The sequence below is a fragment of the Aliivibrio sp. A6 genome, from assembly GCF_028765505.1.
Classification (GTDB): Bacteria; Pseudomonadota; Gammaproteobacteria; order Enterobacterales; family Vibrionaceae; genus Aliivibrio; species Aliivibrio finisterrensis_A.
The window spans coordinates 1-57,671 of the sequence record NZ_JARACR010000009.1; the positions used below are offsets into that span (position 1 = coordinate 1).

Sequence of the window (57,671 nt, forward strand, 5' to 3'; positions counted from 1 at the left end):
GTATGAGCCTTTTTGCTATTTGCAGATTGAGAAAAGAGCAGCGGATTCCTCCACCATAAGAACACGCGTGTTGGGAGTTCGAATCTCTCCACCCCTGCCATATTAAAGAAGGCTCATATCGAAAGATATGAGCCTTTTTGCTATTTGCAGATTGAGAAAAGAGCAGCGGATTCCCCCACCATAAGAACACGCGTGTTGGGAGTTCAAATGTCGAATTACTCTTATGTTTAATTATTAATCAAATTCATTGTATTTAGATATGATGGTTTCTAAGGTTACGAACTCTTTATTTCCATGTCTTGTGTCCCAAGCGCTAGATATTGTGATGTGCTTTGCCGAGGCTGAAATTATGTTATCCACATTCCAAGCTAACGTATATGTAACACCATTGGTTGTAATTTCGTCTGACGATGTATTAATTGAATTATAAGTAATAGTTTCACCAGCGCCAGAGGTTGAGCGACTACGAAACTTTTCTAATTGGGTTTCTGCGTTATAGAGAGCTTCAATACTTCTGGTTGCATATTCGGATTTAAGTTCGATAAATGTTTGTAATTTTAATAACCCTAAAGCACCAATACCAATGATGGTAAATGAAATCATGATTTCAAGAAGACTAAATCCTTTTTGTTTAGAGATCATTCCAAGACCCTTTTTGCCAAATGAAATTATTATATTCTTCTTTACGGGCTGCCCTTTTATATTTAAATACGATAGATCCTCTAAGTAATGTCGAGGAGTTTGGAGTATCTAGAATTAATCCACCCGTTGGAACAAAGGCTCCAGCTTGAAAGTGAGAAACTGTCTTTTTATCATCGCTTGTTAGAGTGTTGGCACTAACCATACCATCCCAATTGGTCGTTAAGTCTAGACCTAGTGCATGGTGATATAGGTGATAGACTGATCCATAAAAATTTACAGCACTGAAAATCCCAAGAACGCCATCTTCAACCACAAGATTTCGAGGTGTTTTTGGTAATGATGTTAGTGAATGTCCATCACCGAGGTCACAATTGCCGATTACCCATACTTTATCGCTGCTAGCAAACGCATTAGCAATTAGATCGTCACAATTTATTTTGCTACCACTAATGACGGTATATTCATTTTTTATTTCTGCTAATTTGGAGCGAGGTTTTTGAAAAAACGCCTCAAATGGGTCATAGTGAGTTTCTTGTATATAATCAGAAAGAAAGTTACTGGAGGTCGTTGGATCATCTGTTTTAGATGATATATTAATATTTGATTTTGTGGACGTATGGCATGTTCCTTTATAGCCATCGTATGGGCCATTATCTTCAGGGTTTAGCGTTTTTAATCCAGAACCTGAGAATCGATAATCGATGTATCCAGTATATTTAATCGCAACACATTTATCTTTATCATCAATTTTATCACCTGTAACGTCTGGATAGACATTTAAGGACCCATCTATTATTAGATTACCTCTAGCTTGTATTGCGCCATCCCCATAAGTAATTTTAGGTATAATACTTTTTTTAATCAGCTCTTTATTATGTTGTTCATAGGTTAGTTGATAAGTCATTACTGAGCTTGCTGAAGATACAGCTTTTGCATAAAGGCTCTCAATCGGAGAGTTGATACCGCAGCCGGATTTTAAATTATCATATTCTGTTGAGCTGTTATTTTTTGATAGAAGAGATGGTTCAGTTTTAGTCTCACTAATAAAAGTAAATAAACACTCAATAGCTCCCTCAGCTCTCCAGTGACCTTGTTTTGCTAAAACTTCATTTTGCGATCTTTTGATTTGATAAAAAGTACTTTTATAAGTGCCTAAAGATAAAATTAAAGCAGCTAGGATAAGCAGTGAGGTCATTATTAGAACAACGGCACCTTTTTCACTATTTATCTTCATTATTGCCAATTCCTTTGTTTTGCACTGAAACTCAAGCTTTTTGTCATTGTTGGTATATTCACTAAATTTGCATCAAGTCGAATATCTATAATGGATGACATAGCAGCGCTCGTGACTAGTGGGGTGCTAACTATTGAAAAAGCAGTTACATGTATATTTCTTGAGTCAAAAAGTGAATTGCAATCACCAATTTCAGATATTTCTTTTCGATTATTTATAAGCGTTTTTTCTTCGCAAATTTTTAATTTCTTATCTACTGGAGAGTACTTATATACGATGTTTTGATATGTTTTTTGTGCGCCAGACATTCTTCGATGATATGCAAAACCAACACTGTCTGAGGTTATCTCTATAACATTTACGGCTCCCGATAATTTAATCGATTGTCCATCAGAACCATCGTAGCCAGCTCTTTGGATATCTTCTTTTATTATTTGCATCGTGCTAGTTAAATTTTGTATTAGTAGGAGTTCTAGTCCCCGTTCTTTTGCTACACGTTGACCATTAATAAAAATAGAGCCGACAAGGCTGATAGCAATAACTCCGATAAAGGAGGCAATAAGAAGTTCAATCAGAGAGGCGCCTTGCTGTTTATATTTATGAACAGGAGTTATAGCCATAAAGAGTTCCACTTGTATTGTCGTAGCATATTTTAATTCTGCCTGGTGGATTAGACAGAAGAACCTTTAATTCTTTTGTTGTGTCAGCATTTGGATGGAAGCTAAATGAACCTGGAGCTGGTCGTCCTCGTATTCCTTCAAATTTTGTTTTTTGATGTGTATATGTATGTTTTAAGGTTATGCCTTTGAAGTTACTACCATCTAAATAAGCAATCATATTTCCAGAAAGAGCTGATGAATCTCTTAATGTTAAATTCCATGAACCAGCCTTACTTTCTTCTGTTTTAGGAAATGAAATATGAACCCATAAATCTTTATTTTTTAGTACAGCTTCTGATTTAGCTTGAATTAAAAACCCATTGAGTTCTGTTGCTAAACGTTCCATTTTGACACTGTTATTTATGGTATTGAAGTTTGGGGCTGCAACAGATAATAGGATTGCTAAAACGGTAACCGTAATTAAAAGCTCTAGTAAGGTAAACCCGCGATTCATCTCTCAATTTCCTTTGTAACTTATTGATAGAGCAGCAATAATGCTTGCGAAAATTATATCAAGTATTAAAAATATAAAGATGCTATATAGAGGATAAATGGAAATGATTCTAATAAATAAATGTAATTCTAAACGTAATCATACAAGAGGTATGACATTGGTCGAATTAATGGTTGTAATTGCAGTTATAGGTATTTTGTCTGCCATTGCTTATCCTACATATACACATCATATTTTAAAAACGAATAGAATTGCAGTATTGGCGGACATCGCAAAGATTCAATTAGAAATCGAGGAGAAGTATATAAATAGTTATTCTAGTATTGCATCATCAATAGTCAGCGGGGGAACGTGTTCTTTTTGTAGTACGCAATTAGATAAGTATACGTTAAGTTTCGAGGATTTGACCGCTACGACCTACACAATTAAAGCTGTACCTAAAAATGAACAACGAAATGATACCTGTGCCAGCAATACCTATAATGAAATTACGCTTAATCAGTTTAATGTGGCAAGCCCTAATGAATGTTGGTAAATAAAGGTGAGTATTTATAATAACCCACCTTTTTATTCATTAATCACCCAACAAAAGGCAGTAGAGCACCAGCAGCAATAAAGAAGCTAACCAATCCAATAATAGGAAGTTTCAATACCTTTAACAATGCAAAACCAATGATAACTAAAGCCATATCTAAACCAGAATTTACAGCACTGGTAAAGACAGGATCATATAAAGCAGAGATCAGTAAACCTACAACGGCAGCATTAATCCCAACAATTGCCCCAGAAAGAGCTGGTTTTTTAGCAAGCACTTGCCAGTGGTTAAATACCCCAAGAACCAATAAGAAGCCAGGTAAGAAAATAGCAACAGTTGCTACTAAAGCACCAAGAACTGGTTGCTCACTCCATAGCTCGTAACCTAAGAAAGTAGCAAAGGTAAACATAGGGCCAGGAACAGCCTGGGCTGCAGCGTAACCTGTTAAAAAGCTGTCAGTACTGACTTGGTCGCCAACAATATTTTGTAGTAATGGTAGTACAACATGACCGCCACCAAATACTAAACTACCGGCTTGGAAAAAGTCTGAAAATAAACCAAGTAGTGGTGAATGGCTGATAACTGCTGGTAATACAAAAAAGCATAAAGCAAAAATAATGAGAGGGAGCCAATTGATGCCTTTTGAGTCTTGTTCAATTTGCTCTTTATCATCTGATTTTAGGTAAAAGCGTCCAATCAGTGCTGCAATCAATAACGCGATTAATTGAGTGGTGATAGATGGCACAACAAGTAATAATGTTGCTGTCATTATACAAAGTAGGATCGTGAGTTTATCTTTACAGAAGCTTTTATACATCCCCATAATAGCATCAGCTACGACGACGACAGCGAGTAGTTTTAAGCCATGAATAACGCCTTCAAAAACAGCATTACCAAAAAATGAGTGACTGATATTCGCAAGTAATACCATGATAAGAATAGACGGTAATGTAAAGCTAATTGAAGCTAATAAAGCACCTAAAAGACCTTTGCGGTGGTAGCCTAACGCGAAACCTACTTGGCTTGAGCCCGGACCTGGTAAAAATTGACTTAATGCGATTAATTGAGCGTATTCTTCTTCACTAATCCATCCACGTTTTTGAACAAATTCATTTCGAAAATAACCAATGTGAGCAGCTGGCCCACCAAAGCTTACCCAACCTAATAAAAAAAATCGTTTAAATATTTCAAACATAATCTACTCAGCTTTTGATGTGTGATCCAATTTTGGATATTCAATTTTGATGAGTTCAAGATTACGAGTTACTATAAAATTATTCAAATCGATTATATTACTATTAACTATGAATGAAATTAATTGGAAGGCGGTAGACTTAAATTTATTAGTCGCTTTTAGCACTTTAATGGAAACCAAAAGCGTTTCACTAGCTGCAAATAAATTGTTTGTGGGTCAATCAGCGATGAGTCATAGCCTTGCTCGTTTACGTGAACTATTAAATGATCCTTTGTTTGAAAGACAAGGACATCAAATGATCCCTACAGCAAAAGCGATTCAATTATATCCTTTAGTTAATAAAGTATTACAAACGATCTCTGGTGATATTTTAAAGGTGGATACGTTTGAAGCGAGTGAGTTTACTGGTACTTTTAAAATAGGGATGACGGATTACGCAGAGCTTCTTTTTGCCGCTGATATTTTTGATGCCATTCATCGATTAGCACCAAATGCACAACTTTGTTTTACTACGGTAGATAAAGCTAACTATCAAGATCGTTTTGATTCAGAACCATTAGATCTGGTTATCGGAAGTATGAAACCTGAGTTGAAAGAATTTCAATATCAAACGTTATACACAGAAAAACACGTATGTATGTGGGATGGACAGCGGCACCCGTTTAGCACGCCAATCAGTCTTGATGATTATATTTCTTTGCCTCACGCATTAGTCAGCCCTGATGGAGCATTAAAAACAGGGGTAGATAAAGAGTTAAAAGCGTTAGGTGTGAATCGTGCTGTTAGCGTGGCATCTAAACATTTTTTAACCATCAGACATTTAATGAAAAAAAGAGATTTAATTTGTGTGGTACCTGAGTTGATGGCTCAATTAGATCTTTTCTCTGAAAAATTAGTGCATTCAGAGCCTCCAATTAATGTGGGGGAGTTTGATATTCAATTGATTTGGCAAACAAGAAATAAAGAAAACAAACGCTATCAATGGCTCAAAGAATTACTTATTCAAACCATTGAAAAAAGCGTGATTACTTATAGGACATAAATTCTGTGCTTTTGGGATTTAATTGTTATCGCCCAAAAGCGTCTTTAATTTTTTCATCGGTTTTATATTGGCTTAGCGCATAAACCGACCAAATAGCTGCAGGGATCCAACCGATTAAAGTTATTTGTAAGATAAGACAAATGATGCCGCTAAATGGACGACCTATCGTGAAAAACTGTAACCAAGGCAGTAATAAAGCAAGTAATAGTCTCATTGAGTTTCCTATATAAATAAAAAATGGCCAGCAACTATTTAGTTACTGGCCATAATACTATCTTGGTCTTAATGAATAGAGCATGAATATACTCAGGCCATTAGACTAAAAATTAGTTATTGCTGTGCAATTCGCTATTTAGTTCAACCGCAGATTTATTCGTTAAACATTCGATTTGACCAGTGATAGAGTTGCGACGGAATAGAAGGTCTGTTTTACCAGCAAGATCACGAGCTTTCGCAATTTCAACTTCTTTGCCTTGATTATCTAGCATGCTTACTTTTGTGCCAGCAGTAACATATAGGCCTGATTCAATCGTACAACGATCACCCATTGGGAAACCAAGACCGGCATTAGCACCAAGTAGACAGTTCTCACCAATAGAGATAACCATCTTACCGCCACCAGAAAGTGTACCCATGATAGAAGCACCACCGCCGATATCTGAACCATTGCCAACAACAACACCCGCAGAAATACGGCCTTCAACCATGCTAACACCCGTAGTACCAGCATTAAAGTTGATGAAACCTTCGTGCATAACTGTTGTTCCTTCACCTACATGAGCACCTAGGCGAACACGTGAAGTATCAGCAATACGAACACCAGTAGGAACCACGTAATCCACCATTTTAGGGAATTTATCAACGCAATCTACAGTTAGTGTTTCACCAGCTAGGCGAGCTTCGATTTGACGATCAGCAAGTTCAGGTAAATCGATTGGACCTTGGTTAGTCCATGCGATGTTATGTAGAAGACCAAAGATACCATCAAGTACAGTACCGTGTGGTTTAACTAAACGGTTAGAGATAAGTTGAAGTTTTAAGAAACCTTCAGCAACTGATTGAGGTTGCTCATCAGTCGCTAGCACAACAAGAACAAGAGGTTGTTTAGATTGAACTGCTTTTTCTGCAAATGCTGCGTTTGCAATATCGCCGTTTGCGGCAAATGCATTAGCAAGTTCAGTACAAACTTCAGAAGAAATTTCGATAGCTTGGTTGCCTTCAGCATAACCACTTGCTTGAGCAATAGAGTTAACTAGTGCTTCAGAAGGGTTTAATACTGGGTGTGGGAAAAATGCTTCAATGATTTTATTGTCGCGGTTTTTTGTTGCGGTACCAAAGGCAAGAGCAAAATGAGCCATGTAATGATTCTCCATTTCCATATAATTATGAGTATTTAAAAATAAATCTTACTTCACATCATAAAGAGAGTTGCTGTGATATAGAAGGGCGAAAGTAAGAAATATTTACGATGCAGGGAGAAAAAGTGTAAGAAAAGGGGATTAATCGTTAGGGAGTTGAAAATAAAATAGCAGCTCACTAAGCTGCTATTTATATTTTAAAATGTGTTTTTTGTAGAATTAAGCCGCGTCAGACTCTTCGTTTTTTACTGCTTCAATCTTTGCTTTTTTAGGTGCTGGTTTACGTTTAGCACCAAGAGCAACAAGCAGATCTTCTTTATGTTTTGCAAGATATAAAGACATCTCTTCTTGTTTTGCTTCATCTTCAATTAATTCACTTTCGCCTAGAAAAGTAAAAATCTCATCTGCGATATCAAGCATTTTGTCATAAGCATCGGCTTCCGATTTAGAGGTAAAAGTCATCTTCTCTTCTCCGTTGCGCTCAACTACATATTTGACGATAACAGCCATGGTCGTCTCTCCTATTTAATTAACTGGTGTTTTATACAGTAAGCAGGCTTATGTGTCCACTTAGAGAAACGAAAGTTAGATAGAGTTAACTTTCCTCACAATAAGCGAGGAATTGTTGTAATAAGGGTGTTTGATATTTTTCTTTATGAAGTAGTAACCAGTATTGGCGAGTTAATCGTTTTTCATAAGAAATTTTAACTAGGCGTCCATCATTAATGGCATTTTGTGCTGCGAGTTGAGAAATACATGCTAATCCCATGTTTTCAGAACAACAATTAATGATAGCCTCAGTTGTATGAAGTTGTAATGATTCATGCCAATCATTTAAATTAGCGGCGATATGATTAATAAAATATTCACGGCTACCCGAACCTTCTTCTCGTAGTAACCATGTCGAATGATCTAAATCATCGAGAGATACTTGATTCTTAGTTGCCAAAGGATGAGAAGGGGCGCACACTATATACATATCGTCAGATTGCCACTCAATCATATTTAGTTTGGGATGATGCGCTTTACCCTCTACCAAACCGATATCAAGCTGAAACTCTAGCAGTCGATTAATAATTTGTGCAGTATTTGAAATAAACAGTTGCTGAATATCGCAAGGGTGTTGCTGCTGAAATTGACTGAGTAATACCGGCGCAATGTGATTACCAATGGTGTCACTAGCGCCAATGTTTAAGGAACCCGTCAACTGACTATCTGCCGTAAATTGGTGCTCGATAGCCTCTGCTCGTTCTAGTAATTCGTCTGCTAAAGGAAGAAGTTGGCGGCCTTCACTATTTAACACTAATCGATTATTTACACGGTCAAAAACTTTGTAACCAAGGTTTTTCTCAAGCTCAGAAAGCGAAAGGCTCACTGCAGGCTTAGTGATGAAAAGTCGCTCTGCTGCTTTAGTCATTGTTTTTTCTTGGGCAATAGCAGTAAATACATTGAGCTGTTTTAGTGAAATTCTCATGACAGGAAGTCCTAATAAATAAACCTTAAGTCGTTTAGTTAATATTAACGTAACCTTAAGTTTATTCAAATTTTATTAATGCTTAGCAAGAAGTAAAATAGCTTCATCGTTAAATAGTAAAGAGAACAATGTCATGCTTAATTACACAAAACAAAAAGTAGCAGGTGCTCCAACGCCAATGGCAGGGTTAGCTCTTGGGATTGCAAGTCTAGGTTGGTGTTGGGAAAATGCATTGCCGCTCAATGGCTATGCGCAATGGATCTCAGCAGCAATCGCTTCAGTATTATTACTGGTATTAGCGATTAAATTTTTATTACACCCAACGGTATTATGGAGCGAACTTGCTCATCCTGTTGTAGGTAGTGTTGCTCCAACTTTTGCTATGGGCACAATGGTGGTATCTAGTAGCATTGGTCATTTTTATCCAGCGGCTGGGGATGCGTTATGGCTTGCTGCAATCGCACTTCATATTATTTTCTTAGTCTCTTTTATTTACCACAGAGCAAAAGATTTTGAATTGCATCATATGGTGCCTAGTTGGTTTGTTCCACCAGTAGGTTTAGTGGTTGCTGATGTTTCTTTTTCAGGTAATCCAGCATTAGCACCTGTCGCACATTGGGTTCTTATGTTTGGTTTGGTTATCTATGCAATCATGCTACCAATTATGATTTATCGTTTGATTTTTAGTCATGAAGTACCGGATGCAGCAAAACCAACCATCGCAATCATGGCGGCACCAGCAAGTTTATCGTTAGCAGGTTATTTAACGGTGACAGCTTCACCATCACCTGTGATTATTGCACTTCTATTTGGTATTGCTGTGTTAATGACAAGCGTAATTTACATGGCTTTCTTTAAATTAATGAGATTACCATTTAGCCCAGGTTATGCTGCATTTACCTTCCCTATGGTGATTGGTGCAACGGCATTATTTAAAACCGCGAACTGGATGCTATCTCAAGGTGTTGCTACTAATTATGTATACCAAGTAAGAACATTGGCGGTAGTTGAGTTAGTGGTTGCTACTTGTGTCGTGAGTTATGTCGCTGCACATTATTTAGCGCATTATCGTCCAATTACTCGTATGGCAAATCGTTTAGTAAGTCCTAAACATGCACACTAATTAATACGCTTTTTTTCTCTTAAAACACATCCAGTTACGTTAAGCTATAGAGACTTTCATTTCTTTATAAGCGAGCTGGGTGTGTTTACTGTTTATCATTCAAATCAACTTGATGTTCTTAAATCACTTGTCGTTGAATTAATTCGTCTTAACCCTCTAGATAACCCATTTGAGCATGAGCAGATCCTCGTTCAAAGTCCGGGCATGTCACAATGGCTTAAAATCGAACTCGCAAAAGAGTTAGGTATTGCCGCTAACCTTACTTTTCCTCTTCCTGCTACTTTTATTTGGGATCTGTTTACTCAGGTACTTGATGATGTGCCAAAGCGCAGTGCTTTCCATAAAGAAGCGATGACTTGGAAGATAGTGACATTATTACCTGAGTTATTAAAACAAGATGAATTTGCACCTCTACAGCGCTATTTAGAAAATGATGAAAACCAACTTAAGTGCTACCAATTAGCTGCAAAAATTGCCGATATCTTTGACCAATATTTAGTATTTCGCCCAGAGTGGATCCAAAAGTGGGAAGCGGGTGAAGAGGTCGTAGATCTCGAAGGTGAACACCCTTGGCAGCCTATTTTATGGCGAGCGTTATATGATCAAACCTTAGCGCTTGGTCATTCGCCTTATCATCGTGCCAATATGTTTGAACACTTTATTGAAACGTTAGATAACTATTTGCAAACGGGCACCTTGCCAAAAGGGATGCCTAAGCGTTTGTTTGTGGTGGGCATTACTTCACTTCCTCCTCGTTATTTAGATGCGCTTGCGGCGTTAGGTCAGCATATTGATGTGCATTTAATGTTTACCAATCCTTGCCGTTATTACTGGGGAGAAATTCGAGACAGAAAATACCTTGCTCGTTTAGAAGCCCGTAATCGCCTGCAAGTTAAATGGCTAGATGATCATAGTGAGCATATTGGTGATTCCGAACAATTAAAAGGATCGCTTGATGCGAATTTTGAGGATGAATTACATACTTCTGAAGTGGGGAATTCTTTGCTTGCCTCGTGGGGGAAATTAGGCAGAGATAACCTTTGTTTATTATCAGAAATGGAAGCACAGGAGATTGATGCCTTTGTCGACGTTGATAACGATAATCTGCTGCACTCCATTCAGTCTGATATTTTAAATCTTGAAGAGCGCAGTCGTGATGATGTGCTTGATAACAGTCAGCATAAACAGTCAATCAGTTCTAATGATCGTTCCATTCTTTTGCATTCGTGCCATAGTCCAATGCGAGAGGTCGAGGTTTTACACGATCAGTTATTGGATATGTTTGCTAATGACCCAGACTTAAAGCCGCGCGATATTATCGTGATGGTGGCAGATATCAATGTTTACAGTGCAGCGATTCAAGCGGTCTTTGGTAATGCGGCTTTTGACCGTTATATTCCTTTTGCCATTTCAGACCAAAGTGCCGAGCAAGAAAACCCAGTGTTGTTGGCTTTTATGAGCTTAATGGCGCTGCCTGAGAATCGCTGTGGCCTTTCGGAATTATTGAGTTTGCTTGAAGTTCCTGCGGTAATGTCTCGCTTTAAATTCAATGCCGAGCAATTTGAAATTGTGAAACGCTGGGCTGAAGAAACCGGTATTCGCTGGGGATTAGATAACAGCACATCTGCACAGTTTGATCTTCCTGAACACAATCAAAACTCTTGGTTATTTGGTATTCAACGCATGTTGCTTGGTTATGCGATGGAGCAAGGTGCTGGGCTATTCGAAGGCATGGCGAGTTACGAACAAGTGCAGGGCATGAATGCGGAAATTGCCGGTAACTTAGCGCAGTTTATTGATCAGCTTTTGACTTATCAGATCATCCTAGGCCAACCGCATACAATTACGACATGGCGAACCACCATCAACCAATTAATGGATGATTTTTTAGATGTTGAATTAGAAGGTGAATTGGTCGTTAAAAGCATTCGAGATCAACTGCAAAAGCTAGAAGAGAACTTAGAAGATGCGGGTTTTGATGCATCAATCTCTGCACCAATTATTAATAATTATCTGAAAAATAACTTATCTGGCGGTAAAGCGAGTCAACGATTCTTAGCCGGGCAAGTTAACTTTTGTACTTTAATGCCAATGCGTTCTATTCCATTTGATGTGGTGTGTTTGCTTGGGATGACGGATGGGTCTTACCCGCGAACCATGCCTGTTGAAGGTTTCGATTTAATGCAAAAACGCATGAAACCGGGTGACCGTTCACGTCGAGATGATGATAGATATCTGTTCTTAGAAGCACTGCAATCGGCAAATAAAGCATTTTATTTAAGTTATATTGGGCGTTCAATTCGCGATAACACAGAAAAAGCACCGTCAGTATTAGTCAGTGAGTTACTTGAATATTGCCAGCAAGGTTATTGCCTAGAGGGAGATAATGAGTTAAATCCTGAAGCATCCGCAAAACGCTTGGTTAAGCAATTAACCATAGAACACCCTCTGGTTCCTTATAGCCAACAAAGTTTTATTGGTGATAACACAAGCTATGCAAGCGAGTGGTTACCCACAGCTAAATTAGAAGGGGCCGCGGCACCTGAATTTCAGACTGCGCCATTAGTGTATGCACCCGAAACAAAAGAGCTAGAGTTGACTGAACTGCAACGTTTTTGGCGTTTACCTGTCGCTTATTTCTTTAATCGTGGCTTAAAAGTATTTTTTGAAACGGTAGAGAATCGAGTTGAAGATGATGAGCCATTTACCATCGATGGTCGTACTGGCTATGGTATGAAATCGGATCTACTGGAGGACTTATTGGCCTATGATGATCCTAACCATATATCTCAAATCTCTCGTGATTTTTATCAGCAGCAAAAAGCCCAAGGAAAATTACCGATTGGTAGTTTTGGTGAGATAGCTGCAGATAAAGAAGTGAACACCGTTAAAGATTTAGTGACCCATATTCAACCATTAACGACGTTACCATTAGACGATCAAGAAGTGCGTTTACGCTTTAGTTTCCCTCATGGTGAAATGGAACTGCAAGGTTGGTTAAAACAGCGTTATCAGGCAGGGATGCTGCGTTATCGTGGCGGTAAAATTCGTTCACATGAAGTTTTAGCAACCTGGATTGATCACCTATGTTTGTGTGCTATGGGCCAGCAGCAATTTACTCACCTATTTGGTACAGATGCAATTTATCATTTTGAAGCTATTGAGAAAGAAAAAGCGTACCAAGAATTAGAGACTATATTAAGCCTTTATATTTCGGGTAACTGTGCACCATTGCCTTATTTACCAAAAGCGGCATTAGCAGGGCTTGAAGCGCATTTTGATAAAAAAGGTGTGTGGAGTGATGACGAAGAAACGCAACAAAAAGCCCTGAAAAAAATGGCAGATGAATACAATGGTACTCGTTATGCGGGCGAAAATAGCAATGATTATGTCATGCGTATGTGGCCAGAATGGAATGATGATTTTGGTCAGGCTATTTTTGATAATGCTCAAAAGGTGTTACGCAATGCATTGTTGCATAGCGAGAAAGAAAAGTTATAAAGGGTAACGGTGGGTCATCAGTAGAAAGTAGGGTGGCCGCCAGTAAATCATTTTTAGTGTAGGGCGTTCGCTGTACGGCCACAGGTCAGAGGTTGACCGAATCCTGATTACAAGTGCACATTTAATGAGCTCTTTGTAATACCAATTCAGATATGCAGTTGTTCAGATTATTGCGCAGGAAAAATTGATTAAAATAAGGCATAAATTGAAGGAACTAGTGGGTCTAATTACAAAATTTATAACGCAATTATAATCGATTTTAACAAGCAAGAATGAGCGATTGCTTATTTGAGTTGGTATAATTTGGCGCTGAGTGTAACAAAGCATAAAAAGTGAACCGTGAGAAAGATCTCACATTGATAGCTTTATTAATTTTATTATCGTTGTTCCCAATGAATTACGATATGGATCACACAGATATCTTGTAAAAACAGGATGTTGATGTTTAAAACGGTGATGTTCGATGACGACAATCGCAGCTCCAAATCAATTGAATGCAATGACGTTTCCTTTGCATGGGACACGTTTAATTGAAGCTTCAGCCGGTACTGGTAAAACATTTACCATTGCCAGTTTGTATTTACGTTTATTGCTGGGACATGGCGAGGAAAATAGCCGTCATAGTGAAGAATTAACCGTAGATAGAATATTGGTAGTAACTTTTACAGAAGCGGCAACGGCTGAGTTGAGAGAGCGTATCCGAGCAAAAATACATGATGCTCGTTTAGCGTTTGCTCGTGCTGTTCATAATAATGATTATAAGAGCGGTGATCCGGTTATTGATCCACTGTTGGCTTCTATTGGTGATCATAAATCAGCTGCGCAGATCCTTTTGAATGCTGAACGCAGCATGGATGAAGCTTCAATCTTTACCATTCATGGTTTTTGTCAACGTATGCTAACTCAAAATGCCTTTGAGTCTGGTGCGCAATTTGAGAGTGAATTTGTTACCGACCAAGCGAAATTAATGCATCAAGTGGCTGCGGATTTTTGGCGTCGCAGTTTTTATCATCTACCAAAAATGGTGGCTGAAAGTGTTTATGATTGTTGGTCAAGTCCATCTGCTTTATTGGGTGATATGGGCAATAGTCTTACCGGTGTCCCAAAACATTTAACCGTTGAGCCTCTTGAGAGTTCATTAGAAGAATTTTGTCAGCAAGGCATTGCTCGTATTGATGAATTAAAAAAACAGTGGTCAGCACATTGTGTAGATTTTGAAGCCTTGATCTCAGGTTCGGGTGTGGATAAACGCAGCTACACCAAAAAGAATTTACCTAATTGGTTAGAGCAAGTGTCATCGTGGGCCAATAACCCAACCACCTCATTGCAAGTACACGATAAGCTAGAAAAGTTTTCTCAAGAATTATTGATTGAAAAAACCAAAAAAGGCGAAGCTCCAGAGCACGCCGTATTTACACTCATTGATGATTTTTTGGCTCAGCCATTAGAAATCAAGCAGCCACTACTCTCATTAGCGATTCATCAATGTCGTAAAACTTTGCAGCAAGCGAAAGAGCAAAAAAATTGGTTATCGTTTGATGATTTGCTTACTCAATTATCTCAAGCGACAGAAAATCAAGAGAACGCCTTATTGCTAGAAAAAATCCGTGAGCAATATCCAGTGGCGTTGATCGATGAATTCCAAGATACCGATCCGCTGCAATATTCGATTTTTAGTACGCTTTATCAAGATCAGCCACAGTGTGGTTTATTTATGATTGGTGATCCTAAACAAGCGATTTATGCTTTCCGTGGCGCAGATATTTTTACTTATATTCAAGCGCGTCGCCAAGTTGCAGATCATTACACCTTGGATACTAACTGGCGCTCAACCGCAGATATGGTGTCGTCAGTAAACCGTATTTTTGAACATGGCAAACAGCCTTTTTTGTACGACGATGATATTCCGTTTTACCCAGTAAAATTCAATCCTGTTAATGCCGAGCAAAAATCATGGGCGTTAGAGAATCAAACTCAACCCGCGATGACCTTTTGGTTGCAAGAGAGTAAAGATGGTAACCCGGTAAATAAAACCAGTTATCAGCGTGTGATGGCAGAATCAACCGCTGCACAAATTCAAACTATTTTGACTGGGGCGCAACAAGGCTTTGCGTATTTACAAAACGGAGAGAAAAAACAAGCCATCAAAGCGGGTGATATTGCGGTTCTGGTTCGTACTGGTAAAGAAGGTAAATTAGTTCGTGAAGCCTTATCAAAACAAGGTATCGCCAGTGTTTATTTATCTAACCGTGATAGTGTATTTTCTTCTCCATTAGCGAAAGATGTATTGCGTTTATTACAAGCGGCAATGACACCGACGGATGCGCGAGCGGTTCGTTCAGCATTAGCATCGTCATTATTTGCTTATACTGCGGATCAATTGCACCAGTTTAATGTCGATGAAATGCAGTGGGAGCAAGCAGTTAATGAGTTTCGTGCCTATCGTAAGCATTGGCTACAGCGCGGTATCATGCCGATGTTGCATCAAATCATTACCCAACAAGGTATTTCAGAGCGTTTATTAGCTGAAAATGGCGGTGAACGTCAACTGACTGATTTATTGCATATCGGCGAATTACTGCAACAAACCAGTCAAACTTTAGACAGTGATTATGGTTTATTACGTTGGTTGTCTGAGTCTATTTCAGAACCTAATGGTGATTCAGAAGAGCAGACGGTACGTTTAGAATCAGAGCGTAACTTGGTGCAAATTGTCACGATCCATAAATCGAAAGGATTGGAATATGACTTAGTCTTTTTGCCTTTTGTTTGCTCATATCGTGCGATAGACAAAAAAGGTGAAGTCAGTTTTTATGATGAAACGAATCGTTATTCGGTGCTAGATTTACTAAAAGAAGATGATTCTGTCGAAAAAGCAGAGAAAGAGCGTTTAGCCGAAGATTTACGTTTGATTTATGTAGCGCTGACTCGTGCGGTTTATGCTTGTTATATCGGCATGGCTCCTATCACTAAAGGTATTTCTAAAAAACCACCAACGGGTGTGCATTTATCGGGGTTAGGTTATCTCATTCAACAGGCAGACGAATGTAATGTTGAAGAGCTGCAAGTCTGTTTAGAAAAGTTGATTGCAGGCAATTCGCCTATGGTGATCCAATCACCTCAAACCATCACCGATGAGCTGTATCAAGAGGTTCAAGATGAGCATATTGAACTGTACGCTAATAAGTTAATTGAACCTGTGAAAAGTAATTGGTGGATGACCAGTTATTCTGGATTAGTCAAACAAGGCAATCACCATAATGATGCTTCATTAGAGCTTATTAATTTAGATATCGATTCAGCAGAAGATAAAGACGATAAAGAGTTGGATTTAGAGCCTGAACGCACCATATTTACTTTCCCTCGTGGAGCGAGAGCGGGTACGTTTTTACACTCATTGTTTGAAGAGGTTGAATTTACTCAACCAATTAACAGTGAAGAAAATACGCAAATCATCATTAAGCTACTAGAGAAAGAAAATTACGATGTGGAATGGCTAGAGGTCGTTCAAAACATGATGCAACGAGTGTTAGATTGTCCACTCGATGGTGAGAATTTACGTTTGGCAAGTAAAGGCCCAGCTCAACGCTTGGTTGAAATGGAGTTTTTACTTCCTATTAAATTACTGAACTCAAGTTTAGTAAATAAAACCATAGCGAAGCATGATGAAGTGTCTGCGAGAGCGGGGGAACTTGGCTTCTCGACCGTTAGCGGCATGCTAAAAGGCTTTATCGATTTAGTGTTTGAGCATGAGGGCAAATATTACGTTCTCGATTGGAAATCAAATCATCTAGGAGACTCTCCAGAATGTTACGGTGGCGATGCCTTAGTTGAGGCAATGCGAGATCATCGTTATGACTTCCAATACCAGTTATATGCTTTAGCGCTTCATCGATTCTTAAAAAGCCGTATTTCTGATTATGATTACGATACCCACTTTGGTGGTGCGTATTATATTTTCTTGCGTGGTGTTGAAGAGACACATGAAGGGCATGATGCAAATTCTAACGGTGTATTTTATTCAAAACCGAGTAAAGCTTTGTTAGAAGAGTTAGAGAAACTGGTAGATGGAGAAACAGTTGATGCTTAAGCAATTACAACACTTAATGGATCATGGCGTGCTACGCCCTTTGGATCTTCAATTTGCCAAGTTTATCGCTCAGCAAGAAAAAAACAGTGATAGTAATTTACTTATGCTGCTATCAGCCATTACGAGTCATGAGCTAGGTCGTGGTCATGTATGTATTGATATTGAGCAGATAGAGCAAGGGGAGCTCTTTACTCTTCCCGCAAAATATCGTGATGCGCTATTAGAGTTAGTCCCAGAAAGAAGCGCTTGGGCACAACAATTAATTAATGCATCAACCGTCTCAAATGGCACAGAGGCAACTCCTTTAGCTTTTGATGGTACTCGCTTGTATTTACAACGCTACTGGGCATTTGAGCAACGTGTGTCTAACCGTATTACTAAAGCTGCTCAAAGTGTGGCGGTAAATCCTCAGCTATCGAATACATTGAATGAGTTGTTTGCTCGTCAGTATCATTTTTTATTTTCAGCATTAAAAAAATTAGAGAATAACAATCAAGTTTCTCGCCAACAATTAGTGTGCGATATGCTTGATGTTGTGCAATCAGATGATCTTGATTGGCAGGCGATTGATACGGTGTTATTAGCCGCGACCAAATCTTCAGAACTCGAAACGTTAGATCAATTAATTCCAAATAGCCACTGTGTTAATTGGCAAAAAGTAGCAGCAGCAGTGGCGTTAACTCGTCGATTTTCTGTTATTTCTGGAGGTCCAGGTACGGGTAAAACAACCACAGTAACTAAGCTTTTGGCCTCCTTAGTGACGCAAGCTCAGCAGGATAATAAAAACATAGCGATTAAACTGGTTGCGCCAACGGGTAAAGCCGCGGCGCGTTTGACTGAGTCCATTGGTCAGGCGGTACAATCCATTGGTTTAGCACCAGAAGTGAAAGAAGCGATCCCGACTGATGCGAGTACACTGCATCGACTGCTTGGCTATATTCCCAATCAAGTGGATTTTCGTCATAACAAATCCAACCCGTTACATCTTGATGTATTGGTGGTGGATGAAGCGTCTATGGTCGATTTGCCTATGATGGCTCGATTGCTCGATGCGGTACCTGAACACGCACGTGTTATTTTATTGGGCGATAAAGATCAACTCGCTTCGGTTGAAGCGGGAGCGGTGTTAGGTGATATTTGTCAGTTTACTAAAATGGGTTACAGTCAGAATCAAGCTCAGCAATTATCTCAACTAACTGGCTTTAATCTACCGGCACAGTCACATAATAACGCCGTTGCAGATAGCTTATGTATGCTGCAAAAGAGTTACCGTTTTGATGCGCGTTCAGGTATTGGACAACTTGCCAAAGCCATTAATGAAGGCAGTAAATTTAAAGTAGAAGCTGTATGGGCCAAAGGGTTCTCAGATATTCGTTTTCATGATTTAAGCAATGATAGCTACAATGCAATGATTACAATGATGGTCAATGGTTATCGCAGTTACTTAGGTCATATTCACGCAGGTGATAAACCAGAAGTTGCATTAAAAGCCTTTAACCAAATTCAATTATTGTGTGCAATGCGAGAAGGGGATTTCGGCGTTGTTGGTTTAAATCAACGTATTGAAAAAGCGCTGAAGAAATCCGATTTAATTCCTCATGGTGATGAAATTTGGTACTCAGGTCGTCCTGTCATGGTGACGCAAAATGATTATGGTGTCGGTTTGTATAACGGTGATATTGGTATTGCGATGCCAGATCCTGTTGATCAGCGTTTACGTGTTTATTTTGATATGCCAGATGGTTCAATTCGTGGTGTGTTACCAAGCCAGTTACCTGAGCATGAAACCGTTTATGCCATGACGATCCATAAATCTCAGGGCTCTGAATTTGAACATACAGTATTGGCGCTACCCGCAGAGTTTAGTCCAATCTTAACGCGTGAGTTAATTTATACAGGTGTGACTCGTGCGAAGAAAAAGCTCGATCTGTTCGCAACAGAAAAAGTGGTGGCTCGAGGTGTTATGGTTAAAACTCAAAGAAATAGTGGCTTAACATCATTGATGAGTTAAGCAAATGACAGTGGTTGATAACGTAAATATTAACCGCTGTATTATTTCATATACGTAATAATGATTTTCTTCTTTAGCTCTAGTAAAGAATAAATAAATGCTTATAATTACGCCTCTAAAATTCGGAAGGAATGCCGGATATTCTGTTTTTATTCCAATGTTATAAATTAGATGATTGATTACATTGGGTCTAAGGCGTTCACTTATATGTTTAAGTTACTTATTTCAATGCCGCCTGCTATGGCGCTTATTATTGCTATTATTTCAGAAGTGATAGCTACCTCTTATATTCCTAAAACAGAACAATTTACCAAATTAACGCCAAGCTTAATTGTTGGTGTTGGTTATGCTATTGCATTCTTTTTGCTTTCAATTACTGTCAAAAGTATGCCTGTTGGAATTGTTTACGCGATATGGAGTGGAGCTGGGATTGTCTTAGTTGCGGGTATCGGATATTTCGCTTATGGGCAAAAACTAGATTTACCAGCAATAGCAGGAATAGCTCTTATTCTATCTGGTGTATTAGTCGTTAATCTATTTTCTAACACTGCTGGTCACTAGAGTTTAAGCTTACTCGTTTTATAATAAAGGCCGTAACGGAATCACTCCATTGCGGCCTTTGTTTATTATTGAGTCTTTAATACTAAAATTTTCGATTTACGCTGAAAGTTGTACAGTTTCTGCTTTGTCATTGGTAAGTGTGAAACCTCTACCTCAATAAAACCTTGCTCTCTAAACCAGTGAAGGCTGCGAGTGGTAAGAACAAAGAGTTGTGATAATTTGAACTGTTTTGCTTTAGTGCGTAAACGGTTAAGTAAGGTTACACCACGGTCACCATCTCGATAATCAGGATGAACAGCAACACAGCCCATTTCTGCCATTCCTTCTTCTGGGAAAGGATATAAAGCGGCGCATGCTATGACCAACCCATCTTTTTCAATAATCGTAAATTGTGCAATTTCTTGCTCTAACTGTTCACGAGATCGGCGAACTAAAATACCTTCTTCTTCTAATGGACGAATTAAGTCTAATATGCCACCAATGTCATCAATTTCAGCATCCCGAACTTGCTCAGAGCTCGCCATTACCACTTGAGTACCAATACCATCAAAAGAAAATAACTCTTGAATTAACGCCCCATCTTCTTTGTAGCTAATTAAATGACTACGAGGAACCCCAGCTTTACATGCAGAAATCGCCCCTTTTAAAAAGCGCATTGTGCCCGTGAGTTTTCCATTTTCTGGTGTTAATTCTTTTTCAAGACGTTGAAGGATCTCTTCAGCTTCACTTGGAAATAACTCCGCTAAAATTTGTCCTTTTTCATTGAGAACCCCTTGTTCTGAACAGAAACCAATGAGCTTGTCGGCATTTAAACGGATAGCTAACTGAGTGGCGACATCTTCTGATAAAAGATTAAAACATTCACCGGTGACAGAACTCGCAACCGGGCCAAGTAGAACAATAGATTGTTGGTCTAACATTCGATTGATCCCTTGGGTATCGATTCGACGAACACGGCCACTGTGGCAATAATCAATACCATCATCAACACCTAGAGGCTGAGCAATAACAAAATTGCCGCTGATAACGTTAATTTGTGCTCCTGCCATTGGCGTATTATTTAAGCTCATTGAGAGGCGAGCGGTAATGTCGAGCTGTAATTGTCCTGCTATCTGCTTTACAAGCTCTAGCGTTTGCTCATCGGTAATGCGTATTCCTTTATGGAAAGGGGCGTGATGTTCTGTTTGCTTTAGTAATGAACGCATTTGTGGGCGAGTGCCATAGACGATGACAATTCGTAACCCTAATGAGTTAAGGAGGGCGATATCATTAACTATATTCGCAAAATTAGGATCGGCAATGGCTTCCCCACCAAGCATGATGACAATGGTTTTTCCTCTATGAGCATTGACATAGGGAGCTGACTGGCGGAAGCCTTTTACTAAAGCAGTACTACGAAATTTCACTATACATCATCCATGAGTGATTTTTTATGTTGATATAATGACTAATTATTTTTCTATCTACAAGCGTTTAGTACAAGGTCACATAAGTTTCGCTTAATATTTTTAAGATTTGCCGATATGCTTATTACATACGTTGTTTTTATTAGGCCACATCATGAGTCAAGCTCAAGAAAAAGAGTTAAAGAAAAGAAAAATTCGGCTATTAGTGTTAATTAGTTTTGTTGCTATTGGATTAGTTGCTTCAGTTATTGCTGGTATGTACAAATCGGGTGCTTTTGCTCAAATGCCAGCATCTCAATTATATGGTAAGTGGGTTGAGCAGGGGGTTCCAAGCTACGCTCAAGACAGTTTTACTATTAGTGCTGGTGGTGTTTATACCCATGGTCGTTTAATCAATACTAAATTTGACTTTGATGGAAGTGAGTTAAGCTATATCCATGGTGAAATGACTTATGTGTATCAAGTTGAAGACGATGACGGCGCTCAATTACTTCGTATTAAGCCTACGCATTATAAATCGACTTTCCGTAAATTATGATTCTGTAAGTTCAAGGTGATGTTATTCGTCACCTTGAATTTATTCTTTATCTGCACTTTCCTTCTATATCGTGTCAAGTTTTGTCAAAATTATCCTTTTCTTACATTTATTGCAGTGTAAGCAATTGCTCTCTCCTTATTTGTTTGTCATTCTTCTCGCATTATTTATCAATAAGGTTTTATTGTGTTTCGTAAATTTTCTCTTGTGTGTGTTCTTCTGGCTTTAGCGGGTTGTGCTGATCGTCCTACTGAACGAGCTCAGCAATATTTAGATGGTGGATTCAGTAGTAACTTAAATGAAGTAAGTGAAATTCATTCTGATAAGCCTTCTGATTTTAGTGCCTTTAAAAAACAAAGTGCAGAGGTAATTAAGCGCTCAGAGTCAATGTCATTACGTTATGAAGAGTTGTACGTACAATTACAAAAGTGGATTGATGAAAGCTCAAATCCTGCTGAACTTTCAGCTTATGGTATTCAATTTGCTCAAATGGGTGGTGGTGACAAAAAAGGTAATGTGATGTTCACTGGTTATTTTTCACCAGTGATTGAAATGCGTCATACGCCAAACGAAACGTTTAAATATCCTGTTTATGATAAACCTGATTGTGGTTCTGATTGTCCAACCCGCGCCGAAATTAATGCAGGTGCATTATCTGGTTTAGGTTTAGAGCTTGGTTATTCTGACAATATGATTGACCCGTTTATTATGGAAGTTCAAGGCAGTGGTTTTATTCATTTTGGTGATGATGACAAACTAGAGTATTTTGCCTACGGTGGTAAAAATAACCATCCGTACGTAAGTATTGGTAAAGTATTGATTGAACGTGGCGAAGTTGAACGCAAAGATATGTCGCTAAAAGCAATTAAAGAGTGGGTTGCTAACAATGATGAAGCCACCGTTCGTGAATTGTTAGAAACCAATCCATCTTATGTGTTCTTTTCACCACGAGATGCGCACCATGTTCTAGGAACCGCAGGTATTCCTTTACTTGCTGGCGCTGCTGTTGCTGCTGATCGTACTTTATTGCCTATGGGAACCCCAATACTTGCTGAGGTACCTCAATTAGATAAAGACGGTAAGTGGACGGGTAAACATGTGCTTAAAGTATTATTGTCGTTAGATACTGGTGGTGCAGTTAAAGAAAACCATTTGGACCAATATTACGGCATGGGAACAGAAGCTGGCATCGCTGCTGGTCACTTTAAGCATTTTGGCCGCGTGTGGAAGTTAGGTTTAAAAGATTCTGAAACTGAAAATCCATGGGAAATGCCTAAAGCAAAATAATGTGTTAGTCACTTGTATTGCTTAACACTTGATCTTCTAAAAAAGAGTGCGTATAAATCGTGCTCTTTTTTTGTTTTTGAGTAAGGTAACCCCATGCGCGAATTAACCACTCCTGCTTCTGAAAGTTATGACCAACGTTTTGGTGGCTCTCGCCGTTTGTATGGTAATAGTGAAGTAGAAATCATGCGTGCAGCTCATGTATGTGTCGTTGGTATTGGTGGTGTGGGCTCTTGGGCTGTAGAGGCGCTAGTGCGTACTGGTCTGGGTGAAATTACGTTAATCGATATGGATGACGTATGTGTTACTAATATTAACCGTCAAATCCATGCGATGACCGGTACGATTGGCCAAAGTAAAATTGAAGTCATGGCGGAGCGCATTAAATTAATTAACCCTGAGTGTAAGATTAATTTAATCGATGATTTTATTACCCCTGAAAATCTATCTGAATATATTTCTAAAGACTTTGATTACGTGCTTGATGCTATCGACAGTATGAAGCCTAAAGCGGCATTACTGGCGTATTGTAAGAGCAATAAGATTAAAGTGATCACGACTGGTGGTGCGGGTGGTCAAACAGATCCGACTCAAATTCAAATCACCGATTTAACTAAGACAATTCAAGATCCACTGGCTAAGAAATTACGTGATACGCTGCGTCGTCACCATAATTTTACTAAGAACCCTAAACGTAAATTTGGTATTGATTGTGTGTACTCAACTGAGCATTTGAAATACCCACAAGCAGATGGCTCGGTATGTGCGACTAAAGCAACTGCTGAAGGACCTAAGCGTATGGATTGTGCGAGTGGTTTTGGTGCAGCTACGGTGGTAACTGCGACCTTTGGTTTTGTTGCGGTGTCGAGAATTGTAGAGAAGTTGATTGAGAAACACGGTAAATAGGAACTAGGTTTCAGGACGGTCGCAAGCTCCCTCAAGGTTTCAGGTATAAGCGCTATTATTCCAATGCTCTCCCTGAATCCTTCAAGCGAAGCGGCCTTAAGCCTGCTCTATTAGTTCATTTATCGTTTCAATGATCGCCTTAAGTCCATTACCACGTGATGGGCTTAAATGTTCAATTAACCCCAATTGAGCAAAATACCCATCCATATCAAACGCCTTAATCTCTTCTGCCGTTTTATTATTAACCGCCGCCATTACTAATGCGATAAGCCCACGAACAATTCTTGCATCAGAATCAGCACAGAAGAAATAAACGCCATCAATGACTTGATGTTGTAACCATACTTTACTTTCACAACCAGAGATCGTTACGTTTTCCTGTTGTAGCTCTTCAGGCATATTAGGCAGTTTTTTACCTAATTGAATTACGTTACGGTAACGGTCTTCCCAACCTTTAGCGTTACTCATTAAATCAAGTACTGTTGAGTGAGTAATGTCAAAACCAAAAGGTGACGATGGGAATGTAGACATAAATAAAATACCTTAAATTTGAGCTTATACCAATCCGGATAAGTAGTTGAACAGATAATTGCGTAGGAAAAATTGATTAAAGCAAGGCATAAATTGCAGTAACTAGTAGCTCTAATTACACCTAATTTTTGCAATAAAAAAGTATAACGCAGCTATAATCGATTTTAACAAGCAAGAATGATCAAATATTTATGTGGATTGGTATTATAGCATATCTGCGGCTTTATTTAGCGCGTCGATAAAACGTTGAACATCTTGTTTTGTATTATACAAGGCAAATGAAACGCGTACAGTACCCGTTAACCCTAATGCATCTAACATAGGATGAGCGCAGTGATTACCTGAGCGAACGGCAATGCCTTGTTGATCAAGTAGAGTCGCTATATCTTGGTGGTGGACGCCATCAATAACAAAAGAAAATAGACTCGCGTTATCTTGTAAACCGATGAAGCGTAAGTCCTCAATATCTTTTATTCCATCGATCGCCATCTGGCGAAGTTCATTAATATGAGTATTAAGATCATCATGGGCGAATTGCTTAATCCAGTTAATTGCTGTAGCAAAAGCAATCGCACCAGCAACGTTTGGTGTACCAGCTTCAAATTTCCCTGGGAGCTCTGCAAACGTAGTTTTTTCAAATGAGACTTTCTCAACCATTTTACCGCCCCCGTGCCATACAGGCATAGATTCCAGTAAATGCTGTTTGCCATAGAGAGCACCAATGCCCGCTGGAGCAAATAATTTATGGCCAGAGAAGACATAAAAATCGGCATCCATTGCTTGAACATCAATATCATGATGAACAATCCCTTGAGCGCCATCAACAACAACAATAGCACCCACTAAATGTGCTGCTTTAATAATGTCATCAACGGGATTTAATGTACCCGTTACGTTAGTTACTTGAGCCACAGCAACAATTTTGGTGCGCTTGCTTACCAATGACTCAAATGCATCCATATCTAATGTGCAATCTGGCTTCATGGGGATTTTTATGACTTTGGCACCGGTTTGCTCAGCAACGATTTGCCAAGGAACAATATTGGCGTGATGTTCTAATTCGCTAACTAAAATTTCATCATCAACTTGTAGCGTGCTGCGAGCGTAAGTTTGAGCGATTAAATTAATGGCTTCTGTTGCCCCTCGAGTCCAAATTATTTCTTTACTGCTTTTTGCATTAATGAAGTGTTGAATGGTTTCTCTTGCTTGCTCAAATTGAAGCGTCGCAGAGGCAGTTAGGCTATGGCTACCACGATGCACATTGGCATTACTTTTTTGATAATAATCTTGGATTGCACTTAATACAGCTAATGGTTTTTGTGTGGTTGCCGCACTATCAAAATACGCAATAGGTTGCTCATTTATTTCTTGTAATAGAGCTGGGAATTGAGAGCGAATAAGTTCAACATTAAATGCAGTCATAAGGATTTTCTTCATTGGAGTTAGCAAACAGAGGAATGATGCGGATTTCTGCCTCGTAAGTCAAAATTACAGACAAAAAAAAGCACCGTATTAAACGGTGCTAATATTTTCTTAACCAAAAGGTCAAAAATACAGGAAATAATTGGGTATTGTTTACAAATACTTTGGAACCAATACTCGGGCTCTAATCGTCGAGCCAATATGCAAACACAACATGCAGTTTAGAGGCATGAAAAAAATACTCAGGGAGGAATATATGTCTTTGCTCTAAACTACGGGGCTAATAGTAGGTTTTATCTGGTAGTTCGGCAATGGACAATTTATAATACGAGGCATTAAAAAAACTAATGGTTCAGAATGTGAGTTTTTATGTCTCGAAGATTACCACCTTTAAATTCTTTACGTGTGTTTGAAGCGGCAGCTAGACACTTAAGCTTTACTCGTGCAGCGGAAGAATTGTTTGTTACTCAAGCGGCAGTTAGCCACCAAATCAAAGCGTTAGAAGAATTTCTTGGCTTAAAGTTATTCCGCCGTCGTAATCGTTCTTTGCTTCTTACTGAAGAAGGTCAAAGTTACTTTCTAGATATTAAAGAAATATTTTCTTCGTTATCAGAAGCAACAGATAAAGTATTGGAAAGAAGTGCCAAAGGCGCATTAACCATTAGTTTGCCACCAAGTTTTGCTATTCAATGGTTAGTACCAAGATTATCGGATTTTAATAATCAAGAACCAGATATTGATGTGCGCATTAAAGCGGTTGATATGGATGAGGGATCATTAACAGAAGATGTTGATGTTGCTATCTATTATGGACGTGGAAATTGGCCGGGTCTTCGTGTGGAACTCTTGTATCAAGAGCAGCTTTTACCACTGTGTTCACCTCAAGTGCTACTGAACGAAAAGCCATTAGCGACCATTGATGATTTACGATTCCATACATTATTACACGATACTTCTCGTAAAGACTGGAAGCTGTTTGTAAAGCAATTCGAATTAGCGGGAATGAATGTAAATCAAGGTCCTATTTTTAGTCATTCAACGATGGTGTTACAAGCTGCTGCACATGGTCAAGGTATTGCGTTAGGTAATAACGTACTGGCTCAACCTGAACTGGATGCAGGTCGCTTAGTCGCTCCATTTGAAGAAGTGCTAATCAGCAAAAATGCATTTTATTTAGTATGCAGTGAAAAGCAGGCAGATACAGGCCGAATTGCTACTTTTAGAGAGTGGATTTTAAGTAAAGCTCGTAGTGAGCAGGAAATTGTCGATGATGAATAGTCGTCAATGTTTACTTATTTCTAGTCTTAGTGGAGCGCTAGCCGTTGGCTTAGGCGCTTTTGGTGCTCATGGTTTAAAGTCAGTTTTATCACCTTATCTTCTTGATGTGTATGAAACTGCAGTGCAATATCAGATGTGGCATACCCTTGCGTTGTTTGGGTGTGGAATTTTGTTGAGAAATTCATTTTCAAAAGGGGTATCATACGCCGCCTTGCTATTTACCATTGGAATGCTATTTTTCAGTGGAAGTTTATATGCGTTAGTATTCACTGGAATAAAATGGTTTGGTCCAATTACTCCATTAGGTGGATTCTGTTTTATTATCGGTTGGTTAACGCTGGCTGTTTCAACTTATCGTTTGACTGAGGTTTCAAAGTGAAACAAGTAATGTTCTATTGTCGCTCTGGTTTTGAAAAAGAGTGTGCAGGTGAGATCCAAGATAAAGCCACTCAACTAGAAGTGTTTGGTTTTCCTCGCCTAAAAAATAATACAGGCTATGTGCTATTTGAATGCTACCAGGAAGGCGATGCAGACCGTTTAATTCGTGAGATTAAATTTAATGAGCTAATCTTTGCTCGTCAAATGTTTGCGGTTGCTACAGAAGTAAGCGATCTACCAAAAGATGATCGTATTTCTCCAATTCTTGAAGCGTTAGTTGATGTTGAAGGAATGCCTTGTTGTGGTGACATTCGTATTGAAACACCTGATACGAATGAAGCAAAAGAGCTATTGAAGTTCTGCCGTAAATTTACGGTTCCAATGCGCCAAGCTTTACGTGGCAAAGAGATGCTTACAGCACGAGATTCAAATCGAATCCCTGTATTGCATGTTTGCTTTATTGCTCCTGGTCACTGCTACATTGGTTATTCTTATACTAATAATAACTCTCAGTTCTTTATGGGTATTCCGCGTCTTAAATTCCCTGCTGATGCACCAAGCCGTTCTACATTGAAACTGGAAGAAGCGTTCCACGTATTTATTCCACGTGATGAGTGGGATACTCGTTTGGCTTCTGGTATGTGGGGCGTAGATTTAGGCGCGTGTCCAGGTGGTTGGACTTACCAACTGGTTAAGCGTTCTATGTTTGTTCATGCGATTGATAACGGCATGATGGCTCAAAGCCTAATGGATACAGGCCAAGTGAAACACCACATGGTTGATGGTTTTAAATTTGAGCCACAAAGAAAGAACGTAACATGGCTAATTTGTGACATGGTTGAGAAACCAGCTCGTGTTGCGCACCTTATGGGTGAATGGCTAATTAAAGGTTGGGCGAAAGAAGCGCTATTTAACCTTAAATTACCAATGAAAGGTCGTTACGATGAGGTTCTTCAAGATATTGAAAACCTAAAAGATTTCTTGAAGAAAAACGGTTTCCAATACAAGCTTCAAGCTAAGCATTTGTATCATGACCGTGAAGAAATCACTGTTCATATCCAAGCGATTTCAAATATTTCTCCACATTAATATTTCGTTATACAAATATTGATGTAATCCAAATTATTGAGAAATAAAAAACGCCCGCTGATGTTGATAATCAGTGGGCGTTTTTATTTATCTTCAACAATGGTTATTCGGTGTTGAGATTATTTAGGTGCGATGTTGAATATGGTGTGCTTTGGCGCAAAAAAACTGTTTGTCATCGTACTGATAACCACATCAAATATAGCCATCTTTCTTTTGCAGAAAAGCACATTATATTCATGATACTTGGTAGTCCCTAGTCCCTTTCTCATATCGTATATCTTGCAAATTAAACCCAAGCTCAATATCCGTTCTTAACCCCGCAACCTGACGACATAAAATAGCGGTTTCATAATGCTCATCAAATTTCTTACGGTATTTTTTAGGAAGATCTTCAGACTCGTTTGCGGCCTCAATTGTTGGGAATTGAGTTAGAATTTCTAACGCTGCTTTTGGGCCAACTCCCGGAATACCTGTGATTTTACTGGAACTGATCCCAGCTAACCCCCAGTAATCAGCCAATTGTTCAGGCTTTAAACCAAACTCTTTTTCTACAAAAGGAGCATCTAACCAGCGATGTTGGAAATAATCTCGAATACGTAAAGTAGGAGAGAGTAACTGACAGTAGCCTTTATCGGTAGAAATGATCGTAACCTGTTCATTATGCGCAGCAACTTTATTGGCTAGGGTGGCAACCAAATCATCGGCTTCATCACCGTCAGATAACAGCGAATCAATCCCTAATTTCCACCAGGCTTCTTGAATTTCATCCATGCCTTTTTGTAATGCTTCAGGCATGGGTTTTCTATCTTCTTTATATTTAGGGAGGATCTCTGCACGCCAGCCTCGATCTTGGAGATGATGATCAAACACAGCAATGATATGAGTGGGTTCTGTTTCTTTTAAGATGCGGTTGATAGTGCGAGTAGTGGTGGTAATAACCGCTTGAATGTCATCTTGATTCGGTTGAGCGGAATGAACGCGACGAATGAGGTTTAATGCGTCAATAATAACCAGATGAATTGCCATAACGTATTCATTCCTATATATAAAAAAAGAAAAAGCCTACGCAATGTGCATAGGCTTATTATTGTACGTTAGTGAAGGTGAAATATTCCAGCCCTAATCAACAACGATTTTATAGCAAGGTTCATATTTAGAACCAGGTAGCTTCATTCGGCCCTGTTTTACAAAGTCTTGCAGTAGACGATCCATCTTTTTCATTAAGTCAGGATCACCGTGAAGCTTAAACACACCGTGCTTTTCTATTTCAGCAATGCCTTCTGCTTTTACATTTCCAGAGACAATACCAGAGAACGCTTGGCGGAGATTGGCAGTAAGACTTTCAGTCGGTTGGTTTAGATGCAAATCAAGACCAGCCATTGCTTCATGAGTTGGTTCAAAAGGTAATTGGAATTCAGGCTCAATTTTTAGTGCCCAGTTGAAGCTGTAGGAATCATCCGTTGCTTTACGGTACTCTTTTACTTTCTTGATACCATGATTAATAATAATTGCCGCTTTCTCTGGATCACCAACAACGATCTCATAATATTGAGTCGCTTCTTCACCTAAAGTATCACGGATAAAGGTGTCAATAGAGCGGAAATAATCTTCGCTCTCTTTTGGACCAGTAAGAACGATAGGCATCGGTTGCTGACGGTTTGCTGGGTTCATCATGATCCCTAAGATATAAAGCAACTCTTCAGCTGTTCCCGGACCACCAGGAAAAATAACAATACCATGAGCCATACGTACAAACGCTTCTAAACGTTTTTCGATATCAGGCATGATAATAAGTTCATTGACTATTGGGTTTGGTGGCTCAGCGGCAATAATCGAAGGTTCTGTTAATCCAACAAAGCGGCTATCAGAATAACGTTGCTTAGCATGACCAATTGCAGCGCCTTTCATTGGGCCTTCCATTGCACCAGGGCCACAGCCAGTACAAATATTTAATTCTCGTAAACCAAGTTCATGGCCCACTTCACGAGTGTATTGATATTCGACAGGATTAATTGAATGTCCGCCCCAACATACCACTAAGTTAGGCTCAATACCGGTATGTAGCGCTTTTGCATTACGTAAAATACTGAATACTAAGTTGGTTAGGTGAGTGGCTTTAGTGAGATTTAATCGATTGTGATCCGCAATTTGCATGTTCACATACACCATGTCGCGTAACACAGAAAATAAGTGCTCTTGAATGCCTTTGATTATAGTCCCATCAACGAATGCGTGTTCTGGTGGGTTATTTAGCTCAAGTTTAATTCCGCGATCTCGACGCGTAACAGAGACATCAAATGACTTATATTTATCTAATAATTCTTTTGAGCTGTCAGTATGACTGCCTGAGTTTAATACCGCTAACGTACAGTTCCGATACATACGATAAAGTTCACTAGAAGCGGTTTTCTTTAATTGGTCAACTTCTAATTGTGATAGCAAATCCATGCTACCTGCAGGACTAATATGAGTAATCATATAGCGCCTCCCTAGCTGTTTTTATTATTGTTTAGTTATTAAACTTACACAGCAATGGAAGGATTAGCGAGGAAAATAAAATAAAAATGAGAGGTTTTTGAAAGTATTACACTAAAAATAACAAGAATTTGGCTAATTACAAATAAATGAATTGCTCTTTTCCTTTTGATTTTTGCTTATAAAGAGCATCAATGGTTCGTTTAATCACTTTTTCAGGAATATCACTGTTGGTAAACTCAGAGGAGCATACTGATACCGTGACTTGAACGTGGTCATTTTTAAATTTAAATGGCAATTTTGAAATGGCTAATTGAATCGCCTTAAGCTTCTTCTCTCGTTCTTCTTTATTGGTTTCGGTAAATAAAATTAAGAATTCTTCACCGCTAAATCGAGCAACAAAATCGGTATCTGTTACTTGATTTTCGATGGTTTTTGCAATAATAGTAAGTGCTTTATCGCCTGCTAAATGGCCAAAACGTTCATTGATACGTTTAAATTGATCAATATCGATCATTGCTAAAACAAGAGAGTGCTGATGACGAACCCAACGTTTATATTCTAGATCTAAACGTTCATGCATTGCTGCACGGTTATATACTTTAGTTAGGGGGTCTCTAAATACACGTTGCTGTTGATCACTTAACTGGCGACGGTACTCAAGAGTTTCTTCATATAAATTATTGAGTTTTTTTGTTGTATATTCATGACGTTCAAGCAGTGCTGCCTCACGCTCTTGCATTGCGCTATTTCGTTCTGCTAAGTCATTCATTTCATTAAGTAACATTACCATCTTAGCTTTGTGTTCTTGTTCACTTGCTTTCTTATCTAATAGGTTTTCAGCTTGTTTAATTAGAAGTGAATACTCTTCATTAAGTAAAGAACGCTGCTCTAAGTAAGATTGGCCTTGGCTTTGATTTTGTTCGCTCGTTTTGATGATCTGTGCGACTTGAGTATTCATTTCACCAACGAATATCTGTGATGCTTTACGCTCGTTGTTTGTACCCTCAAGAACCAATTGCAGTGTTTGTAGTGCTAAATCAATCAGTGAGACGGCATCGGTACCAGTAAGAAGTTTACTGCGGATTTCTAATAATTTAGTACCAGAGGTATTATTAAAATCCAGTTCAGAAATAAGATGTTGTAACTCATTACTTAATTGTTCTTGGGTATCACTATCAATCACTTCGTTACTATTAATTTCAGAAGAGAGTTTCCCAACAGAAATAAATTTAATCGCTCGTTCATAAAGTTCAACTAATCGGACAATACGTTGAATGTGCTTACTACCATCGTGAGAAGGGTACTGCAAAAGAGAGCGAAGATCGCGTTTAAGTCCAGCAGGTAGTCCAGCCACTCGTTGTAGTGTTTCGCCACAATAAGAGATATGGTCTTCCATTACCGAGTGCTCTTTTTGAACATTCATCTTGTAGCGATTAATGAGCCTTTCGAAGGTAGCGATTTGAATAGTTAAATCTGATGTATTTTCAACTTGTTCTATACGAGTTGCTAGATCAACGATTTCTTTATCTAGCTCACTGTCATGATGTTTGCAGGCAGCACAGAAACGTAAAATAATACGTTTTAGAAGCAGTATTTCGCGGCGTGATTTCAGCGTAGTATCACGGTGTGATAGACGTGTTTGATTCAGCTGCTGTTTTAACTGATTTAATTCTGAGGCAACAATGGAAACTTCAATCATAATAACCTAGGGGATAACTCAATATTTATGTAATGTGTCAAAGTATTGATATTGTCAATAAAGCGATAATAACAAATTTATAATTAGCAAGCTAAAAAAAGTATAACATTTTCTTATCTTTTAAACATTTACGTCTGTTTATTGTTAAATCTGTGAGGTGTTATCCAGATTTATCTTTAATGTATTGAAGTCGTTACTTTTATTAGACCTTGATTAATGGCTTGTTCACAAGCTAATTGTATGTTGTTACTAGCAAAGCTAGCAGCTGGCGCATTATCTATTGCTCGGTAATGTACCCAATGGCAGTTGCTTTCTTTCGTACTCATTTTACAAGCTGTATTGGTTGCCATTAATAGGATATCAATAAGTTCACGGTCATTGATGGCGGTGTACGCTCTTGGTAAGAAAGGGTACTCAACCATACCTATGTTAACTGTTTTATCTGTCATTACTTTAGAATCAAAACGATGAATCCACTCTTGAATGGTTTCAGCCATTTCTTGAGAGTTTGATGTTGAATCAGATTTATGTTCAATATAAAGAAAACTAGCGTCAGAAAAATGATAGATACGGCTTGGCAAACTTACGACAGTCGACAAGTAATCTCCGAATTCCTTTTCAATCGATAAACCTTCTTGATACCCATGAGTAAAATATAAATTTTGTAGCATTGGTATATGAAATAAGGTAAATCGAAGTCTATCGCTTAGAGGTTCATTAATCAGTTCACCTAAATGCCATTGCTCTATGTTTGAGCTACTTTGTTGTAATGATGATGGCAGTCTTTCCGTTAATAAGCGGAAGTTTCGTAAACCACTTCTTGGGTGGGTATAGTATTTATTTAATAGAAGATGCAAACGCTTCTTCAAGAAACGATTAACTTGCTGTTTTCTAAAAGCGTAGATCGAAATAACGGTTAATAAAACGAGTAAAAAACCTGCAATCTTTTGTATTTTACGGGTTTGCAAATTATTCTCTTTTAATTTTAGCTCTAATCCTTGGTAATGCAGTGATTGCTCAATGATGCTTTTTTGTTGTCTAAATACGTCTTCATTTATTTCATTTTGAACCGCCTGAATAGAAGAGTTCAGTGTTTCGAATTCACGTTGCGCCTTCAATGCTAATTGGTATTTCCCCATTTTTTCATAGGTTTTGGAGAGCAATTTTTGAGACTGCAGTTTTAATAAAATATTGTTGTCTTTTTGGCTGTATTTGATGGCGCTATGAATTTGCTCAATTGCCATCTCTGTTTTATTTTGGACAAGATATAACTTCGCTTGTAATAGTGCAGCGTTTGCTTTTTCTTTGGGCAAATTTACATATTCATTAAGATTATTTGCTTGTTTTAAGTAATGCTCACTGAGTGCGTAGTTGTATAATAGAAAGTAAGTATTGGCGATATCTAAACGTAATGAGATTAATTTATTTACGTTATTTTTCTCTTTCTCTTGGTCAAGTGCATTGAAGTATTGAACTAAGGCTAAGTTAAATCGCCCTTGCTTTAAATGTATTTTCGCGATCAATATTAAAACATTGGAAAGCTGTTTACTGTTGTTATAACGTCCATAAAATTCAGCCGATTGTGAGGCGTGTTCTAACGCTTTATCAAGTACCTTTCTCTCAAAGAATAATTGACCAAGTAAATAGTTAGTGGTTGCTAACTGACCACTTCTGTCGGCCTCAATGGATTGCCAATAAGCACTTAATAGTTCAGTTAGAGCTTGATCAAATTGTTTGTTTTTTAAAAAATATTTCCCATAAGAAATATGATAAAAAATCATACTGCTTGGGTCTTTAAGCGCAATACCGTGAGACATAGCTTGCTTGTAATATTGCTGTGCTTTGCTGTTATTTCCTTGCATCGATTCAACTTCTGCATGGATTAATGCCAGTGCAAAGTAAAGCTTTTGGTGAATCGCTATTTGCTTATCGTGTTGAGTTAACTCTTGTGCGATATCTTCTAAAATCGCATTTGTTTCATCAACATCTTGAGTTAAGTTCCACCATAAACCTGCATAAATAAGTTTTGACTCAAGATAACCTGATTTTAAATTGAATTCTTTCGCTAACGAAATAGCTTGTTTGATCGCTTTAATTGACTTTCTATTGCGGTCAAGGCGTTTATTAGCAAGTGCTTTAATTTGAAATGCTTCTACGGTACTAATGGGAGTTCTAATGGTTCGTTCAGAATCATTATTAATGTGAATTCTATTTGGATCTTGTCCTGGGGATATTTGACGTTGCTCTAGGTATTGCTCAGCAATTGTTCGTGATTGCTCTGGGTTCGTATCTAGCAATTGATACGCGTCATTCAATATAGGCGCAGAGAAAAATTTAGCCCAAGATGAAAGCGGGAAAAAAAGAAAAATAACAAGAAGGCATTGGCGCAGAGACATGTAAATATTCCATTAAAAAGCAACCGTTACATACTAGCGATGTCGCGGAATTTGTCTACTAAGAATAGACTTAGTAGACAAAATTGAATGCTTTTTTATTGACGAGCTAAACGGAGGTTGTGCTCTGGTTTTTCTAAATGCGAACTACGGAATGGGTTAATATCCAAACCGCCACGACGAGTATAACGGGCAAATACCGTTAACGAATTTGGCTTACAGAATTTCATGATATCAGTATAGATACGCTCAACACATTGTTCATGGAACTCGTTATGCTGACGGAACGAAATCAAATAACGAAGCAGTTTTTCACGGTCTATTTTATTTCCGGTATAACTGATCTCAACACTGCCCCAATCCGGTTGATTGGTGATTAAACAGTTAGACTTCAATAAATGACTATGCAGTGTTTCTTCTACAACGTCATCAGATGTACTTGATTCTAAATATTCAGCATCAAATTCATAGTTATCAATAACGATATCTTGGTTATCTATACATTCACCAGTCATATCAACAATAGGCTGTTGAGAGTAAGCTTGAACGGGATGGATCTCAACCTTTACCTCACCGCCGGCACAGGCACTTAAGTCTTTAATTAAGGTGCTTGTAACGTCATCCCATGATGCAAATTTAGTTTGATTAAAGCTATTTAAATACAGCTTAAACGACTTTGACTCAACAAGGTTAGGGCTGGTTGCGGGCAGAGTGACATCACCAACCGCTACTTGAGGTAAACCGTTTTGGTTTAGCCAAGATAGTTCATAAAGCGTCCATACGTCACAACCCTGAAATGGCAGCTCATTACCTAAATCAAGATCATCTCGGTTTAAACTACGAGGAACGGCTTGCAATAATTCAGGTTCATAGTTGTGTTTGTATTCGGTTTTTTGGCCAAGAGTCAGAGATTTTAGCTCATCAGCGTTGGTGTATTTAGTCATATTGAAAATGCCAAAAGTAGATTAGAATAAGAATAACGGAGTAAATCATCATTATTCATTTAATATCGCTTAGTTTACTTTAATTTTTACATTATTAGGAGAATCGAATGCCACTTTCGGTAGAGCAAGCGCTTGCTAACTTTAGTCAACGTTATGTCGAAGCATGGAAATCAAAACATAATAGCCTTCCGATGAACGAAGAATTAGTGGGATTAGCTTCTCCTTGTATTGATGAAACTCGTGATTTAGAAGTGTCATGGCAGCCTGTTAATCGTGATGAAAGTATTCGCTTAGTTAATATCGAACAAGGTATTGAGCTTGATCTGCATGATGATTTTCATGCCTTTTATGGTGCCCAATTCAGTGCTGATATGATGGCTAAATTTGGTGATATAAATATTGAATTACTTCAAGTATGGAGTGATGAAGATTTAGAGCGCTTACAAGGCAATATGCTAGGTCACCTTGTGATGCAACGCCGATTAAAATTAGTCCCAACATTATTTATTGCCGTCACCGATGATGAAATGGAAGTGATCTCTATTTGCAATCAAACGGGTGAGATTATTCTAGATACGGTAGGAACGAAAAAGAGAACCGTATTGGCAGCAACGATGGTTGAGTTTTTAGAAAAACTAGAACCTGTCGTTGAGTAAACTGATTTAAGTAAATCGATAAAATCCCCAAGATGTTAGGAAAGAAGCGTTAATGTTTGTAACTGAATTAGATTTTGAAGTCTATTGCGATACCTCTATGGCGGCAGTAGAAAAGGCCATCAATTATTGTTTAGATTGTCTGCGTTATAATGGACAAGTGATTGGTCGTGAGTTGCCCGTTGTTATGAAAGGAACAAACTTTGTTGCTCGAGTGGTTTGCCCTGAAGAAGATTCACTCCATCCTGATAATCATAGTCCACAAGTAAAACTGGCATTTAAACAATTAAGTGAATTTGGGTTGTTGCAACCTAAAGTTAAGATTGTTGGTCAAGATATGAATTCTGATCCGAGTGATGAGAGTGAAAAAGTAAGTTGGCAAATTCTTTATACCAGCCACTTACATACTTGTTCCCCGATCCGTCATGGTGAGACATTTCAGCCAATCCCTCTTTATCGTTTACCTGCTGTTGCTAATGGCGATCAAAAACAGTTTATTAAATGGCAGGAAGATTGGAGTGCTTGTGATCAATTGCAAATGAATGGGTCTGTTGTTGAGCATCCGTCTTTACATGAGATAAGTTCAAGTAAAAGTCATTTATTTAAGCGTGGTTGGGATCTGTGTCGTCGCATGGCTGTGGTTAGTGGCATCCCAACTTATTTATATATTTATCGTGTTGCTGGTGAAAGTAAAGAAAAAGAGCAAGCGCGTAAATGTCCAGTATGTGATGGTGATTGGGCGTTAGCAGAGCCTATCCATGAAGTCTTTGATTTTAAATGCGATGAATGTCGATTGGTCAGTAATCTGTCTTGGGATTTTAAAGACTGATTATGAATTAACTTGGATATAGATAAACTAATGGGAGCTCACAATGAGCTCCCATTTTTTATTTTAACTTTCTATTTTTTATCGATTTATTTTTTAAATTTAGCAAGAATGCGATCTAGTTGATTGGCAAATTCACGTCGGTCGGTTTGCGATAGAGCAGCAGGACCACCAGTTTGAATGCCACTGGCACGCATGGTCTCCATAAAGTCACGAATGTTCAATCGTGCTTTAATAGTTGCTTCTGTATAAAGCTCACCACGAGGGTTTAATACTTGCACTTTCTTAGCGATTAACTCTGCTGCCAGGGGAATATCACCACTGATCACCAAGTCACCTGCTTCCGAGCGTCTTACAATTTCATCATCAGCCACATCAAAACCCGATTCAACTTGGATTGATTTAATATTTAAAGCAGTTGGTACAGGGATGTAATGGTTAGCAACAAAAGTCAGTTGAATACCAGTACGTGTAGCGGCGCGACAAAGTACTTCTTTGACGACTTTTGGACATGCATCAGCATCTACCCAAATTTGCATTATTTATTCTCCAGAGCGGCTAAACGTTGTGATAACTCTTTTACTTGAAGTTCAAGTTGAGCAATACGTTCATCTGCTGTTAATGGGGTGTCTTTGACTTCAATCTTAGGAATGCTTGAAGTGGATTTAAAAGATTTAACTGCAGTAATAATGGCTGGCATTGGTACTTGAGTAGTCAATCGTGAGCGAACAAGAGCCGTTGTCGGCTTTTTTCCTTCATCAGTTAAATCTTGCAATATCTTTTGCAGTTCATCCGTTACGTTTTTCATTGTGACGTCCTATATTTCATCTGAGTCCATAATAACTAAAGATGTACACTTCTACTATAAGAATAAATACGTGATCTAGATCTCTCTATTTAAATAGTGGATCTTAAAGGTGAATAGAAAAATGGGAATGAGAGTGTGCGAGATCTCTCACTTAAAGGATGAGAAATATCGTTTTCTTTATCGTAAATATGTCCTTTTATTTATTTAAGCTTATGTTTTTATTGGTAATTGATATTTTCTTTGCATATTGTAATGAGAAACAGATAAAAAAAGTGCTGCTAGACCATTGTTCAAAAAAGTCAAAAGCGTAATCTTATTGGTGTCGGAAGGATGCTGACACGGAACAGGAACTCGCCAAGGATTTGGTATGCTTTAGGATAAGGCACTCGGTTACTTAGGATGAGTAATCGGCATGGAAAGCAAAATTGGACATTGAATGGATTCAATAGTAGCTAGGATGGTTACTACTAAGGAAAGACAATGGATACCTCTAGGATAGAGGAAGGATAAACATCAGGATGATGTAAAGGACACCGCTAGGATAGCGATGAAAGGATAAGTTGACGGATTTCAGCATACTATCAAGGATTTGATACACGGAGCACCATAAGTAGCCGGACTGCTGCGAGTAGAGTTATGACCCCATTAGACGAGAGTTTAATGGGGTTTTTCTTTTTTACCTCAACTATCTAATACCATTCTGGATAAGTAGTTGTTCAGATAATTGCGTAGGAAAAATCGATTATAGCAAGGCATAAATTACAGTAACTAGTGGATCTAATTACAAAATTTATAACGCTGATATAATCGATTTTAACAAGCAAGAATGATCAAATACTTATGTAGATTGGTATAAGCTTCCATCCCAAATACGAAGAATTATCGTACTCTCTATTCGTTAGATTTGTATTATTTCAAGCAAGCCCTCTCGTATAAAAAAACATCAAATCATCGAGATCACATTTTTAACCTGTAAATTATTAATATTCGTGAGTTGAATCATATTTGCTCAAATATGCAATGTAACCGGTTACTGAAACCGGTTACATTACTTTCAGTTTATGATTTCGCATGTTTAAAATTCAATTCAGGGGTGAAAAATGAGTACGCAAGCGGCAACGATGCAAAGCACAATAATGGAGAAGGTAAATAAAATCCTTCCTAAGCTTTTAAAGGTAGTTAACTCAAAACCAATTGTAGCTATTAAAGAAGGCTTCATGTTAACCATGCCATTGACCATCATTGGTTCAGTATTTTTATTACTGGCTTTTGTTCCTATTGATGGGTATGACCAATTTATGGCAGGTATTTTTGGTACAGAATGGTCAACACCATTATTTCAAGTAGTAGGTGCAACGTTTGATATTTTGGCATTAATTGGTGCTTTCGGTATTGCGTATACTTACGTAAAGTACGAAGGACACAATGGCGTAAATGCGGGGGTGTTAGCCATTGTTTCTCTTCTTATAGTAATGAACGCTTTTGTTGTAGCACCTGATGGTGTTACGCATATAGGCGGTGTGATACCAAAAGCCTTCCTTGGCGGTAAAGGTATGATTGCAGCTATCGTAATTGGTCTAGTTGTTGGCATGATTTATTCAATGGCCTTTAATCGTAATTGGGTCATCAAGTTACCTGACAGTGTGCCTGAAGGGGTTTCTAATGCCTTTAAATCGCTTATTCCGGGTTTCATCATTATTACACTTGCTTTCTTAACCTATATTTTCTTTGAAGTTGTATTTGAAAGAACCTTTATTGAAACTATCTACCATATTATTCAAACGCCGCTACAAAGCATGTCTGATTCTTTCTTTGGGGCTGTCGGCATTGCTCTACTTATTTCTCTGCTTTGGTGGTGTGGTGTCCATGGTCCAGTCATTGTTATGGGTATTATGGGACCAATCGTTACTGCCAATGCACTTCATAACCAATCGATAGTAAATGCTGGTGAAGTTCTGATTGCTGGTGAGAATGGAAAGATAGTAACAAACCAATTTGTTGACCAATTTATTACCGTTGGTGGTTCAGGTTTAACGTTTGGCTTAGTGTGCTGTATGGTGCTATTTGCCCGTTCTATTCAGTTTAAACAACTTGGCCGCCTTTCTTTTATCCCAGGTATTTTCAATATCAATGAACCTGTAATTTTTGCTACACCAATTATCTTTAACCCAATCATGTTTATCCCATTTGTAACCGCTCCAGTTCTATCTGCAATTATGGTTTATACCTCAATTAATATGGGATTTGTTGGACCATTCACAGCAGTTCAAGTGCCATGGACAACACCAATAGTATTGAGTGGATTTATTGTAGGAGGTTGGAGTGCCGCAGTACTACAGATTGCAGTTTTCTGTATGACACTATGCGTTTACTTCCCATTCTTTAAGTATTTAGACAAATTAACGGCGCAAGAAGAAGCAAAATCAGCAGCGCCAGAAACAGAATCTGTAACAACGACAGCAACAGCTTAATTGAAATTTATTAGATTATTATCGAGGTTATTATGAAAAAGATTTTACTACTATGCGCAGCGGGCATGTCTACATCAATGGTTGTAAAAAAAATGCGTGAATCAGCAGCTCAACAAGGACTAGATATTCATATCGAAGCACATGGCGTTGAAACGATTCAAGACTATTTAGCAGAATACGATTTGTTTTTATTAGGACCGCAAATTCGTTTCAAAAAAGATGAACTTCAAAAACTGGCTGATGAAGTTAATAAGAAAGTTGAAGTCATCGATATGATGGATTACGGCATGATGAAGGGAGATAAAATCCTTAAAGATGCATTGGTGCTTTTAGGTTAATCACATTCTAGGCCTGGGTTAACTTAGGCCAAAACAAACATCAGTTGGCTACTGATTTATTAGCAGCAGTAAAGTAGGGATTCGAGATGAAATTTGCAAATGATTTTTTATTAGGCGCAGCGACCGCTTCTTACCAAATAGAAGGCGCATGGGATCAAGATGGAAAAGGCCCAACAAACTGGGATGAGTTTACTAAAATTCCAGGAAAAACGTTCGAAGGTACTAATGGTGATGTCGCTATTGACCACTATAATCGCTATAAAGAAGACATCGCATTAATGGCTGAAATGGGATTGGAATCTTATCGTTTTTCAATCTCTTGGGCTCGTATTTTCCCAAATGGCACGGGTGAGATTAATCAAAAAGGCATCGATTTTTACAATAATGTCATTGATGAATGTTTGAAATATGGCATTGTTCCTTTTGTTACTTTATATCACTGGGATTTACCTCTTACGTTAGAAAAAGAAGGTTCATGGTTAAATAAAGCCACCTGCGATGCGTATGTTGAATTTGCAAAGTTATGTTTTAACGAATTCGGTGACCGTGTTAAGCATTTCATTACCTTTAATGAAACCGTAGTGTTCTGTGCACTAGGCTATATGGCTGGCGCACATCCACCGGGGATCCAAAATGATTCTAAGAAGTACTTCCAGGCGACACACAATGTATTTTATGCGCATGCTAAAGCGGTTATTGAATATAAAAAATTAAATCAATTTGGTGAAATTGGTTTGAGTCATGTATTTAGCCCAGCGTTTGGAGTGGATGATTCAGAGGCGAGTCATTTTGCTGCAATGCATGCCAATCAATTTAGTATGAACTGGTTCTATGATCCTATTCTGCTTGGTAAATACCCTGAATACGTAGTTAAACAACTACAAGAAGAAGGCAACTTACCTGATTGGACAGATGAAGAGCTACAAACTATTTTTGAAGCGGCGCCTTTGAATGACTTTATGGGGCTGAATTACTATCAACCACAACGTGTTGAAAAAATTGAAGGTAGTGTGGCGTCTCGAACGATTACTCGTGAAAACTCAACGGGTTCACCGGGTAATCCAAGCTACGATAATGTGTACCGCACTGTAAAAATGGACGATAAAAAATACACAAAATGGGATTGGGAAATTTCACCAGAAGGTTTTGTTGCTGGGCTTGAAATGATCAAAGAGCACTATGGTCAGATCAAACTGTACATTACGGAAAATGGTTTGGGAGATGAAGACCCGATTATTGATGGTGAAGTGTGTGATATCCCACGTATCAACTTCATAAAAGATCATTTAAGCGCAGTAAAAGAAGCCGTTCGTCGAGGTGTTCATATAAAAGGGTATTACGCTTGGTCTGCGATTGATTTATTGAGCTGGTTAAATGGCTATAAAAAACAATATGGTTTTATTTATGTCGATCATCAAAATGGATTAGAGCGAAAGAAAAAAGCGTCGTTCCATTGGTTTAAAGACGTTATCGCTACCCGTGGTGAAAACATTTAACGAAAATAAAGGGAGAGGCTCGTATTATGGTAACGTATATTTCATTTGATATTGGTGGTACAGACATAAAGTTTGGCGTGTTAAATGAGCAAGGACAAGTTCTTGAGCAAGGTAAGGTAACCACTGAAACTTGCGGAGAAAAAATCATTGCCACTCTTGTCGATATAAAAGATCAGTGGTCAAAAAAGTATACGTTTGATGGTGCGGCTTTCTCTCTTCCTGGATTTGTTGATGTCAATACAGGGTATTTAAAAACGGGTGGAGCAATTGATGATTTCTACGGTTTTCAGTTTAAAAATGAATTAACTAAGAGATTATCATTACCAGTTGAGCTAGAGAATGATGTTAACTGCGTGGCATTGGCTGAAAAATGGCGTGGTAAAGCGAAGAATGTTGAGAATTTTATCTGTATTACGATAGGCACAGGAATTGGTGGCGCTATTTATATCAATAATCAAATGGTTCGAGGTCATGGGTTTATGGCGGGAGAATTTGGTTATATGTTTACGAAAAATGTATTTGATATTGAAGATAAAGCAACAGCAAGTATGAGTTTTACTGCCTCAGTCAGAGAGGGGCTAAGACGTCGTTATTCTAATTTAAAAAACATTAATAGTATTGATAATATATCAGGAAAGGATGTTTTTGATCTCGCATCAACAGGTGATAAAGTTGCAATAAAAGTAATTGATGACTTTTATAATAATATTGCTATCGGTTTATATAATCTTACGTTTATTTTAAATCCAGAGAAAATAATTATTGGCGGAGCAATTAGTAGTCGAGAAGATTTAATCTTTAATATTGAAGATAAATTTAATCAAATAATTAAAAGCCAAGGTTCAATTAATGATTTTAATGTTAAAGAGTTAGTTTCGATTGAAAAAAGTACTTTCAATAATGACAGTGGTTTAATCGGTGCAGTATATCACTTTTTAATAATGCAAAATAAATTTAAATAGGAATAGATACTATGTTAGTTGGTGAAGAGTTAGAAACCACAGTAATGGAACTTATTATTAATGCGGGTGAATCTAAGTCATGCGCAATGGAAGCATTACGAGCGGCTAAAACCGGTGAGTGGGATAAAGTTGATGATCTTTTAAAGCAGTCGGCAGAGGCTTCAAAAAGAGCACATGACGTACAAACACAACTTATCGGTATGGATGAGGGAGAAGGAAAAGTACCGGTTAATTTAATTATGGTGCATGCCCAAGACCACATTATGACCTCAATGCTTGCAAAAGAGATGATTCAAGAATTAATTGAGATCCATCGCGCATTGCAGAATAAATAATAACGTGTATTTAGCGTAATAACTTAGCTATTATTACGCTAATTTCAAATACCTATTTTTGAGGGAACAATGGCAACAATCAATGACGTATGTAAGCTTGCTGGTGTTTCTAAAGCAACCGTTTCTCGAGTAATGAATGGGAAAGGGCCAGTAAAAGAAGAAACAAAAAAACTGATTTTTGATGCAATGGAAACATTGAACTATAAACCGAGTCTAGTGGCTCAAGCATTGGCAACAAATAGTTCGAATAGTATTGGTCTTATTGTGTCGTTCTTTGATGGTTATTATTTTGGTATTTTACTCAAAGAAGCGACAAGAATTGCAGAAGAATCGGGAAAGCAATTAATCGTCACTGATGGTCATAACCAACTTGAAACTGAAATTGAAGCCATTAATTCATTAGTCGCAAGAAAATGCGATGCTATTTTAATTTATAGTCGTACTATGACGGCTGATGATTATTGCGAAATTCAGAAAAAATTGCCTATCCCACTTGTTGTTATTAATCGAACGCTACCTGATGGGTTAGGGCATGCAGTGGCTTTTGACCAATATGATGCAAGCCAAATGGCTATTGAGCATCTTGTTGAATCAGGGCATAAAAATATTGCAATTATCACTCTTAATATGGGTTCAAGTACCGGTCAAATTCGTTTGAAAGGTGCGAAAGAAACGCTCGAAAAGCATGGTATTACTTACGATGATAACTTAACTATTATAAAAGATGGTAAGTTAGAAGATGGGTATCAAGCGTGTAAAGAGTTACTTAAGCGCTCGCAAGATATTACTGCTATTTTTTGTTTTAATGATCATTTAGCTTTAGGGGCAATTAAAGCATTAAAAGAGTTAAATATTCGTGTTCCTGAGGATATTTCAATTGTTGGAATAGATAATGATGAGATCTCTGCATTTTTATCTCCAGCATTAACAACGATTAATATTCCAATTCAAAAAATCACACAGTTAGCAATGGATAAAGCATTAAGATTAATTTCTGATAAAGAAGTGAAAGCAACCACTGAGATCTTAAAAGGTAATTTAATCATTCGTGAGTCTACAAAAAATATAATTAAATAATTTATCATTTTAAAAAGCATCAATAATTTGATGCTTTTAATTTTACATATTTAAAATAAACTCATTTAAAACCTAAAAATAAAATATATATAAATATAAAACGTGCGTGATCAGCTTAATATTTAATGCTTATAATTATTGAATGAGTGCAATATAAAGGTGAATAATTTAATTAGTTCATGAGTAAGTCGTAAATATAATTCGATAATATTCGTGAGTAATTTAATTTGCTGTTTTACTATTTTAAGGAATTATAATGAAATTATTACCTGTTGCTCTGGCTGTTACGGCGACTCTATCTTCATTTTCTATTTTTGCGGAAACAGATCCACTGGATAATATCCAATTAGATGATCAACAACCACTCGTTATTTCTCCTCAAACTGATATTCCTGATGGGATTGTTTTTTCTGGATATGCTCGTTATGGCTTTCATTTTTCAGATGATGTTGAAAAGTATGTATCTGCCGATGGCCAATTGATTGGTAATGCTGCTGGTCGTTTAGGTAATGAAGGCAATGGCGGTGAGTTTCAGTTTGCGAAAGGATTCGTCTCTGATAATGGCACTATTTGGGATGTTGTTGTTATGTTAGAGCATTGGGGTGATGAGGTTGGTTTGAAGAAATTCTATGCGGGGGCGACGAATGTCTTTGAATCTCAACCTAATGCCTATATTTGGGCTGGTCGAGATTTCCATAACCGACCACAAACGGGCTTGAACGATTATTTCTGGATGATGAATGATTCTCAAGGTGCAGGTATTAAAAACCTTGAATTTGGTAATGTGAAATTTGATATGGCTGCGGTAGCACAAGTCGTTGATGGTGGTGGCACTGGTGACAGTGGTAATTATGCAATTACATCTAAATTACATGGAATTAATTTAACGGACGCATTAGATCTTTCTTTCTATGCTAACTATGGTTTTTCCTCTAAATATACAGAGACAGATAAAGACACTGAAACATGTATAGGGGCAGGAACAGCTAAACAGTGTTATGTCGATGATATTGACTCGTACCAACTGGCGCTTGAGTTAAACCATAGTGTTGGAATGATGAGTAATAAGTTTGTGACTCGCTATGGTAATAACGTTGATAACAATATTTTTAATAAAACAGAAGACTTATCGACGTTGTTAATGCAGTTAGAAGGTAAGTTAGTAATGAGCAATCAAACTAATATTGAATATCTAGTTGGTTATCAATCATTAGAAGATAAAAATGCGAGTCAAGATGACCGAGCTAACTACAGTGCCATTGTGCGTCCTACTTATGCATGGAACAATATTCATTCTACATGGTTAGAGGCAGGTTATTCATTGGTTGATTTTGATAACCAAAGCGGACAAAACGATGCTTGGAAAGTGACGTTATCTCAAAATATTAGTTTCGATATGGACTCTGGTGCACGCCCAATGCTGAGATTTTATGCAACGGTTGGAGATTCGAACACCGAAGTGGATTTAACTCGTGGAGAAACGGGTAAACAAGATACCTTTGCTGTTGGTGCTATGTGGGAAGCGTGGTGGTAAGAATACCGATATTTTAAAATAAGGGGGGAATTGAGCAGGCTGCAATACTGAGGGCCTGCTCAGTTTTCGTTAATATTCCTCAGCCATTCGATAAGGAGGTAAATTAAACTTTGCAGCCTTAAAGCCTACCATGATCAATTTGCCTGTGTAGTGATCATCACCAATAGAAGAAAATTCAAATTCATACATGGTATATAACTGTTTCTTACCACTTGGTAAGCGAAATCCATACGATCCTCTTGCGACACTTAGTAGCTGCAATTCCATTTTTTTACAGTAATGCTGAATGGCTTGATGCGCGTATTCTGATTGTCTTCTTTGTTGCCAAAAAAGAAAACAGAAAAGCGTTAATGCCAATATCGCAAGTAGATTATCCATATCTTAACTCTTCGTGGTTTGTTGTAATTTTAATAAAGCGTCTGCAAGTTTAGGGTCCGCTTCTCCATGAAGGATCTGAAGCATGCACATACGAAGCTTCGGTTGCATTACTAAGTCAGCAAACAATTGATTAAACAGTTGTTGGTCACCTGTTTGAGCTAATCGCAATAAGAAAAGATTAGCAATAGACAGCTCCTCTAATCCACTCCAGCAACGACCAGCAATGGCGACGAGCACTTCAGGGTGGCTCAAGCGTTCACTAGATAAAATCAAAGTCAGTGCTTCAGTTAAGGTATTTTTATCTGCACCAGAAAGCGCACGAATATGTGCAGATAGTAGAAACAGATCAGATTCTTTGTTATTACATAGATCTTGGATTATCTCTAATTGCTTTTGTGCTAATTTTTCAGGTAAATTAATGTGTTCTAAGCAGCCTAATGTAGCGTATAAAACCGTTGTCGGTAAATGAGACAGTGCTTTGCGCAGTGCGGTACTGTTATTGTCTTTATCTACATTGGCACATACATCAGCTAACCCTTGCATTCCCACAAATTGCCAGTTATCCCAACCATTATTACCGGAAAGGTAGGTTTTAGCATGTTCATAATACTGACTCATTGGCTGTGATAATTCAGTGCGTAATACACTATGAAACATCGCCATTTTGTCGTCTTTTGGTTTGAATGTATAAGGGTTATTTGACAGTTTTTGTTGTTGCTCTTCGTTTAAATCGCCACTTAGTGAAACCCCAATCGCTTCGATGACGTATTTAATGAAATTACCGATATCTGCTTGCTGCAGTAAGCTTCGCTCATCTAAAGGAAGTTTTAAAAACCAAATCCAAGGTTGTTTAGCCTCATTCCAATAAGCAATAGCTAAATGAGCATGACGCTGTAGCGGAAAAGGATAAGGTTGCTGCGCAGCTTCTATAGATTCAAATTGTTTATTTGATATAGGTTGAACACGACGACCTAAGTCATAAATCGTGTATTCACAATTTGATTGTTGTATAAGTTGGCTAAGCGTATAAATCTGATCCATGATATGTCTTATTCTATGGGTAATGTCGTGATTATACCCAAGCCTTGATAAGATGGTATCCTTTGTCATTAAAAGTATCAGAGAGTGCGAGTTTTATCGGATATGACGACATCGTTAGAATTATCAACATTATTAGAGCGGTTAGCTCAGCAATTAGAGCATTATGGGCATTGGCAACTTACGTCACCATCCATAGCCGATTTATTAAGTACTGAACCATTTGCTATTGATACTTTGTCTGCATCAGAGTGGTTACAGTGGATTTTTATCCCTAAAATGAATTATCTAATTGAGAATGGACAACCAACACCAAAAGGATTCTCAATTGCGCCTTATATTGAAGAAGCATTAAAAGAGATAGAAGGGTATAACGAGATTGTACGCTTATGTCATGCCATTGATGCATTAGGTAAATGAAGTGAATACAGAAGAAAATATCGCAGTGAATGGCGAATTATTAGAAGAACATGTCGAGCCAATAGAGCTTGAAATTGTGTATCGTGATGAACATTTAATTGCGATTAATAAACCTGCAGGAATGTTAGTACACCGTTCGTGGCTGGATAAACATGAAACGGTATTTGCGATGCAGACATTACGCGATCAGATTGGTCAGCATGTCTTTCCGTTGCATCGTTTAGATAGACCAACATCAGGAATATTATTCTTTGCTTTATCAAGTGAGATTGCGGCACAAGTATCTCCGCTTTTTGCAAGCCGAGAAATAAAGAAAACCTATCATGCGATTGTTCGTGGCTGGATAGAAGAAGCAGATACGCTTGATTATCCTCTTAAAAAAGAGTTGGATAAAATTGCCGATAAAAAAGCCTCAAAAGAAGTGGAAGCGAAGGAAGCTATAACGGAATACAAACCATTAGCTAAAGTAGATCTGCCTTATTCAACGGGTAAATTTCCAACCAGCCGTTATTGTTTAATGGAGCTTAAGCCTCATACGGGGAGAAAGCATCAGCTTCGTCGTCATATGGCTCATTTACGTCATCCTATCGTAGGTGACACGAGTCATGGTGATGGCAAGCATAATCGATTGTTCAAAGAGAATTTGGATAGCCACCGTTTGTTATTACATGCATCAGAGCTGAGTTTTACTCATCCAATTACTAGTGAAAATATAGTAATAAAAGCAAACGTTGATGAAACGTGGCAGAGATTAATGGCCGAGTTTGGTTGGGATATAGAGTTATAGTTAATACCAATCGTAGTAAATAACTGATCATCCTAACTGGTTAAAATACTTGATAACTACGTTGAAATTTTTGATTGTAGAATAACTACTTATCGAAACTATTTATTGAAAAGTGCCGCCTTGTTCTCAAGCATTTTTCCTGCGTTATTTCTGATCACTTACTTACTGTGATTGGTATAATTACGTTAGAGGCAATAAAAAAGGGAAGTGAGATAAACTCACTTCCCTTTTTTTAATTAAGATTTTTAATTCAAATCTTGATAATCAATTAAGATTATTTAGCCATTGCTTCGCTGCCGTTTTCACGGATTTTCTTAAGCATAGACTTAACAACACGTGGGCTACCAGCAACTAGGCCGCCAGTCTTCATGTATTCAGTGTTGCCAGAGAAGTCAGTACAGATAACGCCAGATTCACGAGCGATTAGATCTGCTGCAGCCATCTCCCAAGGCTTAAGGCCAAGAGCGAAGAAACCGTCAATGCGAGCTGCCGCTAGGTAACATAAATCTAGAGAAGGACAGCCAGAGCTACGGATATCAGAACATTCAACAAACATCGCGCCTAGTACTTTTGAGTAGCTTTCAACGTGTTGTTTTTGACGGTAAGGAAGACCCGTTGCAAGAATTGTCTCGTTCATGTCTTTTAATTCTTTAACACGAATACGTTGGTTGTTGCGTTGAGCACCAGCACCACGTTGAGCAGTGAATAATTCATTACGGATTGGATCGTATACACAAGCCACTTCTGTACGGCCTTTAATGCGAACTGCCATAGAGATAGAGAAGTGTGGAATACCTTTTACGAAGTTAGTCGTGCCATCTAATGGGTCAATGATCCATTGAACGTCAGCGTCTTTGCCTTCGATTAGGCCAGACTCTTCAGAAATGATGCTGTGATCAGGGTAAGATTTCTTGATCATATCAACAAGCATATATTGAGCATCGTTTTCGATGTTCGTAATAAACTCGTTATTGCCTTTTTTTGTTGTTTCAATTTTGTCAGCTTGCTCAAAAGATTTAGCAACAAAGTCACCGGCTTTACGCGCAGTACGTATAGCAATATTTAGCATTGGATGCATAGTTATATCCCAAAAGATGTTAAAGAACAGAAATCGGCCGCGAGTATACACAAACTAATTATTAAAAGGAAGCGTTTATTTTTTGTTCAGTTGGTGTCTTTATTATAAAAAAAGCGAGTTAAGGTTAAAAATCTCGGACATATAAAGAAGCAAGGTAGATTGCTTTATGGTAGTATCCGGCGGCTCTTTTCATCAGATGGAAAAATAACATGTTAGATAAAATTCGTATTGTCCTTGTTGGCACTAGTCACTCAGGAAACATTGGTTCAGCAGCTCGTGCAATGAAAGTGATGGGCTTAACTAATATGGTATTAGTGGCTCCTGAATGTGAAGTTGACGGCCAAGCTATTGCATTAGCAGCAGGCGCAAGTGATATTGCGAATAACGCACGCATAGTTAATACATTAGATGAAGCGATTTCTGATTGCGGTTTAGTGATTGGTTCAAGTGCGCGTTCAAGAACGCTTGAGTGGCCAATGCTTGAACCAAGAGAAGCTGGTGTAAAAGCTATTGAGGAAGCGCCATCGCACCCAATTGCCTTTATTTTTGGCCGAGAAAGAGTAGGGCTGACTAACGAAGAGCTACAGAAATGTCATTTCCATGTGTGCATTCCAGCGAATCCTGAATACAGTTCATTAAATTTAGCAATGGCTGTTCAAACTATCAGTTATGAAGCTCGCGTGGCTTGGCTCGATAGCCAGGCTTACAAAGGTGAATCACAAGAATCGGAATACCCTTTAAACTTCGAACTAGAATTATTTTATGAGCATCTTGAAAAAGTGATGACGGATACCGACTTTATTAATAAGGCACATCCGGGTCAGGTGATGAATAAAATGCGTCGAATGTTTAACCGTTGCCGACCTGAAACGCATGAATTGCGTACCTTACGTGGGATCTTAACCGCGGTAGAAAGAAGCATAAAAGACGAAAATATAAGCAAATGATAATACTTGACTAAAATAGTCGGATAAATACTTGACCAAAACAGTCAGGTATGGGAGACTCATTCCATACGAATAGTGTGGATATGAGGTGACGTATGAAATTAACTTCGAAAGGAAGATATGCAGTAACAGCAATGCTAGACGTTGCACTGCATGCGCAAGAAGGGCCTGTGCCACTTGCAGATATCTCGGAGCGACAAGGGATTTCATTATCTTACCTTGAGCAGTTATTCTCTCGATTACGTAAAGCCGGTTTAGTTGCCAGCGTAAGAGGTCCAGGCGGTGGCTATCGCTTAGGATTAAAACCTGAAGAAATTGCGGTTGGAATGGTTATTTCAGCAGTTGATGAATCGGTTGATGCAACTAAATGCCATGGTAAAGAAGGCTGTCAAGGTGGGACGCGTTGTTTAACGCATACACTATGGCGTGACTTAAGCTCACGCATCAGTAGCTTTTTAGATGGAATAACACTTGGTGAACTCATGATCGATAATGAAGTTCAACAAGTATCAGATAGACAAAACATCGATGCAGCCTTAAATCATGGGCTAGTAACGAGTTCAAAATTAACAAATTCTGTGGGTGTTAATGTCCGCCTTTGACGGTCAAACGTCTGTATTATCGGAGATGAAAATGAAACTGCCAATTTACTTTGATTATTCGGCTACGTGTCCTGTTGATGAGCGTGTAGCGAATAAAATGGTTCAACATATGACAATGGATGGATGCTTTGGTAACCCAGCATCACGTTCACACCGTTACGGCTGGCAGGCTGAAGAAGCGGTAGATACAGCTCGTGATAATATTGCGGCTTTATTGAATGCCGATCCACGTGAGATCGTATTTACATCTGGCGCTACAGAATCAGATAACCTTGCAATTAAAGGCGCTGCGCATTTCTATAACAAGAAAGGCAAACATGTCATTACTTGTAAGACAGAGCATAAAGCGGTTCTTGATCCATGCCGTCAGCTTGAGCGTGAAGGTTATGAGGTGACTTACCTTGAGCCAGAATCAAACGGTATTGTTGATTTAGCAAAATTAGAAGCTGCGATGCGTGAAGATACCGTGCTTGTTTCTATCATGCATGTAAACAATGAAATCGGTGTGATTCAAGACATCACTGCGATTGGTGAACTGTGTCGTTCACGTAAGATTATTTTCCATGTTGATGCGGCGCAATCAGCGGGTAAAATCCCTCTTGATGTACAAGAAATGAAAGTGGATTTAATCTCACTGTCAGCACATAAAGTATATGGTCCTAAAGGTATTGGTGCATTATACGTACGTCGTAAACCACGCATTCGTTTAGAAGCGCAAATGCATGGTGGTGGTCATGAACGTGGTTTCCGTTCTGGTACATTAGCAACGCATCAAATTGTTGGTATGGGTGAAGCATTCCGTATCGCAAAAGAAGATATGCAAAAAGATTATGACCATTGTTTAGCGATGCGCGATCGTCTGCTTGATGGCGTTAAAGATATGGAAGCGGTACACATTAATGGTGATTTAGACCAGCGTGTACCACATAACTTAAATATCAGTTTCGAGTTTGTTGAAGGTGAATCACTGTTAATGGCACTGAAAGACTTAGCGGTTTCTTCAGGTTCAGCGTGTACATCAGCAAGCCTTGAGCCATCGTATGTATTACGTGCGTTAGGTTTAAATGATGAATTAGCACACAGCTCGATTCGTTTCTCATTTGGTCGTTACACGACAGAAGAAGAAATTGATCACGCTATTGCACAAATCAGCCAAGCAGTAAACAAACTGCGTGATATGTCTCCATTATGGGATATGTACAAAGAAGGCATCGACTTAAACACGGTTGAGTGGGCACACCACTAACACGGACGTTCCAGAATTTAGAGGTATTTATCATGGCTTATAGCGAAAAAGTAATCGATCACTACGAAAATCCACGTAACGTAGGTTCATTTGAAAAAGATGATCCGTCAGTAGGTAGCGGTATGGTTGGTGCTCCTGCTTGTGGTGACGTAATGAAGTTGCAAATCAAAGTGTCTCCTGAAGGCATCATTGAAGATGCAAAATTCAAAACATATGGTTGTGGTTCAGCAATCGCGTCAAGCTCACTGGTTACTGAGTGGGTCAAGGGTAAAACTCTTGACGAAGCTGCAGCACTTAAAAATGCTGAAATTGCAGAAGAACTTGAACTTCCACCTGTAAAAGTTCACTGTTCAATCTTAGCGGAAGATGCGATTAAAGCGGCGGTATCTGATTACCGTAACAAGCACTAAGATTACAGTTGTTTTATAAAGCGTCAATTTGTACTTATAGGTACAAATACGGCGCTTTATTATTAAATTAAGTCATTATTTGCTAATGACCTCCATGACCACAAAACAAATATAGTAAAGGTTGTAGTATGGCCATCTCAGTAACCGAATCTGCGGCAAACCGTGTACAAACATTTCTTGAAAGCCGAGGAAAAGGCATTGGTTTACGTTTAGGCGTAAGAACCTCTGGTTGCTCTGGTATGGCATATATTCTTGAATTTGTTGATGAACTAAATGAAGAAGACCAAGTGTTTGAAGAGTTTGGTGTAAAGATCATCATTGATCCTAAAAGCTTAGCTTATATGGATGGCACAGAATTAGACTTTGCAAAAGAAGGTCTAAATGAAGGATTCAAGTTCAACAATCCAAACGTAAAAAGTGAATGTGGATGTGGTGAAAGTTTCAACGTATAGAGCATCACGTTAACTATGAACTATTTTGAATTATTTGGGCTACCAAACCAGTTTCAACTGGATGGTAGCCTTCTTTCTCTTCAATTCCGAGAATTACAAAAGCGTTTTCATCCTGATAACTTTGCGACCGCTTCTGAGCGTGACCGTTTGCTTTCTATTCAAAAAGCAGCGCAAATCAACGATGCTTATCAAACGCTTAAAAACCCCGTCACTCGTGCAGAGTATATGCTATCAGAGCAAGGTCATGATATTCGTGGTGAGCAAACCACAATGCAAGATCCTGTGTTTTTGATGCAACAGATGGAGCTTCGTGAGGAGTTAGAATCGTTGCCATCAAGATCTGATCCTGAAAGTGCATTGTTTGATTTTGCTGAGAACGTATCAGTTATGCGTAAAGAGCAATTAGGGCTATTGCAGCAGCAATTAGAGAGTGAAATTTGGCAAGAAGCCGCTCAAAGTGTACGAAAGCTGAAGTTTATTGATAAACTGAATCACGAAGTCGAACAGTTAGAAGACAAATTATTAGGTTAACCCAATAAAGGTTAATTGAAATAGACGAAGGATATTTTCATGTTACTACAAATTGCTGAACCAGGACAAAGTGCTGCACCACACCAACATAAATTGGCGGTGGGTATTGATTTAGGTACGACTAATTCTCTGGTTGCTTCAGTTCGAAGTGGTGAAGCGAAGACATTACCAGATTTGAAAGGTAATGTTATCCTGCCATCGGTTGTACAGTATCAAGACAATAAGATTTGTGTTGGTGCAAATGCGTATTCATCAGCTGCTTCTGATCCTCAAAATACCATTATTTCAGTAAAACGACTGATGGGCCGTTCATTAAAAGATATTCAAGCTCGCTACCCTGATTTACCTTATCAATTTACTGAAAGTGAAAATGGTTTACCCGTTATTCAAACTGCTCAAGGTGAGGTTAACCCTGTTCAAGTTTCTGCAGAGATCTTAAAGTCTCTTTCTCGTCGAGCAAAAGAGACATTAGGTGATGAGTTGGAAGGTGTGGTTATTACTGTTCCTGCTTACTTTGATGATGCGCAACGTGCGGGTACTAAAGATGCAGCGACATTAGCTGGTTTAAATGTTCTTCGTCTATTAAATGAACCAACAGCTGCAGCAATTGCATATGGTTTAGATTCAGGCCAAGAAGGTGTTATTGCTGTTTATGATCTGGGTGGCGGTACGTTCGATATTTCAATCTTGCGCTTGTCTAAAGGCGTATTTGAAGTATTAGCAACCGGTGGTGATTCTGCACTTGGTGGTGATGATTTTGATCATGCTATTGCGAATTGGATTAAAGACCAAGCAGGGATCAACACACCTCTTTCTAAGCAGGAACAGCGTGAGTTGCTAACGTTAGCAACGGAAACTAAAGTCGCTCTCTCTGATAGTGAGTCTGTGAGTATTTCTTTTAAAGAATGGTCAGGTACAATTGCTGTTTCTGAATTTAACCAATTGATTCAACCTTTAGTTAAGAAAACACTAATGGCGTGTCGTCGTGCATTAAAAGACGCTGATATTAGCACTGAAGAAGTAATGGAAGTAGTAATGGTTGGTGGTTCAACTCGCACTCCATTTGTACGTACATCTATTGGTGAGTACTTCAATAAAACCCCGTTAACCAGTATCGACCCTGATCAAGTGGTTGCTATTGGTGCAGCTATTCAAGCGGATATTTTAGTGGGTAATAAACCAGATGCTGAGATGTTATTGCTTGATGTTATTCCGCTGTCTTTAGGGATTGAAACCATGGGTGGCTTGGTTGAAAAAATCATTCCACGTAATACCACGATCCCTGTCGCGAAAGCGCAAGAGTTCACCACTTTTAAAGATGGTCAAACAGGCATGATGGTTCACGTTGTTCAAGGTGAACGTGAAATGGTAGAAGATGGTCGCTCACTTGCTCGCTTCTCATTAAAAGGTATTCCGCCGATGACTGCGGGTGCTGCACATATTCGAGTGACTTATCAAGTTGATGCTGATGGGCTTTTATCTGTTACAGCAATGGAAAAAAGCACTGGCGTTCAATCTCATATCCAAGTTAAACCTTCTTATGGCTTAAGCGATGATGAAGTCGCAAATATGTTGAAAGACTCGATGACATTCGCTAAAGAAGATATGCAAGCGAGAGCATTAGCAGAGCAACAGGTAGAAGCCGATCGTGTTATTGAAGGGTTGGTTGTTGCTTTGAATAGTGATGGTGATGCATTGTTATCAAAAGAAGAACAAACAGAAATTTTAAAAGCAATTGAGGCGTTAATCGTCGTACGTCAAGGTACAGATACGCAAGCAATTGAAGATGGAATAAAACAAGCTGATGCAGCAAGCCAAGAGTTTGCCGCGCGCCGAATGGATGCCTCTATTCGCGCTGCATTGGCCGGTCAATCTATTGATGAGGTATAGAAATGCCAAAGATTATTGTTCTACCACACGATGAGTTATGTCCAGAAGGGGCGGTACTTGAAGCAAATGAAGGGGAAACGGTTTTAGACGTTGCTCTTAAAAATGGCATCGCTATTGAGCACGCATGTGAAAAGTCATGTGCATGTACAACGTGCCATGTTGTGATTCGTGAAGGGTTTGATTCACTTGAAGAGAGTGATGAGCTTGAAGATGACATGCTGGATAAAGCGTGGGGTCTAGAGCCAGAGTCTCGTCTTGGTTGCCAAGCAAGAATGGCTAAGCAAGACTTAGTGGTAGAAATTCCAAAATACACACTAAACTTAGCATCAGAAGATCATTAATCTTTCGATTCTAAAATAGATTAAGAGGGCAAGTGTTGAGATGTAAGTAATTACCTCCTCAAACTTGCCCTTTTTATTGCTTATAGCCGCATAAAAAAGGAGTTTATGATGAGTTTAAAATGGATAGATTCAAGAGACATCGCAATTGAGTTATCAGAGAAGTACCCTGATACTGATCCCAAAACCGTGCGATTTACTGATTTGTGCCAGTGGGTATTGGATTTGGAAGACTTCGATGACGACCCTAAGCATTCAGGTGAAAAGGTATTGGAAGCGATTATCCTGTGCTGGATGGATGAGTGGGATTAATACCAATCTACATAAGTATTTGATCATTCTTGCTTGTTAAAATCGATTATATCAGCGTTATACCTTTCTATTGCAAAAATTAGGTGTAATTAGATCCACTAGTTACTGTAATTTATGCCTTGCTCTAATCGATTTTTCCTGCGCAATTATCTGAACAACTACTTATCCAGAATGGTATAAGTTATTCGAAGTTACATCGGTATTTCATTAATAAGGTTTAAATTCCCATCGAGTGGTTGGATCGATCTCTTAGATTTTAGTGAAATGCCTTGTATCGCCTGTATAAAGTAGGCAAATTAGATAAAAAGAACATTTTGTTCGAGTATACCCATAGTATTAGCGCAATATAAGTAATCAATAGAACTCACCTACTGATTGTATGGAGTTATTGCGTGCTTAAAGGAGATTCATCATGTCACAAAAGATGACGGTACAACTTTCATCAATCGCTGCACTTGCTCATTGGGGTGAAAATGCACCGCTTTCGTTTACTGCAGAGGGCGCAGTGATCCACTGTACT

Annotated in this window: 56 protein-coding genes (1 of these 56 running past the window's edge); 34 read left to right on the forward strand and 22 right to left on the reverse strand. The window is 38.4% G+C overall.

The window, feature by feature from the left end; genetic code table 11:
- Positions 1 to 234: 234 nt before the first annotated feature.
- The 4 genes from PVK70_RS07255 to PVK70_RS07270 are packed head-to-tail and all read right to left on the reverse strand — an operon-like array spanning position 235 to position 2,989.
- Complete coding sequence (locus PVK70_RS07255; RefSeq protein WP_130047297.1) at positions 235 to 642, reverse strand: type IV pilus modification PilV family protein; 408 nt, start codon at positions 640 to 642, stop codon at positions 235 to 237.
- Entirely contained in the window at positions 632 to 1,876 is a 1,245-nt protein-coding gene (locus tag PVK70_RS07260) for a hypothetical protein (RefSeq protein WP_130047296.1), read from the reverse strand. Before PVK70_RS07260 ends, PVK70_RS07255 begins: the two co-directional genes overlap by 11 nt.
- Positions 1,876 to 2,496 (reverse strand): PilW family protein, encoded by a 621-nt coding sequence (locus tag PVK70_RS07265; RefSeq protein ID WP_130047295.1) that lies wholly within the window; start codon positions 2,494 to 2,496, stop codon positions 1,876 to 1,878. Before PVK70_RS07265 ends, PVK70_RS07260 begins: the two co-directional genes overlap by 1 nt.
- Positions 2,474 to 2,989 carry a GspH/FimT family pseudopilin gene (locus tag PVK70_RS07270; protein ID WP_130047294.1) on the reverse strand — a complete coding sequence of 172 codons (516 nt, stop codon included), beginning with the start codon at positions 2,987 to 2,989 and terminating at the stop codon, positions 2,474 to 2,476. Before PVK70_RS07270 ends, PVK70_RS07265 begins: the two co-directional genes overlap by 23 nt.
- A gap of 97 nt (positions 2,990 to 3,086) precedes the next feature.
- Between PVK70_RS07270 and PVK70_RS07275 the strand changes: the two genes are divergently transcribed.
- Positions 3,087 to 3,524: a type IV pilin protein gene (locus tag PVK70_RS07275; protein ID WP_130047293.1), complete on the forward strand. Its 438-nt coding sequence runs from the start codon at positions 3,087 to 3,089 to the stop codon at positions 3,522 to 3,524.
- Positions 3,525 to 3,567: 43 nt separating this feature from the next.
- On the opposite strand, the gene chrA is transcribed toward PVK70_RS07275, so the two are convergent.
- On the reverse strand, positions 3,568 to 4,719 hold the full coding sequence (chrA, locus tag PVK70_RS07280) for a chromate efflux transporter (RefSeq protein ID WP_130047292.1): 1,152 nt from the start codon (positions 4,717 to 4,719) through the stop codon (positions 3,568 to 3,570).
- 49 nt (positions 4,720 to 4,768) lie between these two features.
- Here chrA and PVK70_RS07285 point away from each other — a divergent pair, with 49 nt between their 5' ends.
- The gene (locus PVK70_RS07285; protein WP_130047291.1) at positions 4,769 to 5,761 is read left to right on the forward strand and encodes a LysR family transcriptional regulator; all 993 of its coding nucleotides are present in this window, start codon (positions 4,769 to 4,771) and stop codon (positions 5,759 to 5,761) included.
- 25 nt (positions 5,762 to 5,786) lie between these two features.
- Here PVK70_RS07285 and PVK70_RS07290 read toward each other — a convergent pair whose 3' ends face one another.
- From PVK70_RS07290 to PVK70_RS07305, 4 genes are all read right to left on the reverse strand, one after another.
- On the reverse strand, positions 5,787 to 5,975 hold the full coding sequence (locus tag PVK70_RS07290; protein WP_005417846.1) for a YqaE/Pmp3 family membrane protein: 189 nt from the start codon (positions 5,973 to 5,975) through the stop codon (positions 5,787 to 5,789).
- Positions 5,976 to 6,087: 112 nt separating this feature from the next.
- Positions 6,088 to 7,119, reverse strand: coding sequence for a 2,3,4,5-tetrahydropyridine-2,6-dicarboxylate N-succinyltransferase (gene dapD / locus PVK70_RS07295; RefSeq protein ID WP_130047290.1), 1,032 nt, complete (start codon positions 7,117 to 7,119; stop codon positions 6,088 to 6,090).
- A gap of 219 nt (positions 7,120 to 7,338) precedes the next feature.
- A complete protein-coding gene (locus PVK70_RS07300) occupies positions 7,339 to 7,629 on the reverse strand; it encodes a YebG family protein (protein WP_130047289.1) in 291 nt (96 codons plus the stop codon).
- Between the two features lie 85 nt (positions 7,630 to 7,714).
- A complete protein-coding gene (locus PVK70_RS07305; protein WP_130047288.1) occupies positions 7,715 to 8,593 on the reverse strand; it encodes a LysR substrate-binding domain-containing protein in 879 nt (292 codons plus the stop codon).
- A 133-nt stretch (positions 8,594 to 8,726) separates the two neighbouring features.
- Between PVK70_RS07305 and PVK70_RS07310 the strand changes: the two genes are divergently transcribed.
- From PVK70_RS07310 to PVK70_RS07330, 5 genes are all read left to right on the forward strand, one after another.
- Positions 8,727 to 9,716: a TDT family transporter gene (locus PVK70_RS07310; protein ID WP_130047287.1), complete on the forward strand. Its 990-nt coding sequence runs from the start codon at positions 8,727 to 8,729 to the stop codon at positions 9,714 to 9,716.
- Between the two features lie 81 nt (positions 9,717 to 9,797).
- The gene (recC, locus tag PVK70_RS07315) at positions 9,798 to 13,217 is read left to right on the forward strand and encodes an exodeoxyribonuclease V subunit gamma (RefSeq protein ID WP_130047286.1); all 3,420 of its coding nucleotides are present in this window, start codon (positions 9,798 to 9,800) and stop codon (positions 13,215 to 13,217) included.
- Between the two features lie 463 nt (positions 13,218 to 13,680).
- Positions 13,681 to 17,307, forward strand: coding sequence for an exodeoxyribonuclease V subunit beta (recB, locus tag PVK70_RS07320; protein WP_130047285.1), 3,627 nt, complete (start codon positions 13,681 to 13,683; stop codon positions 17,305 to 17,307).
- Positions 17,300 to 19,318, forward strand: coding sequence for an exodeoxyribonuclease V subunit alpha (recD, locus tag PVK70_RS07325; protein ID WP_130047284.1), 2,019 nt, complete (start codon positions 17,300 to 17,302; stop codon positions 19,316 to 19,318). Before recB ends, recD begins: the two co-directional genes overlap by 8 nt.
- A gap of 228 nt (positions 19,319 to 19,546) precedes the next feature.
- Entirely contained in the window at positions 19,547 to 19,879 is a 333-nt protein-coding gene (locus tag PVK70_RS07330; protein ID WP_207216408.1) for a DMT family transporter, read from the forward strand.
- A 65-nt stretch (positions 19,880 to 19,944) separates the two neighbouring features.
- Here PVK70_RS07330 and argA read toward each other — a convergent pair whose 3' ends face one another.
- The gene (gene argA / locus PVK70_RS07335; protein ID WP_130047282.1) at positions 19,945 to 21,285 is read right to left on the reverse strand and encodes an amino-acid N-acetyltransferase; all 1,341 of its coding nucleotides are present in this window, start codon (positions 21,283 to 21,285) and stop codon (positions 19,945 to 19,947) included.
- Between the two features lie 154 nt (positions 21,286 to 21,439).
- Between argA and PVK70_RS07340 the strand changes: the two genes are divergently transcribed.
- From PVK70_RS07340 to tcdA, 3 genes are all read left to right on the forward strand, one after another.
- A complete protein-coding gene (locus PVK70_RS07340) occupies positions 21,440 to 21,823 on the forward strand; it encodes a DUF2850 domain-containing protein (RefSeq protein WP_130047281.1) in 384 nt (127 codons plus the stop codon).
- A gap of 183 nt (positions 21,824 to 22,006) precedes the next feature.
- The gene (gene mltA, locus PVK70_RS07345) at positions 22,007 to 23,107 is read left to right on the forward strand and encodes a murein transglycosylase A (RefSeq protein ID WP_130047280.1); all 1,101 of its coding nucleotides are present in this window, start codon (positions 22,007 to 22,009) and stop codon (positions 23,105 to 23,107) included.
- Positions 23,108 to 23,200: 93 nt separating this feature from the next.
- Entirely contained in the window at positions 23,201 to 24,010 is an 810-nt protein-coding gene (tcdA, locus tag PVK70_RS07350) for a tRNA cyclic N6-threonylcarbamoyladenosine(37) synthase TcdA (RefSeq protein WP_130047279.1), read from the forward strand.
- Positions 24,011 to 24,106: 96 nt separating this feature from the next.
- Here the strand turns inward: tcdA and csdE are convergent, their stop codons facing one another.
- Positions 24,107 to 24,541, reverse strand: a complete 435-nt coding sequence (csdE, locus tag PVK70_RS07355; protein WP_130047278.1) for a cysteine desulfurase sulfur acceptor subunit CsdE — start codon at positions 24,539 to 24,541, stop codon at positions 24,107 to 24,109.
- Positions 24,542 to 24,745: 204 nt separating this feature from the next.
- Positions 24,746 to 25,963, reverse strand: a complete 1,218-nt coding sequence (csdA, locus tag PVK70_RS07360; protein WP_165367133.1) for a cysteine desulfurase CsdA — start codon at positions 25,961 to 25,963, stop codon at positions 24,746 to 24,748.
- A gap of 369 nt (positions 25,964 to 26,332) precedes the next feature.
- On the opposite strand from csdA, the gene PVK70_RS07365 reads away from it, so the two are divergent.
- Genes PVK70_RS07365 through rlmM form a run of 3 tightly spaced genes read left to right on the forward strand, consistent with a single transcriptional unit; the run spans position 26,333 to position 28,708 of the window.
- Positions 26,333 to 27,241, forward strand: coding sequence for a transcriptional regulator GcvA (locus tag PVK70_RS07365; RefSeq protein ID WP_130046295.1), 909 nt, complete (start codon positions 26,333 to 26,335; stop codon positions 27,239 to 27,241).
- Positions 27,234 to 27,620, forward strand: a complete 387-nt coding sequence (locus PVK70_RS07370) for a DUF423 domain-containing protein (protein ID WP_130046316.1) — start codon at positions 27,234 to 27,236, stop codon at positions 27,618 to 27,620. The genes PVK70_RS07365 and PVK70_RS07370 overlap by 8 nt, the downstream gene beginning before the upstream one ends.
- A complete protein-coding gene (gene rlmM, locus PVK70_RS07375; RefSeq protein WP_130046294.1) occupies positions 27,617 to 28,708 on the forward strand; it encodes a 23S rRNA (cytidine(2498)-2'-O)-methyltransferase RlmM in 1,092 nt (363 codons plus the stop codon). Before PVK70_RS07370 ends, rlmM begins: the two co-directional genes overlap by 4 nt.
- A 234-nt stretch (positions 28,709 to 28,942) precedes the next feature.
- Here the strand turns inward: rlmM and xni are convergent, their stop codons facing one another.
- The 5 genes from xni to queF all read right to left on the reverse strand — a co-directional run bounded on the left by xni (position 28,943) and on the right by queF (position 36,222).
- Positions 28,943 to 29,734 carry a flap endonuclease Xni gene (xni, locus tag PVK70_RS07380; RefSeq protein ID WP_130047276.1) on the reverse strand — a complete coding sequence of 264 codons (792 nt, stop codon included), beginning with the start codon at positions 29,732 to 29,734 and terminating at the stop codon, positions 28,943 to 28,945.
- Between the two features lie 93 nt (positions 29,735 to 29,827).
- Positions 29,828 to 31,186, reverse strand: coding sequence for a nucleotide 5'-monophosphate nucleosidase PpnN (gene ppnN / locus PVK70_RS07385; RefSeq protein ID WP_130047275.1), 1,359 nt, complete (start codon positions 31,184 to 31,186; stop codon positions 29,828 to 29,830).
- Positions 31,187 to 31,322: 136 nt separating this feature from the next.
- Positions 31,323 to 32,885 carry a GGDEF domain-containing protein gene (locus PVK70_RS07390; protein ID WP_130047274.1) on the reverse strand — a complete coding sequence of 521 codons (1,563 nt, stop codon included), beginning with the start codon at positions 32,883 to 32,885 and terminating at the stop codon, positions 31,323 to 31,325.
- Between the two features lie 176 nt (positions 32,886 to 33,061).
- Positions 33,062 to 35,281 (reverse strand): tetratricopeptide repeat protein, encoded by a 2,220-nt coding sequence (locus PVK70_RS07395; RefSeq protein ID WP_130047273.1) that lies wholly within the window; start codon positions 35,279 to 35,281, stop codon positions 33,062 to 33,064.
- Between the two features lie 95 nt (positions 35,282 to 35,376).
- Complete coding sequence (gene queF, locus PVK70_RS07400; RefSeq protein ID WP_130047272.1) at positions 35,377 to 36,222, reverse strand: NADPH-dependent 7-cyano-7-deazaguanine reductase QueF; 846 nt, start codon at positions 36,220 to 36,222, stop codon at positions 35,377 to 35,379.
- A 107-nt stretch (positions 36,223 to 36,329) separates the two neighbouring features.
- Here queF and syd point away from each other — a divergent pair, with 107 nt between their 5' ends.
- Positions 36,330 to 36,878, forward strand: coding sequence for a SecY-interacting protein (gene syd / locus PVK70_RS07405; protein ID WP_130046288.1), 549 nt, complete (start codon positions 36,330 to 36,332; stop codon positions 36,876 to 36,878).
- Positions 36,879 to 36,930: 52 nt separating this feature from the next.
- Positions 36,931 to 37,704 carry a Zn-ribbon-containing protein gene (locus tag PVK70_RS07410; RefSeq protein ID WP_130046287.1) on the forward strand — a complete coding sequence of 258 codons (774 nt, stop codon included), beginning with the start codon at positions 36,931 to 36,933 and terminating at the stop codon, positions 37,702 to 37,704.
- An 86-nt stretch (positions 37,705 to 37,790) separates the two neighbouring features.
- On the opposite strand, the gene PVK70_RS07415 is transcribed toward PVK70_RS07410, so the two are convergent.
- Both PVK70_RS07415 and PVK70_RS07420 read right to left on the reverse strand, forming a co-directional pair.
- On the reverse strand, positions 37,791 to 38,240 hold the full coding sequence (locus PVK70_RS07415; RefSeq protein ID WP_130046410.1) for a YaiI/YqxD family protein: 450 nt from the start codon (positions 38,238 to 38,240) through the stop codon (positions 37,791 to 37,793).
- The gene (locus PVK70_RS07420; protein ID WP_130046411.1) at positions 38,240 to 38,509 is read right to left on the reverse strand and encodes a hypothetical protein; all 270 of its coding nucleotides are present in this window, start codon (positions 38,507 to 38,509) and stop codon (positions 38,240 to 38,242) included. The genes PVK70_RS07415 and PVK70_RS07420 overlap by 1 nt, the downstream gene beginning before the upstream one ends.
- 1,100 nt (positions 38,510 to 39,609) lie before the next feature.
- On the opposite strand from PVK70_RS07420, the gene PVK70_RS07425 reads away from it, so the two are divergent.
- From PVK70_RS07425 to PVK70_RS07455, 7 genes are all read left to right on the forward strand, one after another.
- A complete protein-coding gene (locus PVK70_RS07425; RefSeq protein WP_130047271.1) occupies positions 39,610 to 40,980 on the forward strand; it encodes a PTS sugar transporter subunit IIC in 1,371 nt (456 codons plus the stop codon).
- A gap of 32 nt (positions 40,981 to 41,012) precedes the next feature.
- Positions 41,013 to 41,318, forward strand: coding sequence for a PTS sugar transporter subunit IIB (locus PVK70_RS07430; protein ID WP_130047270.1), 306 nt, complete (start codon positions 41,013 to 41,015; stop codon positions 41,316 to 41,318).
- Between the two features lie 86 nt (positions 41,319 to 41,404).
- On the forward strand, positions 41,405 to 42,814 hold the full coding sequence (locus PVK70_RS07435) for a glycoside hydrolase family 1 protein (protein WP_130047269.1): 1,410 nt from the start codon (positions 41,405 to 41,407) through the stop codon (positions 42,812 to 42,814).
- Between the two features lie 26 nt (positions 42,815 to 42,840).
- A complete protein-coding gene (locus tag PVK70_RS07440) occupies positions 42,841 to 43,776 on the forward strand; it encodes an ROK family protein (RefSeq protein WP_130047268.1) in 936 nt (311 codons plus the stop codon).
- 11 nt (positions 43,777 to 43,787) lie between these two features.
- Positions 43,788 to 44,111 (forward strand): PTS lactose/cellobiose transporter subunit IIA, encoded by a 324-nt coding sequence (locus tag PVK70_RS07445; RefSeq protein WP_130047267.1) that lies wholly within the window; start codon positions 43,788 to 43,790, stop codon positions 44,109 to 44,111.
- A 69-nt stretch (positions 44,112 to 44,180) separates the two neighbouring features.
- Positions 44,181 to 45,188: a LacI family DNA-binding transcriptional regulator gene (locus PVK70_RS07450; RefSeq protein WP_130047266.1), complete on the forward strand. Its 1,008-nt coding sequence runs from the start codon at positions 44,181 to 44,183 to the stop codon at positions 45,186 to 45,188.
- A gap of 256 nt (positions 45,189 to 45,444) precedes the next feature.
- Entirely contained in the window at positions 45,445 to 46,722 is a 1,278-nt protein-coding gene (locus tag PVK70_RS07455; RefSeq protein WP_130047265.1) for a carbohydrate porin, read from the forward strand.
- 69 nt (positions 46,723 to 46,791) lie between these two features.
- Here the strand turns inward: PVK70_RS07455 and PVK70_RS07460 are convergent, their stop codons facing one another.
- Together PVK70_RS07460 and PVK70_RS07465 are read right to left on the reverse strand one after the other, a co-directional pair.
- Positions 46,792 to 47,100 carry a DUF3301 domain-containing protein gene (locus tag PVK70_RS07460; RefSeq protein WP_130046412.1) on the reverse strand — a complete coding sequence of 103 codons (309 nt, stop codon included), beginning with the start codon at positions 47,098 to 47,100 and terminating at the stop codon, positions 46,792 to 46,794.
- Positions 47,101 to 47,103: 3 nt separating this feature from the next.
- Positions 47,104 to 48,141 carry a DUF3549 family protein gene (locus PVK70_RS07465; protein ID WP_130047264.1) on the reverse strand — a complete coding sequence of 346 codons (1,038 nt, stop codon included), beginning with the start codon at positions 48,139 to 48,141 and terminating at the stop codon, positions 47,104 to 47,106.
- Between the two features lie 102 nt (positions 48,142 to 48,243).
- Between PVK70_RS07465 and PVK70_RS07470 the strand changes: the two genes are divergently transcribed.
- Both PVK70_RS07470 and truC read left to right on the forward strand, forming a co-directional pair.
- The gene (locus PVK70_RS07470) at positions 48,244 to 48,558 is read left to right on the forward strand and encodes a YqcC family protein (protein ID WP_130047263.1); all 315 of its coding nucleotides are present in this window, start codon (positions 48,244 to 48,246) and stop codon (positions 48,556 to 48,558) included.
- A gap of 1 nt (position 48,559) precedes the next feature.
- Entirely contained in the window at positions 48,560 to 49,345 is a 786-nt protein-coding gene (truC, locus tag PVK70_RS07475; protein WP_130047262.1) for a tRNA pseudouridine(65) synthase TruC, read from the forward strand.
- Positions 49,346 to 49,619: 274 nt separating this feature from the next.
- On the opposite strand, the gene suhB is transcribed toward truC, so the two are convergent.
- Entirely contained in the window at positions 49,620 to 50,423 is an 804-nt protein-coding gene (suhB, locus tag PVK70_RS07480) for an inositol-1-monophosphatase (protein WP_130047261.1), read from the reverse strand.
- Positions 50,424 to 50,632: 209 nt separating this feature from the next.
- On the opposite strand from suhB, the gene trmJ reads away from it, so the two are divergent.
- The 10 genes from trmJ to pepB all read left to right on the forward strand — a co-directional run.
- Positions 50,633 to 51,370, forward strand: coding sequence for a tRNA (cytosine(32)/uridine(32)-2'-O)-methyltransferase TrmJ (gene trmJ, locus PVK70_RS07485; protein WP_130046417.1), 738 nt, complete (start codon positions 50,633 to 50,635; stop codon positions 51,368 to 51,370).
- Positions 51,371 to 51,465: 95 nt separating this feature from the next.
- A complete protein-coding gene (iscR, locus tag PVK70_RS07490) occupies positions 51,466 to 51,972 on the forward strand; it encodes a Fe-S cluster assembly transcriptional regulator IscR (RefSeq protein WP_130047260.1) in 507 nt (168 codons plus the stop codon).
- Positions 51,973 to 52,003: 31 nt separating this feature from the next.
- Entirely contained in the window at positions 52,004 to 53,218 is a 1,215-nt protein-coding gene (locus tag PVK70_RS07495; RefSeq protein ID WP_130046419.1) for an IscS subfamily cysteine desulfurase, read from the forward strand.
- 32 nt (positions 53,219 to 53,250) lie between these two features.
- Positions 53,251 to 53,628, forward strand: coding sequence for a Fe-S cluster assembly scaffold IscU (gene iscU / locus PVK70_RS07500; protein WP_045101377.1), 378 nt, complete (start codon positions 53,251 to 53,253; stop codon positions 53,626 to 53,628).
- Positions 53,629 to 53,756: 128 nt separating this feature from the next.
- A complete protein-coding gene (gene iscA / locus PVK70_RS07505) occupies positions 53,757 to 54,080 on the forward strand; it encodes an iron-sulfur cluster assembly protein IscA (protein WP_130046420.1) in 324 nt (107 codons plus the stop codon).
- Between the two features lie 15 nt (positions 54,081 to 54,095).
- A complete protein-coding gene (gene hscB, locus PVK70_RS07510; RefSeq protein WP_130047259.1) occupies positions 54,096 to 54,611 on the forward strand; it encodes a co-chaperone HscB in 516 nt (171 codons plus the stop codon).
- A 39-nt stretch (positions 54,612 to 54,650) separates the two neighbouring features.
- A complete protein-coding gene (gene hscA, locus PVK70_RS07515) occupies positions 54,651 to 56,501 on the forward strand; it encodes a Fe-S protein assembly chaperone HscA (protein ID WP_130046422.1) in 1,851 nt (616 codons plus the stop codon).
- A 2-nt stretch (positions 56,502 to 56,503) separates the two neighbouring features.
- The gene (fdx, locus tag PVK70_RS07520) at positions 56,504 to 56,842 is read left to right on the forward strand and encodes an ISC system 2Fe-2S type ferredoxin (protein WP_130046423.1); all 339 of its coding nucleotides are present in this window, start codon (positions 56,504 to 56,506) and stop codon (positions 56,840 to 56,842) included.
- A gap of 108 nt (positions 56,843 to 56,950) precedes the next feature.
- Positions 56,951 to 57,151 carry a Fe-S cluster assembly protein IscX gene (iscX, locus tag PVK70_RS07525; RefSeq protein WP_130046425.1) on the forward strand — a complete coding sequence of 67 codons (201 nt, stop codon included), beginning with the start codon at positions 56,951 to 56,953 and terminating at the stop codon, positions 57,149 to 57,151.
- A gap of 412 nt (positions 57,152 to 57,563) precedes the next feature.
- Positions 57,564 to 57,671: the 5' portion of an aminopeptidase PepB gene (gene pepB / locus PVK70_RS07530; RefSeq protein WP_130047257.1), read on the forward strand. 1,179 nt of this gene lie beyond the right edge of the window; the window shows 108 of its 1,287 coding nt (coding positions 1-108); its start codon is at positions 57,564 to 57,566; its stop codon lies off the right edge, out of view.

Excerpts from the sequence above, each read along its gene's own strand:
- recD (WP_130047284.1), top strand. The coding sequence starts at position 17,300 with ATGCTTAAGCAATTACAACACTTAATGGATCATGGCGTGCTACGCCCT.
- csdE (WP_130047278.1), bottom strand. The coding sequence starts at position 24,541 with ATGTCTACATTCCCATCGTCACCTTTTGGTTTTGACATTACTCACTCA.
- PVK70_RS07270 (WP_130047294.1), bottom strand. The coding sequence starts at position 2,989 with ATGAATCGCGGGTTTACCTTACTAGAGCTTTTAATTACGGTTACCGTT.
- trmJ (WP_130046417.1), top strand. The coding sequence starts at position 50,633 with ATGTTAGATAAAATTCGTATTGTCCTTGTTGGCACTAGTCACTCAGGA.
- queF (WP_130047272.1), bottom strand. The coding sequence starts at position 36,222 with ATGACTAAATACACCAACGCTGATGAGCTAAAATCTCTGACTCTTGGC.
- PVK70_RS07430 (WP_130047270.1), top strand. The coding sequence starts at position 41,013 with ATGAAAAAGATTTTACTACTATGCGCAGCGGGCATGTCTACATCAATG.
- PVK70_RS07435 (WP_130047269.1), top strand. The coding sequence starts at position 41,405 with ATGAAATTTGCAAATGATTTTTTATTAGGCGCAGCGACCGCTTCTTAC.
- PVK70_RS07275 (WP_130047293.1), top strand. The coding sequence starts at position 3,087 with ATGGAAATGATTCTAATAAATAAATGTAATTCTAAACGTAATCATACA.
- suhB (WP_130047261.1), bottom strand. The coding sequence starts at position 50,423 with ATGCATCCAATGCTAAATATTGCTATACGTACTGCGCGTAAAGCCGGT.
- iscR (WP_130047260.1), top strand. The coding sequence starts at position 51,466 with ATGAAATTAACTTCGAAAGGAAGATATGCAGTAACAGCAATGCTAGAC.
- tcdA (WP_130047279.1), top strand. The coding sequence starts at position 23,201 with ATGCGCGAATTAACCACTCCTGCTTCTGAAAGTTATGACCAACGTTTT.
- PVK70_RS07495 (WP_130046419.1), top strand. The coding sequence starts at position 52,004 with ATGAAACTGCCAATTTACTTTGATTATTCGGCTACGTGTCCTGTTGAT.
- dapD (WP_130047290.1), bottom strand. The coding sequence starts at position 7,119 with ATGGCTCATTTTGCTCTTGCCTTTGGTACCGCAACAAAAAACCGCGAC.
- PVK70_RS07415 (WP_130046410.1), bottom strand. The coding sequence starts at position 38,240 with ATGCAAATTTGGGTAGATGCTGATGCATGTCCAAAAGTCGTCAAAGAA.
- iscA (WP_130046420.1), top strand. The coding sequence starts at position 53,757 with ATGGCCATCTCAGTAACCGAATCTGCGGCAAACCGTGTACAAACATTT.
- PVK70_RS07260 (WP_130047296.1), bottom strand. The coding sequence starts at position 1,876 with ATGAAGATAAATAGTGAAAAAGGTGCCGTTGTTCTAATAATGACCTCA.
- PVK70_RS07410 (WP_130046287.1), top strand. The coding sequence starts at position 36,931 with ATGTTTGTAACTGAATTAGATTTTGAAGTCTATTGCGATACCTCTATG.
- PVK70_RS07265 (WP_130047295.1), bottom strand. The coding sequence starts at position 2,496 with ATGGCTATAACTCCTGTTCATAAATATAAACAGCAAGGCGCCTCTCTG.
- PVK70_RS07390 (WP_130047274.1), bottom strand. The coding sequence starts at position 32,885 with ATGATTGAAGTTTCCATTGTTGCCTCAGAATTAAATCAGTTAAAACAG.
- PVK70_RS07305 (WP_130047288.1), bottom strand. The coding sequence starts at position 8,593 with ATGAGAATTTCACTAAAACAGCTCAATGTATTTACTGCTATTGCCCAA.
- xni (WP_130047276.1), bottom strand. The coding sequence starts at position 29,734 with ATGGCAATTCATCTGGTTATTATTGACGCATTAAACCTCATTCGTCGC.
- iscU (WP_045101377.1), top strand. The coding sequence starts at position 53,251 with ATGGCTTATAGCGAAAAAGTAATCGATCACTACGAAAATCCACGTAAC.
- recB (WP_130047285.1), top strand. The coding sequence starts at position 13,681 with ATGACGACAATCGCAGCTCCAAATCAATTGAATGCAATGACGTTTCCT.
- PVK70_RS07285 (WP_130047291.1), top strand. The coding sequence starts at position 4,769 with ATGAGTTCAAGATTACGAGTTACTATAAAATTATTCAAATCGATTATA.
- PVK70_RS07450 (WP_130047266.1), top strand. The coding sequence starts at position 44,181 with ATGGCAACAATCAATGACGTATGTAAGCTTGCTGGTGTTTCTAAAGCA.
- PVK70_RS07470 (WP_130047263.1), top strand. The coding sequence starts at position 48,244 with ATGACGACATCGTTAGAATTATCAACATTATTAGAGCGGTTAGCTCAG.
- csdA (WP_165367133.1), bottom strand. The coding sequence starts at position 25,963 with ATGACTGCATTTAATGTTGAACTTATTCGCTCTCAATTCCCAGCTCTA.
- PVK70_RS07420 (WP_130046411.1), bottom strand. The coding sequence starts at position 38,509 with ATGAAAAACGTAACGGATGAACTGCAAAAGATATTGCAAGATTTAACT.
- PVK70_RS07310 (WP_130047287.1), top strand. The coding sequence starts at position 8,727 with ATGCTTAATTACACAAAACAAAAAGTAGCAGGTGCTCCAACGCCAATG.
- PVK70_RS07290 (WP_005417846.1), bottom strand. The coding sequence starts at position 5,975 with ATGAGACTATTACTTGCTTTATTACTGCCTTGGTTACAGTTTTTCACG.
- ppnN (WP_130047275.1), bottom strand. The coding sequence starts at position 31,186 with ATGATTACTCATATTAGTCCTGCAGGTAGCATGGATTTGCTATCACAA.
- PVK70_RS07395 (WP_130047273.1), bottom strand. The coding sequence starts at position 35,281 with ATGTCTCTGCGCCAATGCCTTCTTGTTATTTTTCTTTTTTTCCCGCTT.
- PVK70_RS07445 (WP_130047267.1), top strand. The coding sequence starts at position 43,788 with ATGTTAGTTGGTGAAGAGTTAGAAACCACAGTAATGGAACTTATTATT.
- hscA (WP_130046422.1), top strand. The coding sequence starts at position 54,651 with ATGTTACTACAAATTGCTGAACCAGGACAAAGTGCTGCACCACACCAA.
- PVK70_RS07300 (WP_130047289.1), bottom strand. The coding sequence starts at position 7,629 with ATGGCTGTTATCGTCAAATATGTAGTTGAGCGCAACGGAGAAGAGAAG.
- PVK70_RS07255 (WP_130047297.1), bottom strand. The coding sequence starts at position 642 with ATGATCTCTAAACAAAAAGGATTTAGTCTTCTTGAAATCATGATTTCA.
- PVK70_RS07365 (WP_130046295.1), top strand. The coding sequence starts at position 26,333 with ATGTCTCGAAGATTACCACCTTTAAATTCTTTACGTGTGTTTGAAGCG.
- chrA (WP_130047292.1), bottom strand. The coding sequence starts at position 4,719 with ATGTTTGAAATATTTAAACGATTTTTTTTATTAGGTTGGGTAAGCTTT.
- PVK70_RS07440 (WP_130047268.1), top strand. The coding sequence starts at position 42,841 with ATGGTAACGTATATTTCATTTGATATTGGTGGTACAGACATAAAGTTT.
- PVK70_RS07455 (WP_130047265.1), top strand. The coding sequence starts at position 45,445 with ATGAAATTATTACCTGTTGCTCTGGCTGTTACGGCGACTCTATCTTCA.
- iscX (WP_130046425.1), top strand. The coding sequence starts at position 56,951 with ATGAGTTTAAAATGGATAGATTCAAGAGACATCGCAATTGAGTTATCA.
- PVK70_RS07370 (WP_130046316.1), top strand. The coding sequence starts at position 27,234 with ATGAATAGTCGTCAATGTTTACTTATTTCTAGTCTTAGTGGAGCGCTA.
- PVK70_RS07460 (WP_130046412.1), bottom strand. The coding sequence starts at position 47,100 with ATGGATAATCTACTTGCGATATTGGCATTAACGCTTTTCTGTTTTCTT.
- PVK70_RS07330 (WP_207216408.1), top strand. The coding sequence starts at position 19,547 with ATGCCGCCTGCTATGGCGCTTATTATTGCTATTATTTCAGAAGTGATA.
- fdx (WP_130046423.1), top strand. The coding sequence starts at position 56,504 with ATGCCAAAGATTATTGTTCTACCACACGATGAGTTATGTCCAGAAGGG.
- PVK70_RS07465 (WP_130047264.1), bottom strand. The coding sequence starts at position 48,141 with ATGGATCAGATTTATACGCTTAGCCAACTTATACAACAATCAAATTGT.
- syd (WP_130046288.1), top strand. The coding sequence starts at position 36,330 with ATGCCACTTTCGGTAGAGCAAGCGCTTGCTAACTTTAGTCAACGTTAT.
- PVK70_RS07340 (WP_130047281.1), top strand. The coding sequence starts at position 21,440 with ATGAGTCAAGCTCAAGAAAAAGAGTTAAAGAAAAGAAAAATTCGGCTA.
- PVK70_RS07425 (WP_130047271.1), top strand. The coding sequence starts at position 39,610 with ATGAGTACGCAAGCGGCAACGATGCAAAGCACAATAATGGAGAAGGTA.
- hscB (WP_130047259.1), top strand. The coding sequence starts at position 54,096 with ATGAACTATTTTGAATTATTTGGGCTACCAAACCAGTTTCAACTGGAT.